The 57,671-nt window shown below is 44.9% G+C and carries 45 protein-coding genes and 2 rRNA genes (1 of these 47 running past the window's edge); 15 read left to right on the top strand and 32 right to left on the bottom strand.

All coding sequences use genetic code 11. From position 1 onward, the window contains the following. Positions 1–157: the end of a YtfJ family protein gene (locus tag ACQY6Q_RS05625; protein WP_427978907.1), read on the top strand. It extends 386 nt beyond the left edge of the window; 157 of the gene's 543 nt are visible here — the last part of the coding sequence; the start codon falls outside the window, past its left edge; its stop codon occupies positions 155–157. A gap of 238 nt (positions 158–395) precedes the next feature. Next, positions 396–1,217: a TIGR03899 family protein gene (locus tag ACQY6Q_RS05620; RefSeq protein WP_427978904.1), complete on the top strand. Its 822-nt coding sequence runs from the start codon at positions 396–398 to the stop codon at positions 1,215–1,217. A gap of 41 nt (positions 1,218–1,258) precedes the next feature. Here the strand turns inward: ACQY6Q_RS05620 and ACQY6Q_RS05615 are convergent, their stop codons facing one another. The 3 genes from ACQY6Q_RS05615 to ACQY6Q_RS05605 are packed head-to-tail and all read right to left on the bottom strand — an operon-like array spanning position 1,259 to position 5,497. Then, positions 1,259–2,011 (bottom strand): phosphoadenylyl-sulfate reductase, encoded by a 753-nt coding sequence (locus ACQY6Q_RS05615; RefSeq protein WP_055734096.1) that lies wholly within the window; start codon positions 2,009–2,011, stop codon positions 1,259–1,261. Beyond that, on the bottom strand, positions 2,004–3,707 hold the full coding sequence (gene cysI / locus ACQY6Q_RS05610; protein WP_427978901.1) for an assimilatory sulfite reductase (NADPH) hemoprotein subunit: 1,704 nt from the start codon (positions 3,705–3,707) through the stop codon (positions 2,004–2,006). Before cysI ends, ACQY6Q_RS05615 begins: the two co-directional genes overlap by 8 nt. Next, on the bottom strand, positions 3,707–5,497 hold the full coding sequence (locus ACQY6Q_RS05605; RefSeq protein WP_427978898.1) for an assimilatory sulfite reductase (NADPH) flavoprotein subunit: 1,791 nt from the start codon (positions 5,495–5,497) through the stop codon (positions 3,707–3,709). Before ACQY6Q_RS05605 ends, cysI begins: the two co-directional genes overlap by 1 nt. A 213-nt stretch (positions 5,498–5,710) precedes the next feature. Here ACQY6Q_RS05605 and ACQY6Q_RS05600 point away from each other — a divergent pair, with 213 nt between their 5' ends. The 5 genes from ACQY6Q_RS05600 to ACQY6Q_RS05580 all read left to right on the top strand — a co-directional run bounded on the left by ACQY6Q_RS05600 (position 5,711) and on the right by ACQY6Q_RS05580 (position 12,078). Beyond that, entirely contained in the window at positions 5,711–7,507 is a 1,797-nt protein-coding gene (locus ACQY6Q_RS05600) for an ATP-binding protein (protein ID WP_427978896.1), read from the top strand. A 9-nt stretch (positions 7,508–7,516) separates the two neighbouring features. Continuing rightward, positions 7,517–8,866, top strand: coding sequence for a sigma-54-dependent transcriptional regulator (locus ACQY6Q_RS05595; protein WP_427978894.1), 1,350 nt, complete (start codon positions 7,517–7,519; stop codon positions 8,864–8,866). Between the two features lie 200 nt (positions 8,867–9,066). Then, positions 9,067–10,047: a TRAP transporter substrate-binding protein gene (locus ACQY6Q_RS05590; protein ID WP_427978892.1), complete on the top strand. Its 981-nt coding sequence runs from the start codon at positions 9,067–9,069 to the stop codon at positions 10,045–10,047. Between the two features lie 74 nt (positions 10,048–10,121). Then, entirely contained in the window at positions 10,122–10,658 is a 537-nt protein-coding gene (locus tag ACQY6Q_RS05585) for a TRAP transporter small permease (RefSeq protein WP_427978889.1), read from the top strand. 22 nt (positions 10,659–10,680) lie between these two features. Next, on the top strand, positions 10,681–12,078 hold the full coding sequence (locus ACQY6Q_RS05580) for a TRAP transporter large permease (RefSeq protein WP_427978887.1): 1,398 nt from the start codon (positions 10,681–10,683) through the stop codon (positions 12,076–12,078). A 61-nt stretch (positions 12,079–12,139) separates the two neighbouring features. Here the strand turns inward: ACQY6Q_RS05580 and ACQY6Q_RS05575 are convergent, their stop codons facing one another. From ACQY6Q_RS05575 to ACQY6Q_RS05540, 8 genes are read right to left on the bottom strand one after another with little or no spacing between them, the layout of a single operon-like run. Next, complete coding sequence (locus tag ACQY6Q_RS05575; RefSeq protein WP_427978885.1) at positions 12,140–12,601, bottom strand: acyl-CoA thioesterase; 462 nt, start codon at positions 12,599–12,601, stop codon at positions 12,140–12,142. Between the two features lie 7 nt (positions 12,602–12,608). Beyond that, positions 12,609–13,961 carry a PEP-CTERM-box response regulator transcription factor gene (gene prsR / locus ACQY6Q_RS05570; RefSeq protein ID WP_427978882.1) on the bottom strand — a complete coding sequence of 451 codons (1,353 nt, stop codon included), beginning with the start codon at positions 13,959–13,961 and terminating at the stop codon, positions 12,609–12,611. A gap of 40 nt (positions 13,962–14,001) precedes the next feature. After that, entirely contained in the window at positions 14,002–16,035 is a 2,034-nt protein-coding gene (prsK, locus tag ACQY6Q_RS05565) for an XrtA/PEP-CTERM system histidine kinase PrsK (protein ID WP_427978986.1), read from the bottom strand. 58 nt (positions 16,036–16,093) lie between these two features. Further along, on the bottom strand, positions 16,094–17,149 hold the full coding sequence (locus ACQY6Q_RS05560) for an XrtA/PEP-CTERM system-associated ATPase (protein ID WP_427978880.1): 1,056 nt from the start codon (positions 17,147–17,149) through the stop codon (positions 16,094–16,096). Positions 17,150–17,151: 2 nt separating this feature from the next. Then, positions 17,152–18,534 carry a TIGR03016 family PEP-CTERM system-associated outer membrane protein gene (locus ACQY6Q_RS05555; protein WP_427978877.1) on the bottom strand — a complete coding sequence of 461 codons (1,383 nt, stop codon included), beginning with the start codon at positions 18,532–18,534 and terminating at the stop codon, positions 17,152–17,154. Between the two features lie 58 nt (positions 18,535–18,592). After that, positions 18,593–19,471, bottom strand: coding sequence for an XrtA-associated tyrosine autokinase (locus ACQY6Q_RS05550; protein ID WP_427978874.1), 879 nt, complete (start codon positions 19,469–19,471; stop codon positions 18,593–18,595). Beyond that, on the bottom strand, positions 19,468–21,024 hold the full coding sequence (locus ACQY6Q_RS05545; protein ID WP_427978871.1) for an XrtA system polysaccharide chain length determinant: 1,557 nt from the start codon (positions 21,022–21,024) through the stop codon (positions 19,468–19,470). The genes ACQY6Q_RS05550 and ACQY6Q_RS05545 overlap by 4 nt, the downstream gene beginning before the upstream one ends. A 17-nt stretch (positions 21,025–21,041) precedes the next feature. Beyond that, a complete protein-coding gene (locus ACQY6Q_RS05540; RefSeq protein ID WP_427978868.1) occupies positions 21,042–21,683 on the bottom strand; it encodes an XrtA/PEP-CTERM system exopolysaccharide export protein in 642 nt (213 codons plus the stop codon). 283 nt (positions 21,684–21,966) lie between these two features. Between ACQY6Q_RS05540 and ACQY6Q_RS05535 the strand changes: the two genes are divergently transcribed. Then, the gene (locus tag ACQY6Q_RS05535) at positions 21,967–23,370 is read left to right on the top strand and encodes a TIGR03013 family XrtA/PEP-CTERM system glycosyltransferase (protein ID WP_427978865.1); all 1,404 of its coding nucleotides are present in this window, start codon (positions 21,967–21,969) and stop codon (positions 23,368–23,370) included. Between the two features lie 3 nt (positions 23,371–23,373). After that, positions 23,374–24,822, top strand: coding sequence for an exosortase (gene xrt / locus ACQY6Q_RS05530; RefSeq protein ID WP_427978862.1), 1,449 nt, complete (start codon positions 23,374–23,376; stop codon positions 24,820–24,822). Here the strand turns inward: xrt and ACQY6Q_RS05525 are convergent. The 8 genes from ACQY6Q_RS05525 to ACQY6Q_RS05490 all read right to left on the bottom strand — a co-directional run bounded on the left by ACQY6Q_RS05525 (position 24,799) and on the right by ACQY6Q_RS05490 (position 34,247). After that, on the bottom strand, positions 24,799–26,334 hold the full coding sequence (locus tag ACQY6Q_RS05525) for a hypothetical protein (protein WP_427978859.1): 1,536 nt from the start codon (positions 26,332–26,334) through the stop codon (positions 24,799–24,801). The genes xrt and ACQY6Q_RS05525 overlap by 24 nt on opposite strands. Positions 26,335–26,400: 66 nt before the next feature. Further along, complete coding sequence (locus tag ACQY6Q_RS05520) at positions 26,401–27,402, bottom strand: polysaccharide deacetylase family protein (protein ID WP_427978856.1); 1,002 nt, start codon at positions 27,400–27,402, stop codon at positions 26,401–26,403. Then, entirely contained in the window at positions 27,392–28,582 is a 1,191-nt protein-coding gene (locus ACQY6Q_RS05515; RefSeq protein ID WP_427978853.1) for a hypothetical protein, read from the bottom strand. The genes ACQY6Q_RS05520 and ACQY6Q_RS05515 overlap by 11 nt, the downstream gene beginning before the upstream one ends. Then, positions 28,579–29,751 (bottom strand): glycosyltransferase family 2 protein, encoded by a 1,173-nt coding sequence (locus ACQY6Q_RS05510; protein ID WP_427978850.1) that lies wholly within the window; start codon positions 29,749–29,751, stop codon positions 28,579–28,581. The genes ACQY6Q_RS05515 and ACQY6Q_RS05510 overlap by 4 nt, the downstream gene beginning before the upstream one ends. After that, positions 29,752–30,273 carry a serine O-acetyltransferase gene (locus tag ACQY6Q_RS05505; protein ID WP_427978847.1) on the bottom strand — a complete coding sequence of 174 codons (522 nt, stop codon included), beginning with the start codon at positions 30,271–30,273 and terminating at the stop codon, positions 29,752–29,754. Continuing rightward, a complete protein-coding gene (locus tag ACQY6Q_RS05500; protein ID WP_427978844.1) occupies positions 30,273–31,460 on the bottom strand; it encodes a glycosyltransferase family 4 protein in 1,188 nt (395 codons plus the stop codon). Before ACQY6Q_RS05500 ends, ACQY6Q_RS05505 begins: the two co-directional genes overlap by 1 nt. A 323-nt stretch (positions 31,461–31,783) precedes the next feature. Beyond that, complete coding sequence (locus tag ACQY6Q_RS05495; protein WP_427978841.1) at positions 31,784–32,911, bottom strand: glycosyltransferase; 1,128 nt, start codon at positions 32,909–32,911, stop codon at positions 31,784–31,786. Then, positions 32,901–34,247 carry a phenylacetate--CoA ligase family protein gene (locus ACQY6Q_RS05490; RefSeq protein ID WP_427978838.1) on the bottom strand — a complete coding sequence of 449 codons (1,347 nt, stop codon included), beginning with the start codon at positions 34,245–34,247 and terminating at the stop codon, positions 32,901–32,903. The genes ACQY6Q_RS05495 and ACQY6Q_RS05490 overlap by 11 nt, the downstream gene beginning before the upstream one ends. Positions 34,248–34,523: 276 nt before the next feature. Here ACQY6Q_RS05490 and ACQY6Q_RS05485 point away from each other — a divergent pair, with 276 nt between their 5' ends. The 3 genes from ACQY6Q_RS05485 to ACQY6Q_RS05475 are packed head-to-tail and all read left to right on the top strand — an operon-like array spanning position 34,524 to position 38,142. After that, positions 34,524–35,726, top strand: a complete 1,203-nt coding sequence (locus tag ACQY6Q_RS05485; protein ID WP_427978835.1) for a hypothetical protein — start codon at positions 34,524–34,526, stop codon at positions 35,724–35,726. A gap of 24 nt (positions 35,727–35,750) precedes the next feature. Then, positions 35,751–37,199 (top strand): oligosaccharide flippase family protein, encoded by a 1,449-nt coding sequence (locus ACQY6Q_RS05480; RefSeq protein ID WP_427978832.1) that lies wholly within the window; start codon positions 35,751–35,753, stop codon positions 37,197–37,199. 31 nt (positions 37,200–37,230) lie between these two features. Next, entirely contained in the window at positions 37,231–38,142 is a 912-nt protein-coding gene (locus tag ACQY6Q_RS05475) for a glycosyltransferase family A protein (RefSeq protein ID WP_427978829.1), read from the top strand. On the opposite strand, the gene ACQY6Q_RS05470 is transcribed toward ACQY6Q_RS05475, so the two are convergent. The 6 genes from ACQY6Q_RS05470 to tviB form a co-directional block, all read right to left on the bottom strand. Beyond that, positions 38,139–39,026 (bottom strand): glycosyltransferase family 2 protein, encoded by an 888-nt coding sequence (locus ACQY6Q_RS05470; RefSeq protein ID WP_427978826.1) that lies wholly within the window; start codon positions 39,024–39,026, stop codon positions 38,139–38,141. The genes ACQY6Q_RS05475 and ACQY6Q_RS05470 overlap by 4 nt on opposite strands. Before the next feature lie 19 nt (positions 39,027–39,045). Further along, on the bottom strand, positions 39,046–39,930 hold the full coding sequence (locus ACQY6Q_RS05465; protein ID WP_427978824.1) for a polysaccharide pyruvyl transferase family protein: 885 nt from the start codon (positions 39,928–39,930) through the stop codon (positions 39,046–39,048). 56 nt (positions 39,931–39,986) lie between these two features. Continuing rightward, a complete protein-coding gene (locus ACQY6Q_RS05460) occupies positions 39,987–41,177 on the bottom strand; it encodes an O-antigen ligase family protein (protein ID WP_427978821.1) in 1,191 nt (396 codons plus the stop codon). A gap of 173 nt (positions 41,178–41,350) precedes the next feature. Beyond that, a complete protein-coding gene (locus tag ACQY6Q_RS05455; protein ID WP_427978819.1) occupies positions 41,351–42,421 on the bottom strand; it encodes a GNAT family N-acetyltransferase in 1,071 nt (356 codons plus the stop codon). A 99-nt stretch (positions 42,422–42,520) separates the two neighbouring features. Continuing rightward, positions 42,521–43,549 (bottom strand): NAD-dependent epimerase/dehydratase family protein, encoded by a 1,029-nt coding sequence (locus ACQY6Q_RS05450; protein WP_427978816.1) that lies wholly within the window; start codon positions 43,547–43,549, stop codon positions 42,521–42,523. Positions 43,550–43,560: 11 nt separating this feature from the next. Beyond that, complete coding sequence (tviB, locus tag ACQY6Q_RS05445) at positions 43,561–44,829, bottom strand: Vi polysaccharide biosynthesis UDP-N-acetylglucosamine C-6 dehydrogenase TviB (protein ID WP_427978813.1); 1,269 nt, start codon at positions 44,827–44,829, stop codon at positions 43,561–43,563. Between the two features lie 197 nt (positions 44,830–45,026). On the opposite strand from tviB, the gene prsT reads away from it, so the two are divergent. Then, the gene (gene prsT, locus ACQY6Q_RS05440) at positions 45,027–47,765 is read left to right on the top strand and encodes an XrtA/PEP-CTERM system TPR-repeat protein PrsT (RefSeq protein WP_427978810.1); all 2,739 of its coding nucleotides are present in this window, start codon (positions 45,027–45,029) and stop codon (positions 47,763–47,765) included. 23 nt (positions 47,766–47,788) lie between these two features. Here prsT and ACQY6Q_RS05435 read toward each other — a convergent pair whose 3' ends face one another. The 3 genes from ACQY6Q_RS05435 to ACQY6Q_RS05425 all read right to left on the bottom strand — a co-directional run bounded on the left by ACQY6Q_RS05435 (position 47,789) and on the right by ACQY6Q_RS05425 (position 50,846). After that, positions 47,789–48,751: a PEP-CTERM/exosortase system-associated acyltransferase gene (locus ACQY6Q_RS05435; RefSeq protein WP_427978807.1), complete on the bottom strand. Its 963-nt coding sequence runs from the start codon at positions 48,749–48,751 to the stop codon at positions 47,789–47,791. Positions 48,752–48,892: 141 nt separating this feature from the next. Continuing rightward, complete coding sequence (locus tag ACQY6Q_RS05430) at positions 48,893–49,804, bottom strand: THxN family PEP-CTERM protein (RefSeq protein ID WP_427978804.1); 912 nt, start codon at positions 49,802–49,804, stop codon at positions 48,893–48,895. Between the two features lie 184 nt (positions 49,805–49,988). Continuing rightward, positions 49,989–50,846: a ThiF family adenylyltransferase gene (locus ACQY6Q_RS05425; protein WP_427978801.1), complete on the bottom strand. Its 858-nt coding sequence runs from the start codon at positions 50,844–50,846 to the stop codon at positions 49,989–49,991. 122 nt (positions 50,847–50,968) lie between these two features. Here ACQY6Q_RS05425 and ACQY6Q_RS05420 point away from each other — a divergent pair, with 122 nt between their 5' ends. Then, on the top strand, positions 50,969–51,724 hold the full coding sequence (locus tag ACQY6Q_RS05420; RefSeq protein WP_427978798.1) for a S1 family peptidase: 756 nt from the start codon (positions 50,969–50,971) through the stop codon (positions 51,722–51,724). Between the two features lie 157 nt (positions 51,725–51,881). Here ACQY6Q_RS05420 and ACQY6Q_RS05415 read toward each other — a convergent pair whose 3' ends face one another. Both ACQY6Q_RS05415 and ACQY6Q_RS05410 read right to left on the bottom strand, forming a co-directional pair. Further along, entirely contained in the window at positions 51,882–52,484 is a 603-nt protein-coding gene (locus tag ACQY6Q_RS05415) for a single-stranded DNA-binding protein (RefSeq protein ID WP_427978795.1), read from the bottom strand. Positions 52,485–52,535: 51 nt separating this feature from the next. Next, entirely contained in the window at positions 52,536–53,906 is a 1,371-nt protein-coding gene (locus ACQY6Q_RS05410; RefSeq protein ID WP_427978792.1) for an MFS transporter, read from the bottom strand. Between the two features lie 164 nt (positions 53,907–54,070). On the opposite strand from ACQY6Q_RS05410, the gene uvrA reads away from it, so the two are divergent. Beyond that, positions 54,071–56,896 (top strand): excinuclease ABC subunit UvrA, encoded by a 2,826-nt coding sequence (gene uvrA / locus ACQY6Q_RS05405; RefSeq protein ID WP_427978789.1) that lies wholly within the window; start codon positions 54,071–54,073, stop codon positions 56,894–56,896. 147 nt (positions 56,897–57,043) lie between these two features. Here the strand turns inward: uvrA and rrf are convergent. Next, positions 57,044–57,159, bottom strand: a 5S ribosomal RNA gene (rrf, locus tag ACQY6Q_RS05400). A gap of 102 nt (positions 57,160–57,261) precedes the next feature. Beyond that, positions 57,262–57,671 (bottom strand): 23S ribosomal RNA (locus ACQY6Q_RS05395); the annotation flags it as partial.

Here is a 57,671-nt window from a genome sequence, read left to right as displayed (position 1 = left end):
TGAAGCAGGGGCGCTATTTGAGCAATGGCAGCTTAAAAGCAAATCGTCAGCAATCATCTTAGTTGATGCCAAAGGAAAGGTGATTTTTGCCAAAGAAGGGGAATTGCAGGCAGACGAGATAAAGCAGGTGCTTGCATTAATTAAAGAAAATATCTAAACAAACAGGCGTAAGCGATTACGCCTACTCAAACATAAGCATTAAAATCAGCAAAGTTAGCACATATGCGCTTATCAATACCGCCAATATTTTATGTTGTCTGGTCCACAAGCTAAGATTTTTTAACACTGCGACCTCCCAATAAACCAATTAACCTAAATTTAACACTTTTAACAACGATTGCAAACTTGCTTTATTGTTGAATTCTCAGTAAAACATGGCTAGTGAGGAGCCCCCGATGTCAAACAAGCCATTTATTGAAAATAAGACCAGCCAAGTGGAAAACGGTAAGTTGCAGTTAGCCAAATTAGCCAAGCAGAGAGGCTTAGATGCAAGGCTACAACCCACTAAGCCCACATCAACTTGGTCTCAGCGAGCACAAGCTCGCGCAATTGTAGAAAAAGCCACTCAACAAAAAAATCTAGAGGATATTTTTTACTACGCCTCACAAAAAACCAGCGAGCAAGATGTGGGCAGCGAGCCGGACGCAGACTGGATGAGCGAGTTTTTGCAGCTGGCTTGTCAAACCCAAGTTAAAACCATGCAAATGCTTTGGGCCGATATTCTGAGTCAAGAACTGGCCACCCATGGGAGCTTTTCGGTTAAAGCATTACGCAGCCTAACCCTGATGACCCAACGTGAGGCCACTTGGTTTCAACAAGCTTGTCAATTAAGCTCCATTCTTGGCGGCGAACAGAACCACAAGCTGATTACAGGCGTGCTTCGTCCTGCTAGTAATTTGGGGCTGGTCAGAGCCCGCTGGGACAAAATTAGCTTAGGGCAGCACCGCATGCCCTACAACCACATTCTGCAATTGATTGAGTTGGGTTTAATATTTGACAGAGAATTAGAAATCAGCCCTTCGCCCCATCATGATACCAGCCTTATTCATGGTCAAAGCCATTACAGCCTACGACCACGTTTTAAGGGCTGTAAGTTGCTGTACTACCGTTTCACACCAACAGGTGACGAGTTAGCTAAGCTAATTGAACCAGCGGTGCTAGAGTCTTATCAAGAGCATCTAGAGCAACTGCTGCACAAGCACTTTTCGCCGCAATAAAAAACGCGGCACTTAGCCGCGTTTTTCTAAACATAACAAGCTTAAATACCGCTACCGGCGACTTCTTCGTGTAAGCCACATTCACGCTTCAAACCAAAGAAACGGGTATCTTCTTCGCTCATTCCGGCTTGCAAAGGTTGCGATGTTTGTACGTCTCCTACAGAGACATAGCCTTGTTCCCACAGCGGGTGATATGGCAGGTTATGCTCTTTAAGGTAGTAATGAACGTCTTTATTGCTCCAATCAATAATCGGTAACACTTTAAAGGCACCATTTTGCACTTGTAATACCGGTAGCTCAGAGCGAGTAGAAGACTGACTGCGGCGCAAACCCGAAAACCAAGTCTGCACTTCTAGCTCTTTAAAGGCGCGCTGCATCGGCTCAACCTTGTTAAGCGTATTGTATTGCTTAAGCCCTTCTACCCCTTGCTCCCACAGCTTCCCAAAACGCGCTTCTTGCCATGCATTCGACAACTTCGACTGATACACCTTCAAATTTAAACCCAGGCGCGCCGTCAATTCGTCGATGAAACGGTAGGTTTCTGGAAATAAATAACCGGTATCGGTCAATATCACTGGAATATCCGGTTTAATTTGGGTCAGCATGTGCAAACTCACCGCAGCTTGAATACCAAAGCTAGAAGTTAATACCACTTGCTGGGGTAAATGGGCTAAAGCCCATTCTGCTCGCTGCTGGGCACTCAAGCTTTCAAGCTCTTGGTTCACCTCAGCTAACTCAGCTAACCTTGCTTCTACTGGCAAGGCGGCTAACTGTTCTAAATCAAAGCTAATCATGAAAATCCCTAGCGCTTACTTTCACTTCAGCGACAATACCGACACGAATGACAAAATCACCAAATGCCTCATCTTGTTCACGCTCTTTAGACCAGCGCGCAATTAAGCCATCTAGCTCTGATAAAATCTGTTGTTCACTAATCCCTTCTAGATAAAGCTTAGGGATACGTGTTCCACTTTGATTACCACCAAGGTAGAGGTTGTATTTACCTGGACCTTTCCCCACCAAACCTGCCTCAGCCAACATCGCGCGGCCACAGCCATTAGGACAACCGGTAACACGCAAGATGATATGCTGTTCACTCATCTCATGCTTGGCTAGTAGTTGCTCTACCTCTGTCACTAGGCCCGGTAAGTAGCGCTCGGCCTCAGCCATCGCTAATGGACAAGTTGGAAAAGCCACACAAGCCATCGAGTTTAAACGCTGCGGGCTATGGCTATCATCAATTAAGCCATGTTCGCGAGCTAGCTGCTCAATTTTGGCTTTATCTTTCGCAGCCACACCCGCCACTATCAAGTTTTGGTTGGCTGTCATGCGAAAATCACCTTGATGAATTTCGGCAATTTTAGCCACCCCAGTTTTTAGCGCTTTACCAGGGTAATCTAATAAACGACCATTTTCGATGAACAAAGTTAAGTGATACTTACCGTCGATGCCTTCAACCCAGCCAATGCGGTCACCGCGAGAAGTAAACTCGTAGGCCCGACTCGGCTCAAAGCTAATGCCGGCACGTTTTTCCACTTCTTGCTTAAAAGTATCGATGCCAACCCGATCCAAGGTGTACTTAGTTTTGGCATTTTTACGGTTGACTCGGTTACCCCAATCACGTTGGGTAGTGACTACCGCTGCAGCCACATCTAAGGTTTTTTCAACTGGAATAAAACCAAAGTCGTCGGCGCGACGAGGATAGGTTGACTTGTCACCGTGAGTCATGGCTAAACCACCACCTACCAGCACGTTAAAGCCAACTAATTTGCCTTCCTCAGCAATCGCCACGAAGTTAAGATCGTTAGCGTGCACATCTATATCGTTGTGCGGAGGGATCACTACCGTGGTTTTAAACTTACGAGGTAGATAGTTGGAACCTAGAATAGGCTCTTCATCGCCGCCTTCAATTTTTTCACCGTCTAACCAAATCTCGGCATAAGCGCGAGTCTTAGGTAATAGATGCTCACTGATCTTAGTCGCCCATTGGTAAGCTTCCTGATGTAACTCAGATTCAACAGGGTTACTGGTACACAGTACATTACGGTTCACATCACCCGCAGTGGCAATCGAGTCTATGCCAATGCTGTTCAGCGTTTGGTGCATTAACTTGATATTGGGCTTTAATACACCGTGAAACTGAAAGGTTTGACGGGTGGTTAAGCGAATACTGCCGTACATAGTATGTTCGGCGGCAAACTTATCAATCGCTAGCCATTGCTTGGGCTGAATAATCCCACCAGGCATCCGCGCACGTAACATCACGTTATGTAAGGGCTCCAACTTTTGCTTGGCCCGCTCGGCGCGAATATCGCGGTCATCTTGTTGATACATGCCGTGAAAACGGATCAACTGGAAGTTATCAGCGCTAAAGCCACCGGTAATACGGTCTTTTAAATCTTCCTCAATAGTACCTCGTAGGAAGTTACTTTCTCGCTTTAGGCGTTCATTATCTGACAACTGGCCTTCAACAATTAACTTAGAACTCATTAGTAAACATCCTTCTGGTAACGCTTAGCACTGCGTAACTGTTTTAAATACTCTTCTGCTTGATCGGGGCTTTGTTTGCCCTGTTCAACGATGATTTCAATCAAGGCCTGATGCACATCTTTGGCCATGCGATTAGCGTCACCACATATGTATAGGTGTGCCCCTTCTTCCAACCATTGGTAGACTTCAGCCGCATTTTCTTTGAGGCGATCTTGTACATAGATCTTTTCGGCTTGATCGCGAGAAAACGCCACATCCAATTTGGTTAATAAGCCCGACTTCAAGTAGCCTTGCCACTCAGTTTGGTAAAGGAAATCTTGGGTGAAGGTTTGATCACCGAAGAATAACCAGTTTTTACCTTCTGCATCACTGGCATCACGCTGCTGCATGAAGGCACGGAACGGCGCAATACCGGTGCCTGGGCCAATCATAATCACAGGCGTATCAGGATTGCTCGGTAGACGGAAGTTATCGTTATGCTCAACGAAGACTTTCACGCTAGCACCTTCTTCAGCGCGAGCGCCCAAGAAACCAGACGCGCCGCCTAAGCGCTGCTCGTCACCTTGTTGGTAACGCACCACGCCCACCGTTAAATGCACTTCCTCTTCAACTTCAGCCTGAGCAGATGCAATTGAATACAAGCGCGGAGTCAGCTTGCGCAGAGCGTCCACAAAATCTTGCGCCGCCACCTTAGCTTTTTTCTCTAGCAAAACATCGATAACCTGATGGTTGGCTGCGTATTCTCTGAGTTTATCTTTATCGGCCACTATCGCCTGCAGCTTTTTGCTGCCTGACCACTGCGCCCAAGCTTGTACGAAGCTGGCACTGCTTTGAGTAAGCTCAAGCTTTTCAACCAAGGCGTCTAACAAACTCAGTGGCTGCTCATCAACCAGTACTGACTCATCTTCAGACAAACCAAGGCGAGCAATAATTTGGCTGGCTAGCTCACGGTCATTTTCAAACCAAACCCCTAAAGCATCACCGGCTTGGTATTGAATACCTGAATCACCCAAGTCAATTTCAACATGACGAACATCTTTCGCCGAATCACGACCAGTAATCTTCTGGCTAACACTCAAAGATGCTGCATAAGGGTTCTTTTTATTGTATTGGCTGCTAGCTGTGCCTGCTAAAGGTAGACTTACCACCGATGCACTGGGCGCACTGGCTAAGGTTTGCTGAATTTCGCTTAATGCTTTGTCTGTCCAGTCCGCTGCGGCTTTATCATAGTCCACATCACAGTCAATCCGCTCGCACACTCGCTGAGCACCCAACTCAGCCAAGCGCTGGTCAAAATCTTTACCGGTTTGACAAAAAAACTCATAGCTAGAATCACCCAAGGCCAACACGCTGTAGTGAAGCTTATCGAGTTTAGGAGCCTTCTTCGAAAACAAAAATTCATGGAACTCAATAGCGTCATCGGGCGGCTCACCCTCACCATTAGTACTGGCGACGATCAATAAGTGAGTTTCATTTTTCAAGCTCTTGGCTTTGTAATCGGCAACATTGACTAGCTCGGCGTTAATATCCTTAGCCACTGCCGCACTATGCAATTCTTCAGCAACACCTTTGGCATTGCCGGTTTGTGAGGCGTAAACAATGGTTAACTTAGCTGCAGCCTGCGCTTGAGCCTGCGGAGCCTGTAAGCCTGCAGTTTGGCCAATGCCCGCTAGATAACCACTGACCCAAGCAAGTTGAGTAACCGACAGCTCAGCCGTTGCCTGTTGTAACAGTTGTACCTGTTGCTCAGACAGTGGGCTAGCCAATGACGAAAGTTCCTTTAACAGCATTTTATCACACCCTAGATTCGTAATTGCTGCTAGTCTAACCAAGCCCTAGGCCAGACAATAAAGAATAAAACGGGATTCTTTATAACCTTAGGTAATATAAGGAGCTGAGTTCCCTAATAGAAGCCCCAAAACTCGGACTATGTGACTAATCCGCCAGCAATATTTAAGTTTCTCTTATAAGCTGGTTCTATGGATGAAGTTGATTGAATAGCGATGGAACAAGGCCTAAAAAACGATATACCCTTAGGGCACAAGGCTCTACTCGGCCTGTGCTGGTTAGTCCTGATGTTATTGGCAGGAGTCAGTGCTCAATACCAAGCCAAGCTACAACAAAAACAGCGCCTACTTGGCGAGAGCCAACGTTTACAACGCAGCATTCAACATGAATTAGACCGTTTTCGTAATTTTCCTAAGGTACTGGCATTTCAACAACAACTCATCGAACCGCTGCGGCTCAACGCTAGCACTCAGCGCAGCCAACAACTTAATCTATATTTGCAAGAAATCAATCAGCGCCAAGGGAGCGATGTGAGCTACCTACTGGATGTAAACGGCACCACCATTGCCTCCAGTAATTGGCAAAGTCCTCGCTCCTTCGTCGGCAGTAATTACAGCTACCGCCCCTATTTTCAGACCGCCATCCTTGGCAAATATGGCCAATACTTTGCTCTTGGCTCTCGCTCAGGTGTTCGCGGTTATTATTTTTCCGCCCCGGTGCTCTATCAACAAAAAGTGGTCGGTGTGGTGGTGGTGAAAGTAGCCTTAAATATTATTGAAAGAAGCTGGCGCGATCCGCATTTTGAATACCTACTCACCGATAAACATGGGGTGGTATTTTATGCTTCGCAAAACCATTGGTTATACCGCAGCATTCGCCCCATAGCCGACTCGTTACGCCAGCAAATCATTAACTCCCGTCAGTATGGCGAGCATTCGTTGAACAACATGGCTCAGCGCAAAACCAACGATAGCATCATCCTGCCTAACTACAATGGAGAAGCCCAAAGCTATCTCAGCATACATCGAGTATTGCCAACAGCTGGATGGCATTTATATGCCCTATCTCCGCAAAGCGCATATAGCAGTGAAGTTAGTGAAGCCTTATTACTTTGCTCGCTACTCTATTGGGGTTTAGTTTTGCTTTACCTGTATTGGCGACAATTACAAACCAGTCGTCAATTGCAATTACAAGCAAACCAACTACTAGAGGAACGGGTTCAACAACGCACCACCGAATTAACTCGAGCCAATAGGCAACTACAACAAGCCTTAGATAATTATCAACGCACTGCCAAAACCTTAAAGAAAACTGAAGATGAATTAGTTCAAGCCGCTAAGCTAGCTACCTTAGGAGAGCTGTCTGCAGGCATCAACCATGAGCTTAACCAACCTCTAACCGCGCTACGCAACTACGCTGAAAATGCCTTGCGTTTTCAACAAAAGCAACAGCATCAGCAGGTTGGCAATAATCTCCAAGAGATCCTCAAACTCAGTACCATGATGAGTAAGATGATCGCCAAATTTAAAATTTTCTCGCGCAAATCCAGTGGCCAAAGCCAATTGGTTGCCAGCTCCACAGCGATTAACGCCGCTCTATCGATTTTGGCTAATCGCATCGTTGCCAATAATATTAAAATTGAGTTCTCTGGTCAGGACGAGCAGTGGGTGAAGGTTGACCCTATTCACCTAGAGCAGGTGTTAATTAACCTGCTCAACAACGCCATCGACGCCCTAGAACAACAACCGCAGCCGCGTTTGGGGATCAGCCAATTCCAGCAAGATGGCTGGCAATGCATCGCCATTTGGGACAACGGCCCAGAGCTCAGCGAAGAGCAACTACAGCGTATATTTGAACCGTTCTACACCACTAAAAAACAAGGTTTAGGACTAGGAATGGCGATATCAAAACGTTTAATTGAATCCTTTGGTGGTGAAATTACTGTCACTAACAAAGCAGATTTCGGGCCGGAGTTTGTGATCCACTTACCCGACCCGCAACATAAACCCTAAGAGGCCAAGGTGGATAAACAGGTAATTATTATTGATGACGACCCGGATATTTTGCGCTCTTTAAGTCAAACGCTGGAGCTAGAAGGCTACCAGAGTTTAAGTTTTGCTAACGCAGAGTCCGCATTAGCAACACTGCAAGCAGAATGGCCCGGAGTGATTATTTCCGACATTAATATGCCCGGCCTTAGCGGCCTAGAGATGATGCAACAGGCCCATCAAATAGACGCCGACCTGCCGATTATTCTCCTCACCGGTCACGGTGATATATCTATGGCGATTAAAGCCATTCGAGACGGAGCTTATGACTTCTTAGAAAAACCGTTTGCAACTAGCCACTTACTGGATGTATTAAAGCGCGCCTTAGACAAACGCAGCTTAACCCTAGAAAACCGAGAACTCAAAGCCGAACTAGACGCCCAAAGTGGCCCTGGCCCACGGATCCTTGGCTCCACCCCAGTGATAAGCCGACTGCGAAAAATTTTAGGACAAATTAAAGATACCCCTGCCGACGTCCTGATCAACGGCGAGACCGGTACCGGAAAAGAACTGGTTGCCCGTTTCCTACACGATCACAGTATTCGCGCCCAACACCCATTTGTAGCGATTAACTGCGGCGCCATTCCAGAAAACATGATTGAAAGCGAGCTATTTGGTCACGAAGCCGGAGCCTTTACCGGCGCGCAAAAAAAACGTGTAGGCAAAATTGCCTTTGCCCATCGAGGCACACTGTTTCTCGATGAAATTGAAAGCATGCCGATGGCCCTGCAAATCAAATTGTTACGCGTACTCGAAGAGCGCAGCGTTGAGCCACTTGGCAGTAACTTAGCCACACCCTTGGATATTCGCGTGATTGCCGCCACCAAAAGCGACTTAAAACAGCTAGGAGATAACGGCGTCTTTCGCAGCGATCTGTACTATCGGCTCAACGTAGTAGAGGTGCATATTCCTCCGCTACGCGAGCGCCTTGAAGACATTCCCTTATTGCTAAACAACTTTTTACGTGTGGCCGCCGCCCGCTATCAGCTAAATAGCCCAGATATTAGCCCACAGCGTTTGGGCAGCTTAATGAAGCACGACTGGCCAGGTAATGTACGAGAATTACGTAATTTAGCCGAGCGCTGGGTATTAATGGGCGAACATGCCGCCTTTGACGAAGCTGAAAAACCCCAGCAGAACATGAATTTGGCCGAACAACTCTATCGTTTTGAACACACCCTGCTACAAGACGCGCTGCAACGTCATCAAGGCCAGCTAAAAGCAGTACAGCATGAACTACAAATTGGCCGCAAAACGCTCTACGAGAAAATGAAAAAGCACCATTTAGACAAGGGTGACTACAAAACCCAGCACTCAGACTAATGGGTGGCTTCCCCCCCATTTAATTAATTTCCATGGGGGAACATCCCCCCATAAATTGACTTCGCAATCCCAAGCAAAACCACACTCTAAAATTTTATCTAAACATTTCAAAAACTTAAAAACACCTTCTTAAATTGGCACAAGGCTTGCCATAAGTGATAGCGGTAGTACCCAACAAACCCTACACAAGGAAGATAATAATGAAACTATTGGTAAGTACTCTGAGCGCTTTAAGCATTGCATTTTCGAGCATGGTTTATGCCGCCCCCATCGAGCTTAAGTTTTCCCACGTAGTCGCCGAAAATACCCCTAAAGGTCAAATGGCCTTAAAATTTAAACAGCTGGTTGAACAGCGCCTACCTAACCAAGTAGAAGTAAAGGTCTACCCCAACTCGCAGCTGTATGGCGATGGTAAAGAACTTGAAGCCTTACTGTTAGGCGATGTGGAGCTTATTTCTCCTTCGTTATCAAAATTTAAGAAATACACCAAAAAACTCCAAGTATTTGACCTACCGTTTTTATTCAAAGACATGGCAGCGGTTGAACGTTTTCAAGCGAGTCCCGCCGGCCAAGAACTACTGTCATCTTTGGAAAGCAAAGGCTTGGTTGGCCTAGGTTACTTACACAATGGCATGAAGCAACTATCGGCCAACGACCCTCTTTACTCACCAGCGGACGCAAAGGGTAAGAAGTTTCGCATCATGTCATCTGATGTATTAGCCGCCCAATTTGAAGCGGTAGACGCAGTGCCTTTGAAAAAGCCTTTCTCAGAAGTCTTCACTTTATTACAAACCCGTGCCATCGATGGTCAGGAAAACACTTGGTCCAACATTTATTCCAAGAAGTTCTTTGAGGTACAAGCCAACATTACTGAGTCAAACCATGGAGTACTGGACTACTTAATCGTGAGTTCAGCTGAATTTTGGTATGGCTTACCCGATGACCTTCGCACTGAATTGAAAAAAGCGCTAGATGAAGCCGTCGCCTATGGTAATCAGATCGCCGCAGAAAAAGCTGACAACGACAAGGCCAATATCATTGCCTCTAAGCGCTCTCAGGTGATTTCTCTTAGCCCAGAACAACGCCAACAATGGGTTGAAGCCATGAAGCCAGTGTGGCAGCAGTTTGAAAAAGAAATCGGCAAAAACATCATTGATGCCGCAGTAGCTGCCAACCAATAACTAACGATGATGCAGAGCCCCCTCGCTCTGCGCGCTTTTAGCAACCTTTGTTACAGGTTATTTAAGGAAAAATAATGAAGCTGGTGAACTGGTTTAGAAGCATCGAAGAGAATCTTATTGCCTCACTATTGGTGGTAATGACCTTGCTGGTATTTATCGAAGTGGTGATGCGCTTTGTATTTAACTCTGGCCTCCATTGGATCCAAGAAGTCACCCTCTACTGCTCTGCGTGGTTGGTATTACTTGGAGCCAGTTGGGGAGTAAGAGAAGGTGCTCATATTGGTGTCGACGCCTTCGTCAAGCTCCTCCCGCACAAGCAACGAAAGTTGTTAACCCTCGTCGCTTTAGCCTTGTGTCTCTTCTATTGCAGCCTATTCCTGTATGGCTCATGGGTGTACTTGAGCAAGCTACACAGCATTGGCATCGAGATGGAAGATCTGCCGATTGAGAAATGGAAGGCCATGAGCGTGTTATTTATTGGTTTTGTACTGCTAGTTGTCCGTTTCTTGGAGGTGGGCTGGAAAGTAATAACCAACCAACAAGATGGCTTCCATCTGGCCGATGAAGCCAAAGAAAGTATGCAGTTAGCCGACGAATTAAAAAAATCATAAGCATTGCGGCAAGGAACAGAGCATGACTACCTTTACCCTATTTATTCTACTGTTTATTTGTATGATCATCGGCATGCCCATCGCCATCGCGTTAGGTTTCGCCAGCATGACCACTATTTTATTATTTTCCAATGACTCACTTGCCTCAATTGCGCTAAAGCTGTTTGAAGCCACCTCTGAGCACTACACACTACTCGCCATTCCCTTTTTCATTCTGTCTTCGGCCTTTTTATCTACCGGAGGAGTGGCTCGGCGGCTGATCAATTTTGCCATGGACAGCGTAGGCCACATTCGCGGCGGTTTGGCCATGGCCTCAGTGTTAGCTTGTATGTTGTTTGCCGCCGTATCAGGATCTAGCCCTGCCACCGTGGCAGCCATAGGCTCAATAGTTATCGCCGGCATGGTTCGTTCAGGTTATCCTGAATCATTGGCTGCCGGGGTAATCGCTAACGCAGGCACTCTGGGGATCTTAATTCCGCCCTCCATTGTGATGCTGGTTTACGCGGCCGCCACCGAGGTATCAGCCTCGCGTATGTTCATGGCCGGCTTCATTCCCGGCATCATGATGGGCAGTATTTTAATGCTCGCCATTTACGTAGTAGCTAGAATCAAGAACCTTCCCGCTCAGCCCTATCCTGGTTGCCGTCAATGGGGCATTTCCGCCCTCAAGGCGACCGGTGGTCTGATGCTAATAGTCATTGTGTTGGGCTCGATTTATGGCGGTATCGCCAGCCCTACAGAGGCCGCCTCAGTAGCGGCAATCTATGCCTTTTTAGTCTCGGTCTACGGCTATCGTGACATTGGCCCAATTAAGCAGCAAGCATGGCGTAATCAAGGGGAAAGCCTCACTGCAGCCGGCCTGCGCAACCTTGCTTTACTGCCTCTTAGCATCGTTAAATCGATACTGGATAAAGAAGTGCGCCAAGTGGTGAAAGATGCTGCCAAAGTTAGCATCATGCTGTTATTTATTATTGCCAATGCCATGTTATTTGCGCACGTGCTCACCACTGAGCGGATCCCTCACATGATTGCCGAATCCATCGTGGCTCATGGTTTACAACCTTGGGCATTTTTAGTGGTGGTGAATATTTTGCTGCTGATCGCCGGTAATTTTATGGAGCCTTCGGCCATCTTATTAATTATGGCACCTATCTTGTTCCCAATTGCGACTCAGCTGGGCATTGACCCCATCCATTTGGGTATCATCATGGTGGTCAATATGGAAATAGGCATGCTAACGCCGCCGGTGGGCTTAAACCTGTTTGTTACTGCAGGTATTACTGGCAGAAGCATGGGTTGGGTGATTAAGGCTTGTCTACCTTGGTTGAGCTTGCTGTTGTTGTTCTTAATGCTGATTACCTATATTCCGCAGATATCGCTATTTCTACCAGAATATTTCGATCGACTAAACGGCTATTAGCGCTAAGCAGCTAGTGACCACCATTAAACCGCCTAGCCTAATGTTTAATAAGACAAGCTGATCAAGCTTGTCTTACTTTATGGTTATCAATTCTTTGCTGACGACGACGTAAAGCGTCGTTATAACGTCTTTTCGCCAACTCGGTAGTTGGTTTCAACGGCGGTACCGCAATGGAATTCCCCTGTTCATCAACCGCCACCATAGTAAAAAAGCAGGAATGAGTATGGCGAACCACTTGTTCCTTTAGGTTCTTAGCTACCACCTTAATGCCCACTTCCATCGAGGTTCTTCCGGTATAATTGACCGACGCCAAAAAAGTCACAAACTCACCAATTTCAACTGGGTTCTTAAATAACACCTGGTCTACCGATAAGGTTACAGCGTAGTTACCACAGTATTGAATGGCCGTGGTAAAGGCTACTTCATCCAATACTTTTAACATTGCACCACCGTGCATTTTCCCCGAGAAATTAGCCATTTCTGGAGTCACCAAGATATTCATTTCTGTTTGTGATTTGTCCATAACGGTCCTAATCAGTTTTTAATCCGTACTTCTCAAGTAAAGAGTATAGCGTGGGACGAGTAACCCCTAATAAGCCAGCGGTGTTGGAGATGTTGCCATTGCTCAAGGCTAGCGCCTTACTAATCGCTTGTTTCTCAGCCGTTTCGCGCACTTGACGAAGGTTTAAGGCTAGCTTTAACTGTTCTTCATCACCATCAGCCAAAGGCAAGGCTAGATCATCTGCGGTGATTTGCTTGCTATCCGCCATGATCACCGCCGATTTCACTTTATTCTGTAACTCGCGAATGTTGCCCGGCCAACGATGCCGCGTAAGGGCGGCAATGGCATCATCACTGAAATTATTGATGTTACGCTGCATTTGCTTGTTATAGCTTTGCAAGAAAGCGCGAGCTAACAACACCACGTCTTCACCGCGCTCGCGCAGCGGCGGAATATTGATAGTGATTTCACTAATGCGGTAAAACAAATCTTCCCGAAAGGATTTTTGCTCCACCATTTGCTGCAAGTCTTGGTGAGTGGCACAAACAATTTTCACATCCACTGGAATTTCTTTGCGCCCCCCCACTCGCTCAACCACCTTTTCTTGCAAGAAGCGTAAGATTTTCGCTTGCAAGGGATAGGGCATGTCACCAATTTCATCAAGAAATAGAGTGCCGCCGTGGGCACATTCAATTTTACCCTCAGTGGTTTTATGGGCACCCGTAAACGCGCCTTTCTCAAAACCGAAGAGTTCACTTTCAAGCAAGTTCTCAGGGATCGAAGCACAGTTAATTGCGATAAAGGGCTTATCTTTACGAGGACTTTGTTGATGAATAGCCCGAGCCAGCACCTCTTTACCAGTACCACTTTCCCCCAATAGCAAGGTGGTTACTTCGGTAGGGGCGATGCGCTCCACCATGCGACAAACCTTTTGCACCTGTGGAGAGTTGCCTAAAAAGCCGTTGCTATCGAGTGAAGCTCCGCGTAGCGCTTCATTCTCTAGCTCAATACTTGCCACCCAGAAAGCTCTAGAGATAATCACCGACAAAGTATCATCGTCAATCGGCTTATGATAAAAATCATGCGCGCCCATCGCGATAGCTTTGAGCGCATTGTCTTTGTCCTCATTGCCGGTAATCACTATCACTTTCAATTTAGGATTCAATTCCAGCATTTCTTTAAGCGTGGCCAAACCTTCACTGGCATTGGCTTCATCTGGCGGCAAGCCCAAATCTAAAGTCACCACCTTCGGTTCATAGCGGCGCAAAGCAGTAATGGCTTCTTTTCTATCTCCGGCGACTATCACCTCGTAGTCACTGAAACTCCACTTTAATTGCTTTTGAATACCGGGATCATCTTCAACAACCAGTAACGTTTCCATCGTATTATTTCCGTTCGGCTAGGCCCGTTTTTAAGGCTGATTAAATTTTATGAATTGGCAGGTAAAGCTTAAATAAACTACCTTCACCAAGCTTACTTTGCACATGGATATGACCACCCAACTCTTCAACGAAGCGTTTTGCATCGTAAGCACCTACTCCCATACCAGCATTACCTTTGGTGGTATCAAAAGGCTTAAATAGACGGGTATCGATAAATTCGATACTCATCCCTTCACCATGGTCTTCAATCTCAATTAAGCACTGTTGCTCAAACAGGCTGGCTCTTAAGATAACACTGCCATTGTCTTCACTCGCGTCTTGGGCATTTTGTACTAAATGGCTCAGTACATTGATAAAACGTTCTTGGTCGCAAACCAGCTCAAATCCATCGTCCAGGTGATATTCCAACTGTGGCGTGGGTAAACCTATCGAGCGCGATTTAATCACTTGTTGCAGCGCAGGTTTTAAAGAAAAAGGCGCGACCACCGTATCAATTCGTTGTTTTTTACTTAAGTGCCCCACTACCTTAGACAAACGGTTTACCGCCGAATCGACGGTTTCGAAGGCATCTTCAATAAATTCTGGATTGTGTTTATGTTTAATCGCATTTTTCGATAACAGCTGTAATTGCGCCAGCACGTTTTTTAAGTCGTGCACTAAATATGCAGACATACGATTAAAGGTATCGAACTGCTGACTCTCTGCCAAGGCTAAATTTGAGCGATGAAGATTTAAAAACACCGCCAGTTGGCGACTAATCGCTCGCATTAGGTCTCGGTCTTCCCAGTTAACGCTATGAATGGCAGTAGGCGCAGACAATAAAATCAAACCTTTAAACCCAGCATCGGTACTCATGGGTATCACATAACTAAACTTGTTAATATTATTCAGACTATTGGTATGCACCTTAAACGGCAGTGCGCTGCTGTCTTGTTTTAATTCCTCAATGTCAACAATCCATTGATGTTCTATCGCTTGTTGACCAAACAGTTCAAGGCAAAGTAAGGCCTGAGGATCATCGTCACGAATATTGTAGGTATTTTTTACCACCATACGACCGTTTTCGGCCACCGCTAAACAGGCAAACTGACAATCAAAAGGTTGATTAATGGCTTTAAGAGCGATGCTATAGGGAGAACCTTGCTGATTCTCTAACACCGCAGCAAACTTCATCCACTCTTCACGATATTCATACTTATTGGCAAAGAAGTGCTTAGTGATTTGCACTTTTAGCCGTTTGCGTAAGCGCTCAGACAAGAACAAACTCACCAGTATCAGCACACTTAACGCAAAGAAACCACTTTGCGCCATGCTCCCCCAATCGCCGCCAGCATAACGAATGTAATAACCCACTAGCGACATAACCAGCAGATAAGCACCTGCCACCAGCAATAAGGTACTGTGGTAAATCACATCGCGCGATACATAGATTTTTGTCGACCAGCGTTTCACTCGTCGAGCACTTAACAATACTAAAGGTGCCGCTACGATAGCCACAAAACCGCGTAGACTCCAAAAGTCGAAAGAGATACCCGAAGTAATTAAGGCATTGGCATATAGCGAGAAATCAAAGGCAAACACAGCGCCCAAACCTAAACACATCGGCTTGATAGTGTCTCGGGCTGAAGGCTCAATGCGCCGATACAACTGTTCAATCAACCATAAACCAATTACCGCTTGTGCCAATTGAGAAACCAGCCAAAAGAGATTTAAACTAAAACCACTAAAGCCAGCACCCAGTTGTAGAAATGCAATAATCAGTAAGCCAAGTAAGGTGCCTTTTTTACGCCAAGGCCCATCTAACAACTGGCTAAATTCAAATTGTGGGACAATAGTGGCGTAAAGCAACAAAAACCATAAGCCATTACGTAAGGTTTCTACCGCATAAAGAAATACCAGCGGCAAGGCAAACCAAATTTGTAAGGCAGCAGCCAGTGCCCACAACAAAGTAAAGAACACCGCCAAACTTAATGCCTGTCGTTGAAAACCACTTTGTTTAGTCGTTAATAGCAACAGGCTAAATAACAAATACACTGCGGCAGAGGCACTGTAACCCAGAAAACCAACAATCATGCTCAAAAGCTTTGTTCCATTTTTGACTCAGTTGCTAGCGCAGCTGCAAAGCCTGCACCTAGCTGTTATCACCCATCTCGACAATCTCTTTGCGTTTCTTTTCAATCATTTTATCTAGATAGCGAATAATTTTAATCTTACGCAATACCACTTCTTCTAGATAACCCGAGACATCGAGTAACGCGGCCTTGATATGACTGTCACTCATCATTGATGAGCCACTTGGCAGGGCATCATATTGACGTCCCAACACGGCATCTAAGTCACTCACTCCTTGCTGCTCAGGCGTTCCCTGCAGTGAACCAGAAAGCTCTCCGCCCATTTCCTCAATAACCGCAGTCACATCTGCTTGAGTAATGGTGTGCAAGTCCTCCAAGAAAGCGTACAAAAACAAGCGGTCAGCAAAAATATTAATCTTACGAGGGATGCCTTTGGTGAAATCGGCGATTTGTTCAAAAATATCATCTTCTAGCTTAGGGTTGTCTTGCCAGCCCACCTGCTTTAGACGATGGATAATATAGCCTTGAGTTTGCTCAGCATCAAAAGGCTTAAGGTGACAAGAAGCAATAATTCGCTGCCGAAATTGCTCCATTTCAGGCAACTCAATAATCGGTTTTAACTCTTCTTGGCCTAACAAAAAACTTTGAAATAGCGGCTTATCGTTTAGCTGAAAGTTAGACAACATGCGTAATTCTTCTACCGTTTCGGCAGGCAAGTTTTGCGCTTCATCCACCACCAAGAGGGCGCGTTTCCCCTGCTTGTTTAAAGTTAATAAGTATTGTTCAAAACGCTTTAGGATTTCGGCTTTATTGAGCCCTTCAACATCAATACTAAATTGAGCCGCCACCAGACGAACTAACTCATCAGGGTTCAATTTAGTGGTAGCAATCTGGGCCGCAACGATGGAATCATCAACCGAGGCCAGTAAGCTTCGTGCAATGGTGGTCTTTCCGGTACCTATGGGGCCAGTAACCACAATAAAACCTTCCCCTTGCGATAAACCATAGCGTAAATAGGATACCGCGCGATCATGGTGGGGACTGGCAAAAAAGAATTTAGGATCAGGACTAAGTTTAAATGGCTTATCACTTAGCCCGAAAAAAGACTCATACATATTTAAAACTGCTTAGTAGCGTTAATTGAAACTCGGTTTTCATCATAAGTGCGCCCTGAAACATTTGAGCTACGATGAGTAAATTGATAGCGATAGGTTAAGAACAAGCCTTCCATAAGATCTTGCGCTAAAGACAAGTCGTAACGGCTATATTTGTCGATTTGTTCGGCTCCGGTAAGTTTCTCGAAGCTGTAGTGGTCATAGTCAAAAGCAAAAGCCAAACTCAACTGCCGCGACAATTTGTGGTCATAACTAATACCGCCGCCGTAGGTGGTATCTTTAATGAAATCCGTAGTATCTCGTAAACCTTCTCGAGTTTGATGACGCAACTCGAAATCGAGTGCAGAGCGGCGTAGATCCAAGCGCGTATTCCAACGGAAAGTTTTATCCAACTTTTGTTCTTCTACATTATCGCCCTCAACAAAGAAACGGCGGTCAAAGCTGGTTGGTTCTTCTTGGTAACTAATATCGGTACTGATGCGGCGTTTTTGATGCGCAAACATAAACTCATAGGCATCCCCATAGAAACGTTTGCTGTATTCAAAGAAAAACTTGGTGCGACGATTAGGCTCTAAATTGATGGCAGCGCCTACGTAATCATCGTTTTTCTCTTTATTTAAGGAAAAATTATAGCTTACCTCAATGTAACTTAGCTTAGTACGAAAATAGCGTAATGCTGGTCCCCAACTTTCTGATTCACCAAACTTGGCGGAAGAACTAAGACCTTCTAAGTAGCTCTCTGCGTAGTAACGAATGAAGGGACTAAAACCCGCTCGCTGTTGCAGACCTAACTCACCCTTGTATTTTACGCTTTCCGTTTCTTGCCTATTGTCACGGGCTTCTCTGCGAATATAGCTGGAATCAACTAACCAAAATACCTGATTGACTCTATGGCCATTTTTGAATACCAATGAGGCATCGTAATCGTTGTTATTTCCTCGGTTATCTTCGTAACGATATAATTTACCGGAAACGCGAGCATTAAGATCAACCCATTTACGTGGATTAGATTGATAGCTAAAACCTACGCCTAATTCGCGACTTTGGATAAGATCACCCGCCACCACATCGGTAATCGCATTATTACTCACGTCGGCAGGTAATATGTCCATAGCGGCCGTTACATCCGCGCTAAAGCCAGAGCGCCCTAGCTTCTTGTCGGCGTTAAAATCAAGTTCATGGTAAAGCTTGTTTTTATCCGAATTATACGAATGGTAAGTTTGCCTAGCTCGATACTTCAAGGAGAGCTCGCCGTCTTTGCCCAGTACATCTGTAACAAAGCCAGCAGAAATAATACCGATTTCGCCGGACTCTTTGTTTGTCTCGGTAAGTTCAGCGTTATCCGTATAGATAGCTTCTAAATCAACTTTAGGGCTAAACTCCACATCCGCGGCCTGAGCCGAAAAAAGCCCCCCAACAGTAATAACAAGCGCAACAAAAAACCTAGGCGCTGCGTTCTTCCTCATATCCGTAGCCATATCCGTAGCCATATCCGTAGGTTCCTGTTTTCCCATGCACCGCTTTATTCAATACATAACCAATTGCCAGCTCTTCACCAAACTGCTGTACCGCCGATTTAATCGCCGCCAATTTAGTTTTATCTTGTTCAACCACTACCACAGCTTGACCGACAAAGTTGGACAACACCACTGTTTCATTGACGCCTAAAACTGGAGGGCTATCAAACAGCACCACTCGGTCAGAATAGCGGCTATTTAGTTCTTCTGTTAAGGCGCGCATTTTATCGCTGGCCAATAATTCATTACTTAAATGGTGAGGCATGCCTGCGGGCATAATGCGCAAATTGGGAATATTTGTATGGTAAATAACATCAGCTACATCGTCAGTTTCGCCTAACAAATATTCCATTAAGCCCATATGCTGACCAATTCCCAAAGTTTTGCTCACCGTGGGTTTGAGCACATCGGAGTCAATTAACAATACGGTTTTGTCTTTTTCCAAAGCAAGACTCAAGGCTAAATTAATCGAGGTAAAGGTTTTGCCCTCGCCGGGATTGGCACTAGTGACCATAATCAAGTTGCTTTTATCCTGCGGAATCAGGCCTGGCTCAAAAGCATTTTTCAATAATTTGCGCTTAATGCTACGGTATTCGTCACTCAATACCCGAGTCTCTCGAGAACGAATATCCGACAACATGCCTAAACGCTTCAGCACCGCAGAATCAATTTGCAGAATGGGCTTATCTTTCTCTGAAACGCTAGAGGAATTGGCTTGCTGGCTTTGTGCAGTAGTCTCTGGTGGCTTTTCTTTTGCCTGCGCTTGCTGAGCAAGCTTGCCCATGGCTTTTTCAATCGTACTCATAGCAATCCACCTAAGCCTAAAATAATTTTACTGTGTAAATTGGGTAGCAGGTTAATCACCATAAAACCAATAAAACCACACAACAACACGGCATTTGACAATACAAATATCCGCATTTTTCGCTTCTCAATTTTTGCCAAACCAGAGCTCTGAGTAGCCGACACCACGCCGAAAACAGGAAAGCCCGTTTGTTGATAAAGCTGTTGAATACTCGACACTGCTGGATTGATCTGACTAAATACAAACGATAGGCCAATCCCAATACCCAGCGCTAAAATCAACACACCAGCAATTAACAATGGTCGTCTTGGCCCAGAAGGCTCAAGCGGCACTCGTGGAGCATCAATGACCCTAAATTTAATGTCATCCGTGGTTTTACCGGCGCTTTGAGAGATCAAGGCGCTTTCTCTACGTGACAATAAATCTTCATATTTAGATTTAGTGATCTCGTAATTACGATTTAAGCCAGTCAATTTGGCCTCAACATCAGGTACCTGACGCAAGCGTTGTTCTAGACTGTCGACTTTTTCTTGGTGACGTTGCTCTCGCACCTTAAGCGAAGCCACTTCATTCTCTAATTGGCTTACCGTGATCTTAAGATCTTGATAAATCACCGACTCGGAGGCTATAGCCGCTGGAGTCCTCACATTGACCAAGGCATTATCTTTTTGCCGTTGTAATGAGGCAATTTGACGCTTCACCTCAATAACATCTGGATGGCGTTCGGTATAACGTAATAACAAGTCATCTAAACGAGTTTGCATCGCCACAATACGGTCATCAAATTCGGTGCGCACCCTAGCCGTTTGCTGAGAAGCTAAAGCCTCTTCGCTAGCGAGTTGGGCTCGGGCAGAAGTAAGCTTTGTCTCGGCCTCACTGAGCTGCAAACGAGTTTCTTCTAACTGCTTTTTTACCGATTCCAAGTTACTGTAATAAGTGGTTTCTTTACCTGGTAGAAACTCCGTGTACTCTTGCTTAAATGAGGCTAGGCGTTTTTCCGCCTCGATCAGACGGGTTTCATACTCTTGTATTTGCTGATTAATAAAAGAATTGGCAGTATCTGTATCTTGTCGTTTTTCCCCAAGGGTATTTTCAACAAATACATCTAAGGCAGCTTGCACTACATCACGCACATACTGTGGAGAGTCACCACTAAAAGTAATGGTGTACAAATTCTCTCTACGAGTTTTATCGATTTCTATGGTTTCTTTAAGTGAGTCGAGCAACTCATCATACTCTGCGCTGTTGTTGACTCTCACATCTGCATCACTGGCTCGGGCTATTTTTTCTAAATTGCCGCGACTCAGTAAGGTCTTCACCATCATCGCTAATTCCTGACTTGGATCAGTCTGGAGCGCCAACCCCTTTAATAGGGGTTGTAGCAAAGAGCGAGTATCTGCATAAACGCGAGCCTCGGCTGTATATTGGTTGGGCAGCAGGGTGACAGCTATCCAACCAATCGGGCAAATAATCCAAAGAGCCAGCAATATATAACGGCGCTTTAACCATATTCCGCGGAGGTACTGCAGGAAATCCTCTATTAAATCTTGCATCTAAATCAGTACTCCGACTAAAACCACGCTTCTGGGATAATGATAATATCACCTGGAAGAACATCCACGTTGGCTTCAATCTCACCGTCTTGAATTAACTTTCCAACTAAAATTTTATAAGAACGTTGCTCACCTCCAACTACACGAACCAAGCGAGCATTATCCCCATCGGCGAATTCGGTTAAGCCACCAACTTGAATCATTACATCTAACAAGGTCATATCTTCACGGTAGTTAATCGCTTGCGGTTCAAAGGCTTCGCCAATCACCCTAACTTGTTCGCTGAAGGGGCCAACAAAACCAGCGACTGTCACCGTCACGATGGGGTCACGAATAAACTCGGATAACTCTGATTCGATCAAACGCGCTAACTGGGTAGGCGTTTTACCGGAAACCTTTAAGTCTTCAACCAATGAGGTAGAAACCATGCCATCGGGTCTCACCAAAAAGGTGCCGGAGATTTCAGGGTTGCGCCAAACAAAGATATTTAACTGATCGCCCGGACCAATCAAATATTGATAATCTGCCGGGTCTTTAGTTAAAGAAGGATGGATTGACGCACTGGGTAGGGTTGATAAAGAATTGGAGCATGCGGTTAGGAAAAGCCCTATCGCCATAACCGCGAGTAATTTAATTACCACTGTATTAAGTTTTTTCATAGCACTGTCCATTACGCTGAAAGTTCACCAAATAAAATTGATTTAACTAGTCCTTTTTCCCATGATAGTGCGCTAGCGCGCATGTTGTAAATCTCTAGGGCTAAATAGTTTAAATATATTGACATTTATCTTCGGTGTGACAGAAATGTAATGGTAAGGTAACATTCTCAAGCTTTACTGGAAGGGCGCAAGTTGCTTGTATTTTTAGTGTCACTGACCTGAAATCTCGCTATACTTGGGAACCTTACTATTAGAATTTAACAATCTGTTTCAAGGAAGAAGCGTGGCTGGTTCGAAATTTCACAATCTAGATCCTGGTAGTAGAGCAATCATTCTTGCCGAATTTTTGTTGCTTATTGGAATATTTGTGATTGGCGTGGAACTACTTCGTTTCACCGGCTTTGAAAATATTCCCAACTACGGCGAAGGCATCTTACTACTGCACTGTGCGCTATTTATTTTCCCCATACAACTGTCAATATTGTCAGTTGGCCTATACAACCAGAAAATCCGAGAAACCTTTCGCGGAGTAATTCGCCGCTTATTGGTCAGTGTGGCTTTAGGCTACTTTATCTCCTCAGTGGTTTATGTGTTGTCGCCTCTTAACGTATTTCCAGGCAACTTTCGAGAAGTGCTTTATGCCACGGTAATGCTTGGTTTAACCACCGTGCGTTACTTTGCCTTGAAGATGCGCTACGAACATCTTGGGCGCAAACGTATTTTAGTTTTAGGTGCCGGAGAGAGAGCCAGCATTATTGAAAAACGGATGCGTCGCAAATCAGATCGTGTCAGTTTTGAAATGGCAGGGTTTGTTAGAATGCAGGGTGATTCAGAAGATGGTATTAAACGCGAAACTATTATTGAGTTAGACCAACCTTTAGAGTCCTTTGTGCTGGCGCATGGCGTAGAAGAGATCGTTATTGCCGCCGATGAACGCCGCGCTAACCTTCCCGTAGATAGCTTATTTTTATGTAAATTACGTGGCGTTGAAATTACCGATATTATCGACTTCATTGAGCGAGAGTCTGGCCAAATAGCTGTGAACCTCATTTACCCTTCTTGGGTGATTTACAGTAACGGGTTTCATTCCACTAACTATCTCAGAAGCTCTTTAGACTGGATATGCAACACTCTCTTAGGACTCATCGTATTAGCCCTGACTTGGCCGCTTATGTTAATTACCGTACTGATGATTAAGCTTGAGGAAGGTATTAGAGCACCAGTTCTATATTCCCAAGAACGCATCGGTTTAAACGGCCAGCCTTTTAATATTTACAAGTTTCGCTCGATGCGCACCGACGCAGAAAAAGATGGTGCCAAATGGGCTCAAGAGAAAGATCCTCGAGTAACTCGGGTGGGCAACTTCATTCGTAAATACCGAGTTGACGAATTACCACAAATTTATAATGTACTGGTGGGCGATATGGGCTTTGTTGGCCCAAGACCAGAACGCCCTGCTTTTGTGAAAGAATTGGTGCTATCGATCCCTTATTACAATCAACGCCACAACGTAAAACCAGGTTTAACTGGCTGGGCACAACTTAAATATCCCTATGGTAGTACCGAAGCGGATGCCTTAGAGAAACTCAAGTTTGACCTGTATTATATTAAACACCGTAGCTTCTTACTCGACCTGCTGATTTTAGTGCGCACCGCCGAAATCATTCTATTTGGCAAAGGACGCTAATCCTTGGGTTCAGCGTCAGCCACTGAAGAACCAAGCAAAACCCGTAGCGGCTTAATCGAAATGGCTGCGGCGATTTTAGTTACGGCTATTCTACTAGGCTTATTTTGGCCAGTAGTATTAGATATTTGGCGCTATAGCTTTGATGACGGCACCTACTCGCACGCCTTTTTGATCCCTTTGGTGGCTGTTTATGTGCTTTACGATTGCCGTAAACAGCTGCAATTTCGCCAAAGCTCAAGTATATGGCTAGCTTTACTGATTATCTGTCTCGCCTTAGAACTACTATTTTACCTAGCCCAATTCAGCCTTCCTACACGGGCGCTGCTACCGTTTATTTTACTGTTTAGCCTACTGAGTATCTTCAAACATAGATTCAGCCTTTATGTTTATTCTTTGGTGATGATATTTGCCACGCCCATTTGGGGTGTACTCTCGCCACCATTACAGCATTTATCCACTAACATGGTAGAGCTGGTAATGTCCTATACCCATGTCCCCAGCTATTTTGAAGGCAACGTGGTGTCTATTCCTTCCGGACAATTCGAGATAGCCAACGGCTGCAGCGGTTTACGTTATTTCATCACCTCACTATTTCTCTGCCTACTGTATATCTATTTTAATATTCGCAACCTCAAGAAAGCGATACTGTTTTTGGTGGTAGGTCTCGCGGGTGCGCTGGTAGTTAACTGGATACGCATCATAGTGATTATTTTGATCGGTCACGAAACACAAATGCAAAGTGAGCTCATCTACGACCATAACGACCTTGGCTGGTATCTGTATATTCCTTATTTAGTTTTGGCTTTCTATTTGGGAGCCAAACTCAGTGATGCGCCCACGACGTCTAAGTTGAGCAGTGTCGCCCCTTCCTCTTCACCCACTCCCCGTAATGTGGCTTTTGTATTATTGGCCCTAGTTATTTTCTCTCCAAGCATGATCGATTGGCCGAACTTGGATGCAGATAAACTTAATCAGCCTCCAGCGCAGCTCACTAGCCAAATACACCCGACTCTGTTAGTCGACAAGTATCAAAGTCTTGAGCAGCAACAGCTCCAAACAGAAGAGCTGCAATTACAGTTATGGCTATATCGCTTCAGTGGCTTAGGCTTAGATAACAAAGCTTCATATTATTTAAATGAGGTAGTTCCGGAGTCTTTACATGTCAACAAAACCATGGTTGAAGAAAACATTAATTACGTTTACTTTCGCGCGTCTAGCAACCGTCCAGCGCTACTCGCCTATGCGTACGCTAACAGCGCAGGCTTAGCCGCTAATCGCTCACAATTAAAAAACCAACGTTTTATAGAAGTACTCAGAGGTCAACGTAAAAGCGCCATTTTAGCGGGCTCCAGCCTGTGTTTAGAGCAAGATTGCCAAGCTGCAAAAAATGCTCTAACCGAGCAACTTCAACGCTACGCTAGCAGTCCTTCATTGCTGCAAGATCCAAGTTAGAGAACCATTTCCGGTAAACCACCAGTTGAATTTTCTGAGGGGCTTTAATGCCCACGCAGGATTAGCCTCTGCCCTGCTACCAGGTTGATAGGCAGTTCGGTGACAGGTATTAAACAGCTCGTCGGCCAACAGGCTTAGTAATAAGTCATCCTGCTGACGCTGGCGTTTAAGATGCACCGCTTTATAAACCATGCCAGCCACATCGCAACCGTGTTGTCGGTCATTCCAAGAGTTGCGCTCTTGAAAAATAGACTCACCAAAATACACCAAGTAATCAGGTATATATAAGGTCGTCCCCTTATGCTCTACAGTATAAATGCCACGCTCTAACAACAGCTCAGCAAAATCGATAATCATCATTGCTACTGTGACATCTTTGGTTATCCAATAATAACGCCACAACTGCTCCACCAATAATGCACTCATCCAGGGCGAGCACACCATCACCTCACTATTCTTACCGGTATGCACCTTTAGGCGATGTTGAATGCAGGCTCCCGAGCCAGCTTGGTTTACCTTTAAGTCTGCTTTAATTCCCTCTAGTAACTGCTGCACTCGCGCATGCGCGCTAGCACTGCCATCCAGTTCCCATTGGTTTACCGCTAAATTAAAAGCGGAAGATAGATGACGCTCGGTCCAAAAACCTAGGCGCGAAGAATAGCGCTCGGGCCAAGCCAAACCTTTAGCGGTCATTTTTTCGATAGCTTCTCGAGTCTGCGGTGAAGGGTAAAATAGGTAATCCAGCAATAAACCCGCACTTAACATGTATTTTAAGTCTGCCCGTCCCTTTAAAGTGAAGTCACCCTGTCGATCGAGTTTGCTGATAAAAAACTGAGCCTGTTGGTGAGCTACGCGCTTCCAATGCAAGTCGCCGCTTTTAAAATACAGTTGGTAAAAGTTATATGGCCTATCAAACAACCACGGCGAAGCACTGGTACTAGGCAAAGTGGCCTTTTTAGTTGGATCTTTGGGTTTGTGCTGTTGTGCAATTAAGCTTTCATCGGCGCTAAAACTCGCATAGCGCCAGTGCGCTTTATCAAACCAGCCCCATTCAAGATTATTTGGCTGGTAAATCACTGGTGAGTATAGCGCGAGGTTTAACCACGCTTCGGGTAGCTCTACGTCGATTAACCAGTTTGGGTCAGCAAATAACTTTTCCCTAGGCTTAAGCTTGTCCTCTCCCCAACTCAAGGTCAATGGCCCTGCGCGTAGCCCTTCCACTGCAAATAACACCGCCCGATAATAACGCGGCTCACTGGTATTGGGCCAAAACAAATGCGCGCTGGCGCGAAAAGTCAGTGACTTGGAGCCTTGTTCAAGCTGAAAGCCTTGCTGCTCGGAAATAGTCGAATTGCCAATTGGCAGTACAAAATAATGTACTTCACTGACAGTTTTTAAGGGAGGTATGGTGATGTTCAAACTCTGGTCAAGAGCGTAACTAGCAAAACTGACTATCTGCATACCCACACTAAGCATGGTAAACAAAAAGCGATGGCTAAGGCGCAAAAGCATAATTCAGCTCCTTGGAATTACAATGCTAAATCCTAAAGTGTAGATGACTTATAAAAACCGAGCTGATTAAGAGCCCTGCATATCATTTAAGCTAAGAATTTGCATTTTTAAGGCTTCTACCGATTTGTTGCCATCTACCGAAATTCGCTTCAAAGCAAAAGCGCTGCTCTGATCGAGGTGAAAATTAATCCCAGTCATAAAAGAAAAGGCAACACGATAACCACTTTGCTTGGCTAATAGTTGGGTTTGTTCGGTAAAGCTATCCGCGCGCCCCACAGGATAAGCCAAAGTGTAAATAGGCCTCGCCAGTTTTGACTCAATATAACTCCGCGATTCACTCAACTCTTGGCGCTGTTGCTCCTTGGTAAGGTGGGCTAATATTGGGTGGCTACGGGTATGAGAACCAATCGTCATGCCGTGATCGGCCATTTCCTTTAGTTGCTGCCAGTTGGCAAAGAGGTTTTGCGTTTTAGGTAATGGCGGAGCCTGACATTCTCGTTTCAGTTGAGCCAACTTTTCATCCATGGAGTAGCTGTGATCGGCTTTAAAGGCAAACAACAATTTTCGAATGTTTTGGCTTTGGTTTTTCCCGCTAAGATCGACCGCACTGGTCCAGTGCGCTAACTTCAGCTTAGAAGAACGGGAGTGTTTCACCAACCAAGCGACCTCATCCCACCAGGCCATTATTCCGCCGTCGGTATATTCAGTAACCACGAAAAACAGTGCGCTTACACCATGTTTCCTCAATAAAGGAAAAGCATGGCTATAACTATCAATATAACCGTCATCAAAGGTAATCAGAGCATAAGGCTTAGTGATATCGGCTCCAGACTCTAACAAGGCCAACAGGCTAACCTCATTAAGTACTTCAAATTCCTGCAAGTAAAAACGTAAATGTTGTTCAAACACCTCGGCAGTACAACTAAACACGTTAGGGTCAAACTCGCTGCCTCTCGCGTCTCCAATGCGATGGTAATTAAATACATAAATACCAGGCAAGCGCTGCTTCCAGCGCTTCTTATAAACACTGCCGAAGAAAAACTGGCGGATTTTCGCTCTATTCAGCATCCATGCTCTCATTCAAGGTTTTATAGACCGGTGCCTTAACCAAATAATCGCGAAATTGATTCGGGTTACCGCTTTCTCCAGCCTCTGCAGCCTTGGCTATATTGTACATCTCACGCGCCGACACGTAATGCAGCACGTAGTTATCACCATCGTTATACTTGCTTTCCAAATAATCACACATTTGCTCAAAGGGCTGTCCCAACAAGGTTGGCATGTCGGCTTCTTGAGTACCGTGAGTATGAACCTTAATGAAGCGCCATTCGGGTCGCCCTTCAACGTGAATATTTGCCTTCACCCAAAGATCGATGCGGCTTTCACTAGGCGGCATGCTGCTACGCACATCGGCGTTCTCGATTTGCGGAAAAATGCCTTTTTTACGCACCTTCCAATTAAGATCCAATGGCCCGTTGATTAACATTAAATCTCCCCAAGCTTGGCCACCCACTTTTACCATTTGGCCACGGTTGTGAGATTTAGGCGCATCAGGATCGTCTTTAGCGTAATAAATGGAGTTAACCGTGGCCGGTTGAGTCACACTTGGCGCCGAAGGGAAGGTATAATCAACAAAACACCCGGTTTCTTTGAGCACTATCAGCTCATCATTAACCCCACATAGTTTGCCTTCAGGGTGGGAGTTATCCAAAGTCCAGTTGCCATGAATAAAAGCATACTGCAGCTTACCGCTTTGCTCACTGCGCACAAACGCGCCATGCTTCTCATGCAGCAATTCAGTGAACCCCTCTAAGGTTTTACGTAGATTGTCACTGGTATCGTCTTCATGGTGTAGGTGAACTTCTATCTCACCAAAGCCTCGAGCACATAAATCGGCAATTTTAGCTAAGTGTTCATAACGGTATTCTTCTTCAGGATAGAAAAAGGAATGTTTCGGAAAACAACCATCGGCGTCTTGGTGTTTTCCGGCCACTTGCGGATAGTCATTAAACCAGCGGTCAACCCTTGCTCGCTCTTGTTCAATGCTAATGTTTTTCCCCCATTGCGGTTCGTAATGGTCGACAAAACAAAACAGAATATGAGTTGGCCCTTGATGTTTAGTCTTTGCGCTAAACTTTCGCTGCAGATAATGCGGCAACCATAAGTGCATTTGCTTTTTACGAATAATAAGGGTTACGGCTGCTAGGCTTAGCAGCATTACTACAACCAAGGCTAAAATTATTGTCACCGTGACGTCCTTTGCCATGTGCCTTGCACATTTTTAAACAGAAATGAATAAAAGCCCTTCATTAGCGCTAAATTCATCGATACAAAAAAAGTAAGAAAAGCCAAGCTGCCAGGTAGGCTTTCTCCCCGAGAACTCTTACGCTTGCCCCAGATCGCCAATCCATAGGCCAACAATTGAATTAGCAAAAAACCCGCATAGGCAGGCTGAGCCGCTAGCAATAGGTTACTTAACAGTGCAACTAACATGCAATGAGGGGTAAACCAGCGCAGTACTTTATGGCTGATATAAGCAAAACAGCGCGCACCTCGTAAGGGGTTTAGCGCCCACAAACAGCGAGTAAACGCTTGGTAATTTCCCGTACCAATTCTCACTCGTCGTTGCTCTTCATCTTGTAACGAAGGGGCAACTTCTTCATAAGCCACCGCATTAGGTTCATACACCACCTGCTTGCCCTGTTTCGACACATTCATCACGATCATAAAATCATCAACGATGGTATTGCTTGGCAGGGGTTGATAAAACGGCTTGGCAATCGCATAGATGGCACCGTTGGCTCCCAGCAAAGCACCAATGCGCGACTCATGAAACTTGAGCATTTGCTCATAACGCCAGTAGATACCATCTTTATTATCGGCCGATTCCGAGTCAACGAGGTGCAACTCACCGCAAACAGCGCCCACTTCTGGGCTATCAAAGTGTTTTACTAGGTTTTCTATGGCGTCAGTTTCAAAATGGGTGTTGGCATCTGACATCACCAAGATGGAATCGTCAGTTAAGGCAACCAAATCGTTTAACACATTAATTTTGCCGCGATTCTGCTCAAAAACATGCGCTCTAAAATGACTCGCTTGTACCGCCATTAAAATTCTTGCCGTGGCATCGCTACTGCCGTCGGAACCGATATGAATAGTTAACTTTTCCTTGGGGTAACTAAGCTGCAGCAAATTATCGATTCTTTGCTGCAGACATTGCTCTTCGTTATAAGCGGCAATAATAATCGACACATTGGGCCATACTTTCGCTTCCTCAGAGCGACGTTCGCGACGACGCCAAAGATAACGAGTATCGCGCAATGCCTGCTGAATACCACTCACTATTAGCAGCAGCAAGGGGTAAACAGCGTAACTATAGGCAATCAAAGTCAGCGACAGCCAAAATATCAGTTCCATTTACTGCTCCGCTTGAGATTTTGCGGCATGGGGCTTAGCCGGGATCCCCAGCATGGTTTGCCCTTCTTCCGCCGATTTGGTTAACACCGCATTAGCCCCCACCTTCACATTGTCTGCCACCGTAAGTGGACCAATAATTTTGGCGCCAGCGCCAACAAAAATATTGGAGCCTAAACGCGGTGACAGGCCTTTTTCATCACCCATCACCACTCCGCTCTCCACGGTAATATTAGTGCCGCCGCTAACTTTAGAGTTAATCACTACCCCAACCGGGTGCATAATCACAAAGCCTGGGCCAAAATCAGCACCGCTGCCAATCACACAGCCATTGATAAACTTATTCAGCCATTGGAAAAAATAGGCGATTAAAGCCAAGTTATGAGTAGCGCACCAGCGCATCCAACGATAAATAATGTTGGCGCTGGTGCCATCGGCCATCAAGATACGCAGCATACTGAGCTCTGCTCCATCCTGCTTAAATATTTCCTGCTTACGCCGCAGATCCGCTTTAATCAGTTCCATTAATTCACCAATGTCAGTAATTGCTCTGCGTTATGCCGCCATTGCCGTTCCTGCTCGATGTAGCGGCGCGCCTGTTGGCCAACTCGTTGCTGCTCCTCGACTTGTGAACACAAGGCCAATACTCGTTCTACACAGGCCTCCCGATCATTAGCCTTAAACAACCAACTGGTTTCACCATCGGCGACCACTTCTGCAATGGGAGTAAAATCTGGCGCTACCATGCCTTTGGCCATTGCCATAAACTCAAATAGCTTCATCGGCGAACCATAATCATTTGAGTCTGGCAAAATGCCAAAGTCCATCGCGGCTAAATAGCTAGGCACTTGGTCATGGGCAACCCGCCCCGGCAGAATAATTTGCTGCTCAGCACCGGCGCTGGCAATGCGCTGCTTAATGCTGGAGTAGCACACCCCGTCACCCACTAACAACAACACTACGTTTGGGTAATCCTTTAAGCGCTCAGCAATTAAATCCACAAACCAATCTATGCCATGCCAATGCACAAAAGCGCCTACGTAACCCACCACTACCTTATCTTCAACTTGTAGCTGTTGGCGCAGTGCTAGAGCGGCCTCATCGTTAAGCACAAATTGGTCTAAATCTGCGGCATTGGGCGAGACCAGCGAAGGTGCAATATCAGGGTAAGCCTGTTTGGCCACTTGCTGAAAACGACTAGAGATAAATACCAAGCCAGTTGCATTACTAAAAATCCATGACTCTATGGCACGCGCAATACGTTGGAAAAACAAATGGCGAACCCGATGCACCAAGCAAGAGTCGTTAATCTCTAAAACTATGGGAACTTGATGACGCTTAGCCCACCAGACGCTGGCAAACATAAACAAAGAATAACGTTCATAAATCAGTTCCACTTGCTGCTGATGCACCGCTTTGCGTAAACGCCACCACGCCAATAGGTTAAAGCCTAGCTCAAACAATTCAAAAACAAACTCTGGAGTATATTTAGTCAATTCCGCTAAACGCGAAAATAGGCTTTTGTTTTTAGCTGGCGCTTGTTTAGGTGCCTCTGTTGCAGCCTTATTGACTAATTCTTCTTCTGGATCGGCACCAGGTAAAGACAAAATACTCACCTTATGCCCCAATTCACGCAGGCCTTTTACCACCCCGCGAATATGCACACCTTCAGCACCTCTGCCTCGCGTACGATGGTGGAATAGAATATTCATTTAAGCTTGTTCTCCAATGCTTGAGGGTAGAGCCCGCTGCACACGGGATGAGAATAAAATGCCGAAAGTTTCAGGCGTAAAGGGATGTCGGGCTAGGTTATCATGCTGTTGCTTGAGCGATAGGTAGCGAAAAGACTTAAACACAGGCCTAATAGTCACAGGAAACCGTCGCTTGATGCTAAAAACGCGACCGTAACTACGAGAATCTAAGAGCTTAAAAAACATTAACCGCAAATCCATTTGAGCCAATAATGTTGAGCATAAACCAGCTTGTTAGTGTAACAAAATACCCAAACATCCCCAGCAATTTATTAACCAAAACATTAACTTTTACCCATTTCCAACATCTCTAGAAACTGCTGTTGGTTGCGCTGCCATGAGAACTGACTAGCATGTTGCTTGATCGCAGCCCTATCCCAATCACGCTGCATTATGCTTGCAATACCTTGAGCAACCGCATCCGCCATTTTAGGTTTAATTAATATTCCACAAATGGCTTCATTCACCACCTCTGGAATACCGCCAACACGGGTAGCCAACACTGGCGTGCCACAGGCCATCGCTTCAAGAACCACATTGGGTACCCCCTCTGCGTAACTCGGCAGGGCCAATAACTGGGCATGGCTGATCCAAGCCGGTAAATCGTCATGCGCCACCGAGCCAAGCCATATGACGCGCAGCTTTAAACCATCCCTTTGAGCTTGTTGTTCGATTGCCGCTTTCATCGCACCAGTGCCCGCATAGACTAAATGCAGCTGCGGCTGACTGGCGGCTATCTGTGCGAAGCCTTGATATAGCTCCATCACGCCCTTATCGGCTTTTAAGTTCCCCACATACAGCACATAGGGTTCTGAGTAGGGTCGCTCACTATCAACCCCAAACTTTTGATGATCTACCCCGTTGTAGATAACCGATATTTTATTCTGAGCAATACCTAAATTGCCCATCTCTTTTGCCAGTGCTTGAGATACCGACAAAATGCCTAAAGCCCGCTGACTGGCCTTTTTAATTTGTTTCGCTCGAGCAGGAACTTGCGCCAGCTGGTTAATATCACTGCCATGCACCTTAAAGAAAAACCGGGCTTTATACAGCTTGGCTAACCAACTAGTTGCCACCGCCTCAGGATAAGCCCAGCTAGCCATTAGCACTTCAGGCCGTTGGCGCTTCAGCCACCAGCCAGAATGCAATAGTAACGACAGAAACATCATCACGCTGTAAAAGCGGCGGCCCAACTTGGGCGTGTAAAAATAGGGTAAATAGCGAAGCTCATCTGACTGTTGTATTTGCCTACGGTGTTTAAACCACTCAGGAAAGGCCACCGGCACCAATATCGATAACTGATACTCGGTTTTGAGCAAGGAAAATTGTTGATGATTAAACTTAGCGCGATTAGGCTCCCATGGCAGCGGGTAGAGATTGCTAATGATCACCATCGCCGGTTTAGACTTCACAGATAGTCACCCTATGTTTGCCACTAGCTGTCAAGGGAATTTCGTCTACCAGTTCAAACTCCAAAGCTAATTCACCATGGCTGTATTTATTAATTTCCTCACGAATGCCTTGTTTGTCTTGTTCGCTAAACAGCTCGTTCACCACCAGCTTTATACGCACTTGCTCTAAGCGTTGCTGAACCACCTGAAAACGACTTATGCCTTTAAACTCTTTAAATAAATGCGGGAACAGCTCGCCCGGAATACTGCCACCAGAAGGGGTTTTAATAATATCCAACTTGCGACCATCGATACTGGACATTAAAGGTAGAGGGTTACCACAACTGCAACTTTGCTCCAGCAAGGTCCCGCGGTCGCCATTTAAATAACGGATCAACGGCATACCATAGTTGTATAAATCGGTAACTAAAAGGTCACCGCTGCTACCCGTTACCACTTGACCTTGCTCATCTACAGTTTCAACCACTAGATGATCGGCATTAATGTGTAACTGTTTATGTTGGGGGCACTCGGCTGCCATCAACATGAATTCACGACAGCCAAAGGTATTATAAACTGGCGCATTGAAAGCTTTGGCGATTTCTTGGCGTTGAAACTCATGTAAGGGCTCAGCGCCAGTTAAAATGGTTTGCGGCTGCCATACCTGCAACTGATTTTGATTAATATACAGCGCGAGTTCATAGAGTGGATTCACATACGACACCATCGCGGTGGCTTTATAGCGATTCATTTGCTCGACATATTGCTGCAAATTATCTTTATTCATGGCGAACGAATTCAGCATCTTACGATTATAAAAGCCATGATAAAGCGCATTCTTAATGGTTTTAAAACGCGACGGTTGGCCTAAATCGGCGCCCCACAAATACAAGGTTCGCTGACCCAATCCCGCTCCTAACCAACCGTAACCTCGCCACATAACAGCCTCTCGGCGAGTATTGCTTTCAAGATCCAATTCAAAGTGAAAAGGCTGGCCAGTAGAGCCACCTGTGGATTTGCGAATATTATGCGAATGCTGAGACGATACAAACTCGGCGTAATGCTGTTTAATATCATCTTTGGTGACGATGGGTAAACGCTGAAAGTCTTGCATACTGGTTATATCGCGTGGGTCATTTATCCCTAGCTCGGCCCATACTCGCGGATAGTATTGAGTATTATGGAAGGCATGCGCGATCAAAGCTTGTAAGGCCTGCCATTGCAAATCAAGTATTTGCTGTTGAGAATAACCTAAGTGCTGCTCATAAGTACTCAAATGCTTTAAAAGGTTTTTACCTTTAAGCATTTCATAAGCAGGCATTAAGCAACTACGTAGTAACGATGGGTAAAGGGCCATCACTCACTTCCATGTCCATATGAAAACAAAAGTTTAGAATAAAGGCTGAACCTTTATGTAAACTCGCCAGCGAAACTTAGCCTATCACCTTAGTCCCCAACAAACACCTAGGGCTTAAGGCAAATATTAGATTTTTTGTGTTTAAAGCCAATAGCTAAGCGATAATTCTAACCTTAGAAGTCGAGCCATTTAAACCTCTATATTAGCTACTCTTTTTCATCAAGATACGTTAGCCTATCGAACAGCGCAAAGTGCTATATGTTAAGGAAAACGCTTATGGACATTGGTCCTATTAACATTATTGAAAAATCGGACAGTAAAGTTTACCAAGTAGACTTCACTCTCAAGGAGCAAGCCCAGCAGTTATGGTTTGAAGTCAGTCATTGTCCATCTATAAGTCTGACCAATAATGCGGATAGCGCTTTACTTGCCTTATTATTGCCTGCGATGTTAGCTAAGGAAGATATTCATATAAAGGATGCCGTCTCTGAGCGCTTATTGTTTAACTTAAATGGCCCCTATCAAAGCCTAGTTTTGCAACAGATCCCATTCTTAAACAGGATTAACATTTCTGCTGAACGCTGCAGTTCCCAAGTGGCTGCTGGCGAAGGAGTAATTAGCGGGTTTTCCGCAGGCATCGATTCGTTTAGCACGATATGCGATTACTTCGCAGAACACAGCCCAAAGCAGCTTAAAATTACCCATTTACTTTATAACAATGTGGGCTCACATGGCGTAGGTGAAGAACGCTTATTTAAGGAGCGTTACCAACAATTACGCACCACCGCCAATAAATGGGATTTACCTTTCATTATGGTCAACTCCAATATGGATGACTTCTATGGCAAGGTACTAGATTTTCAGCTTACTCATACCATTCGTAATGCAGCCGTCCCTTTATTGCTGCAAAATCACATTGCTCACTTTCTTTACTCTTCAGCTTACAGTTATCACGATGTTTTTGTTGGCCCCAGTTACGATATGGCCTATAGCGATCTATTTAGCTTGCCACTAATGTCTACCGAGTCACTGCAAAGCCACTCGGTAGGCAGTGAATATTCGCGAATAGAAAAAACCCTCAAGGTCGCACAAAGCGAGTACTCTTACGAGGTATTGGATGTTTGCGTGAAAGGCGACAGTGCGAATAACTGCTCTCACTGTGACAAATGCTTGCGAACCCTACTGACTTTAGATTTAGCCGGCAAACTTGAACTCTATAAAGAGCGCTTTGATTTAGCTGTGTATTATCAACATAAGCAACACTTCATTGCGAAACTATTGATAAGCGATGACCCTTTACTTAAAGAAATTGTGGTTTGGGCCAAACAAATAGGCCAGCCTTTTGCCATAAAACACTATCTCGATGCCTATTGCCTATTGCTTAAAGGCCTTCCCAAGCAACTGCTGGTAGAGCTAAAAAAACCTGTAAAAAAAATACTCGGTGCTGTGGGCTTGTATCAAGCTAAGCAATACTATTAAGCCTTTTCCTACTCATAGAAATCAATGCCTAAACAAGCCCCACTGAAAAACCAAGTACTGTCGTCCCTAAAATGGGTGGCAATGGGAAAAATAGTGACCCAAATGTTGCGTTGGGCAATGACCTTTTGGGTTATTCGCATTCTAAGCCCAGACGATTATGGCGTAGTGGCCATGTCGGCTGTGTTATTTGGCTTTTTTAATATTGTTCTAAGCTCATTATTTACTTCTTCAATTATTCAGCAAAAAGACTTAAGCGAAAGCGCGCTTAAACAAATATTTGGCGCGATCCTTCTCAGCCACGCAGCTTTCTTCCTTATTCAATATGGTGTAGCCGATCCTGTTGCCGCTTACTATCAATCAAGCACCGTCAGTGAGGTGCTTAAAGTGAACGCTTGGTGTTTTGTATTTTTGGCCTTCGAGGTGATCCCCGCGGCCTTATTAGCTAAAAATATGGAATTTAAACAAGTCTCATTGATCGCAGCCACATCCAACATTACCGCCGCCGTAGCCACGTTGGTGATGGCCTACTCCGACTTTGGCTTATGGTCACTGGTTTATGGTGAGCTGATTAACATCGTTTTACGGTGTGTTTTAACCTTTATCACCAAACCGACACTGTTTCTGCCCAGCTTTAGAGTCCATCAAATTCACGGCATGCTTAGATTCGGTGGCTTACTGTCTATTTTGTCGATGTTATTTTATGTATTTACCAACATGGATGTGGCGATAGGCGGAAAAATAATGACGCCTACAGAAATAGGCTTGTATGCCATTGGCTTACAGGTGGCACTGACACCACAGAAAAAAATCATGCCCTTACTTCGCCAAGTGGCATTTCCGGCTTATGCGCAAATACAAGACCAAAGTACTCTCATCTCTAAATATGTACTAAAGGTACAACGCTTGTGTATTGGCTTTACCTTGCCCATTTTCTGGGGTTTAGCCTCTGTAATCGATGTCGTCATTCCTTTGTTACTCGGCGAGAAATGGCAAGGAGCGATTATACCTACTGCTATTATGCTTATAATAATGCCGCTACGCTTCAGTGAGGAACTATTCGGGCCGGCCTTAAAAAGCTTGAGGCGCGTCAAACATATGCTGATAAATCTATGCATCATGATTTTTATTATGTTTATCAGCATACATATCGGTGCGCGCTTCGGAGCAACAGGACTCGCGTTTGCTTGGTTAAGCGGTTACCCACTTGGCTATGTAATCGTAGCTTGGCGTAATAGCCGAATACTCAACACGCCTTTTAATCTATTGATTAAATGCTTCATCCCTCCGATGCTAGCTGGAGCCGGCATGCTGGCTATGGTTTATTTAATTAAACTAATAAGCCTTCAGTCTCTAGCGCTTAACCTAATTGTACAAATTGCTGTTGGTGGCCTAAGCTACTTAATGTTAATTAATATGCTAGATAAAAATTCAGTCAAAGAAGCTGTAGCCTTAGTGAGAAACAAAGGGAATTGATGGAATAGAGGCCACTAAAAAGGAATTTATTGTGCTTTCTGTTATCACTTGTATCCGCCATCCAGCAACCGCCAAAGATTTTGGGCGAGTTAATGAGTTATTACAAAAAACTATTAACTCATTACATAATCAAACAAATAAAAATTTTGAGCTGTTCATTGTCTGCAATCAAGGTTCTGAGTTTAATCTCAACACCTATGATATTAAAACTGACATGGTCTATGTTGACTTTCCACCAACAGAGCACATCGTAGTGGTCGATGAACAAAGCCAACAGGACAAATGGAATGCCTTTCGTAAAGACAAAGGCACTAAATGCCTAGCGGGATTAAACGCAGCCCTTAAAAATAAGCCTGAGTTTATTATGTTTGTTGATGGTGATGACTATTTACATAAAGGGCTTGTCGATTACGTTGATAAAAACAAAGAGAATTATGATGGGTTTATCATCGACAAAGGTTTTGGCTACAAATTAGGTAGTGATATTGCCTACGAAATCGAACCATTCAACCTATCCTGTGGCACTTGTAACATCTACCGAGCTGAACTCTTTTACCCTTATTTAGAGCAGGCCATATATACAAATCAACAAACGATCCTAAATAGTGTTGATGATTTTATGACCTATGAAATACTTGGCAGCCACAAGCACGCAAATGAGCTATTTCAACGCGAACACGCTAAATTCCAATACATTCCCTTCGCAGCCGCAATGTATATCATCGATAATGGAGAGAATGACAGCGGAATCAATCAGGTTACCTTTAAGGCAAGAACCTTAAATGCCGTAATCATTGAAGACTTTGCCTTACAAACTCAACCTAGCCTATTTTTCAAAAGATACTATGAATTGCTCAGCTATCGTTTCAAAGCAAAAATTAAAAAGAATAAAAACTCATTATTGGTTCGTAGCCTAGTTAATTTAAAACATCGATTACATTAAGCTCTACGGCCGAGCATCTTTAATACGGCTTTTAGCATCAACCAAGCAGTCTGGGGACGACAACGTAACCGTAAAGACAAAAACAACACCTTAAAAGCCTTTGCAGCTTGTTGATTCCACAGCAAATCTTTGCCCCAACTAAGGTAAATTTTTGCCTTTACTTGCTTGGCTAGAACTTGCCACTGCAGCTCTGAAGCAGGCTGTCGCTGTAAAAAACGATCCACTACCGTTAAGTTATCTTGATAGGATGACAGCAAACTCCCCAAACTCCCCTCTATATCGGCCTTCCATACCAAACTAGTTTGTAACAAGCCAATCGGTCCTTGCTCGGCTATTCGCAAATACAAATCGATGTCTTCTGCCGTTTTCAAGTCCTCATCAAAATAGCCGACCTGATTCAACACTTCTCGTCTCACCATAAATGAGGAGGTCACTAAATAAGGATGTAAAAAGACTTGTTGGAGATCTTTTGTGACTCGCTTGGATTGTTGCTCGACTTGCTGAGACAGCGTTTCTTCGTCAGCTTTATAAGAAGTTTCGGTATAACAAGCCACCCAATTCTCGCAAGTTCGCATTGCGGCAACCTGTTGCTCAAGCTTATATGGACGCCACAAATCATCAGCGTCGAGAAAGGCAACAAACTCACCTTTAGCTGCTTGAAGCCCAGTATTTCTTGCTTTTGAGGCACCAGCGTTTGACTGAGTAATCAGCTGCAAACACTCTGCATATGGCGCTAAACATTCAACGGTATTGTCACTGGAGCCATCGTTAACCACGATAATTTCGTAATCATCAAAACTCTGAGCAAGTACTGAATCAATCGCCTTATGGATGAAACTGGCAGAATTATAGGCGGGAATAATTACACTGACCGTCACTGTCATCTTTTGACCTGTCTCTAAGCTAATTATGAAGTTGCTCAAGGCTTTGATTGAGCCGAGTAAGCAAGTGGTTTTGCTGCTGCTCTTGACTCAATTCGCCTTGAACTTGGCGAGCCATATCAGTCAAGGTTCTACACACTTCCGTACGACGTCGACCGCTAGAATTACGCGGTTTAGGCTGATACCAATGTTTACCCAAGCCAAGATTCTGCAACTGTCGTTTAAGCTCATCTTTAGCTCCAGCGACCAGCCCTGAAGCATGATAAAAATAACTCGGCAATTGCAGCGGCTGATATGTCATGTTGACGGTGGATAACCAATCTTGCCATTTGTGACGATTAACATGCTCACCCAAAATTAAGGCTTTCCATGGCAAACGTAAAGCATCGGCTACAATTGCGCCATGCATGGCTTCAGTAAGCAATAAACGACATTTAGCCATTTCCGCAAACACCCGCTCCACCGACCATTCAGGAGAGATAAAACGCAATCCGCAAGCCTCAGCAATATTCTGCCAATCGGCGCTACGACAACTGAGATAATGTGGCATAAAACCAACGTCACCATTTAGCGAATGTTGCGGCTCCATCACATTGCGCAGCAATAAGGCTGAATCAGTCACCGCCAGCTGAGGGTCAAGATTTAAGGCTTTAGCACTGTAAGGGCCTCTTAAGGCATGCACTTTCCACTTGTCGGTCACCTGCGGCAATTGACCATAACCTACTCCAGAACCAACAATATGCAGCATTTTATCGTCAGGTAAGCGGTGATTAAGTAAGGTACCAATACCCACGAGCAGTGTAGATGAATCATCATCAATTAAATGGGGTACCAGTTTAGGCCACAGCCAGGGGTTAAGGTCATCACCAAAGTTGCCGACCTCATCCTTATAATAAAATAATTGCATCTTGTATTTAGTTCGTCCTTGTAATCTGCTGAGCAGAGTATTTCCCGCGATCGAGCCTATAAACCGACTTTTAAGGTAATGTACACGGCGATAATGACCGTCCAACTATATGCCATACTGCGCCACACCATTTTACCTGAAAACATCTCAATCAGACTGGGGCGCATTTTTAGCAGGCGAAAATGACTGGCCATTTGCATTCCCATAAAAATAAACAGCAACAGGGTAAATTGCCGACTAAGAAAGAAAGCCGTGACCATAAAGCCAATCATTGAGTAAAACAACGCTTTATTCAGGACCACTTCTTCACGGTATTGCTCAACCAGCGCTTCATCAGCTCGCTCGGTTTCAGACTCGTCATCGCTAAAGACATTAAACTGTTTCAAAATAGCGTAACCGACCAGCATATTCATCACCAGGGCTCCGCCCCACAAGCTATAACCAAGTACACCTAACTCACTGGCCACATGCACATAGGAGTTATGAGCAACGATACCGTGCCGGTCGATGAAGTTACCCATACCCACCCCAAACACCGGGTTATAAATGAGCATTTGAATACCGTCATACCAAGCATCTAAGCGCCCTGCCGCCGACGCTTCCGAGGAAGATAAGCCACCAAAAGAAGCAATTAATGTTGCCGCAATCGGCGCACTAAAGGCGGCAAACAGAATCAGCTTCGCCCCTGCATTATTAATTAGAAAATAAATTCCCACTACCGCCACGGTACCCAATAAAGTACCGCGAGAACCCGTCATATAAACGCCGTAACCTAGCGCTACAATCACCGCTAACATCAGCAGTTTCATCAGTTTGCCCCCCCTGCCAAAGAAGTAGGCGACAAAAGGCATATTCATTACCAAGAACATCCCCAAGTCATTAGGATCACTGAAGAAACCTAAATAGCTAATGCGCATTTCTTCTCGGCCCACAGTAATACTGCCACCGATACCCGCACCGTAACTGCCGTTAAAGCTAGACTGTTGAACATGGCCGTTATAAACCATGCCTAAGGCTGCTGCGATGCAGATCCACATCAGCATTCGCTGTCGCCCAGGAGAGTTGATCAACACGCTGTACAAAAAGAAGGGAATAATTGAGCTGACAAATAAGCGCTCGGCTTGAAAAATACCACCAGTGCCCCAGCCATTCAAAAAAGCCGAAATCATAATAATCGGCACCAAGCCCAACAACATATAGTGCTGAGCCCGCAGAGTAATTGGTCGTAGGGTAAATAAGGTGGCCACAAACGACAGCATCGCAAAGATTTTGATAAAGATATACTCCGATGTCGTCGGAGAAAACTCATGCGGGCGGATCAATACCGCAATACTGTATAAGCATAAAAAAAAGAAGGCCGCGGGTGCCGTTCTTGGTTTAATCGGAAGCGTTCTTCTAGCGCCGGGCGGTTTAGTTCTGTCTAGAGAACGTTGCTGACGAGCTTGAATAATACTCTCCTCCCTGGAGATCGAATCACATGCAAGGTGACTAAGTTTATCTCATCACAGCCAAATTGCGCCTTATAACTTTGACTTCGGCCACCCATCATAAAATCGTAACGTTTAGCCGGGCTATTTAAAATACTCCACACATGCAGCGCAAATCCCGGCGAGCACTCAGAATAACTTGGCTCCCAGCCGGATTGATAGAAATAGTCACTATCAGCACCGCGTAAATAGTAATTTAAAGCAATCGCTTGCTGCTGAACAAAAACACCGCTCATAGCTATCTGTTCTGGGTAATGGAGGCGAAATTGTTGATGAAACAACAGGAAGCGCGAGTCGGCAAAGGCCCCCAACTGTCCCAATTGCTGCCAGCGAGCTTGATGCATCGACACCAACTTAGGCCAGTACTGTTCAATTTCTTGATGCGAGAGCCACTTAAACTCAGCCTCCAGTTGCAACAGTTTCTTTTCACCCCGGCGCCATTTGGAACGAGCATTGCGACTAAGACGTTTAGTATTCCAATTAGCAACAGAGAGAGAATAGGCAGCGGATTGAGTCTCGCGATATTTCGGCCACTCAGTGATTAACTGATGTAAACGTCCCCCTTCAATCAAGGCCCTTACCCATAGCTCATCAAAACGTAGTGAGGCTAGCCATTGAGTGATGTAAGTCTTTGCTTGAGTCCAAAAGCCATGCTGTACTAACAATTCAGGGTATTCGGCAGCAAGTTCGGCCTGTTCAGGTTCACCCTGCCCCAGAAAATGCAAACGCCTTAGCTTAAACAACCCTCCCACTCGGCGAATATAAAAGGGCACTAACACCACCAACTTACCGTCTACAAAACCGGCTAAACAGTGCAGCTGGCAATGCTCATCCCAAAACTGAGTTGACCATAAACGCAGCCACTCAAGGCGATTAAATAAATGACTATTACAACTATCCGCTAGCTGTCGCCATTGAGCGGCCAAATCAAATAAGCCTTCTAGCTGAGAGATGTCTTGCCATTGGATGTTAGCACCAAGGTTGGTCACGCTGTGCTCAGCCACTAGAGTTCCTCAAGCAGAATGCGCCAGCCGTTGCTGAAGTGCAAAGTTGGTTTAAGCCTTTAGCAAGGTTAGCGAATAAAACCAGCATTGCGTTCAATGCTATGCCTTAGCTTTTGCTTGCTCAATATACCATGGCATCGCTAGCGTTAAGCCCTGGCCAATATTAAATTGTGGCGCATACCCTAACAGCGTTTGAGCCTTGCTGATATCGGCTCTGGAATGACGAACGTCACCCGCGCGAAAATCTCGATATTCTGGCTTAGCCGAACGCTCTACACCGTACTTGGCTAAGTTATCTCGTAGTAAATCATATAGCTGGGTTAAGGTGGTTTGGTCATTCAATGCCACATTAAACACCTCACTGGTGGTTAAACCCGCGGTCGCTGCCAAAATATTCATTTGCACTACGTTGTCAATAAAACAAAAGTCACGACTCGTTTCACCATCGCCGTTAATGAACACTTGCTCTTCATCAATCAAGGCAGCCGTCCATTTAGGAATAACCGCGGCGTATGCACCATTAGGGTCTTGGCGAGGCCCAAACACATTAAAGTAACGTAGGCCAATAGATGGGAACTGGTAGCTGCGATGAAAAACCGCACTATAGAGTTCATTTACGTATTTGGTTACCGCGTAAGGCGACAAGGGATTACCAATTTTATCCTCCACCTTTGGTAAGTCTGGATGATCACCATAAGTAGAGCTAGAAGCGGCATACACAAATGCTGAGACTTGTTGCTGTTTGGCTTCTTGTAAAACGTTTAAGAACCCTGAAATATTCACATCATTAGTGGTAATTGGGTCGTTAATCGAACGAGGCACAGAGCCCAAAGCTGCCTGATGTAACACATAATCACAATTACTCACTAAGGCTTTGCAGTCCTGCTGCTGGCGAATATCTCCTTCGATAAAGGTAAAGCGCTGCCATTGTTCTTCACTGACTAAGCTTTTAACTTCATCAAGGTTATATTGGTGGCCAGTAGCGAAATTATCTAGGCCTACCACTTGCTGGTCTAGCTTCAACAACGCTTCCAATAAATTAGAACCAATAAAGCCAGCCACACCTGAAATAGCCCAACGTTTGGGCTGTGTTTTTAACTGCTCACAAACCTGATTAAACCGTGTCACAAAGCGACTCCTTATAAACGCAGATCGCTCTCTTCAGCGGGCAATAGATATTTTAGGTCGTACAAAACATGCTCGGCTTTACCAAAAGCGCGGATCTGTTCAACCGACATTTCTTTAAACTGCTGATGTGCTACCGCTAAAATAATGGCATCGTAATGCCCTTGTTGTGGCACCTCCACCAAATCGATACCGTACTCTTCATGGCACTCGTGCTTATCAGCCCATGGGTCGTAGGTGTCCACCTGCACACCATAGTCGGCAAACTCATGCACAATATCGATGACCTTGGTATTACGGATATCAGGGCAATTCTCTTTGAAAGTTAGCCCCAAAATTAGAATTTTACTTTCTACTACCGAGATATTGCGTTTAACCATGGCTTTAATGCACTGCGACACCACATAACGGCCCATATTATCGTTAATACGCCGCCCCGCTAAAATCACTTCTGGGCGGTAACCAATAGACTCCGCCTTATGGGTTAAGTAATACGGATCAACGCCAATACAGTGGCCCCCAACCAAACCAGGCCGAAACGGTAAGAAGTTCCATTTAGTACCAGCGGCCTCGAGTACCGCTTCCGTATCAATACCCAAGCGGTTAAAGATCAACGCAAGCTCGTTGATTAGTGCAATATTGACATCGCGCTGCGTATTCTCAATCACCTTAGCAGCCTCAGCCACTTTAATGCTGCTAGCTTTATGGGTTCCTACTACCACAATTTCACCGTAAAGCTCATCAACAATAGTGGCTATTTCAGGTGTTGAACCGGAGGTGATTTTTTTGATGGTTGAAACACGGTGAGTTTTGTCGCCGGGGTTAATTCGCTCAGGGCTATATCCCACGTAGAAATCTTTATTAAACGTTAGTCCTGAATGTTTTTCCAAAACAGGTACACATTGCTCTTCTGTCGCGCCGGGATAAACCGTTGACTCATAAACCACGATATCATTGGCTTTAAGCACCTTCGCCACTGTTTCACTAGCGCGAATCAAAGGAGTGAGATCTGGCTGTTTATGCTCAGTGATTGGCGTAGGCACCGTCACAATAAACACATTACATTTGGCTAAATCTTCAATATTGGAGCTATAGGACATGTTGGCAGAAACAGCGTTTAACTCTTCACTGCTCACCTCTTGAGTGAGGTCTTGGCCTTGTTGCAATTCAGCAACTCGGTTTTGATTTATATCGAAACCAACCACACTACGTTTTTTAGCAAATTCAACTGCTAATGGCAGACCTACGTAGCCCAAGCCAATTACCGCAATACTCACGTCCATGTTTATGTCCATATCCAATTAAAAAACATTTTCTAACAACAATTAAACCGCATATTGAGACAGAAAGTAAGAGCCTAGATCGACTAAACAACAAATCACCTGACAAAGTAAGACAGCGGCTAAATTAAGCTGTATTATTTTAGTGTAATTTATCAATCCAACAAACAGGGACGAACATGAGAAATCGTAGGTTTGGAATGAAAAAAATGTTCCTCAGCACCGCCTTGGCCTTAGCCTTAAATGGCTGTGGTGGTGACAGTGCCCAAGAGCACTTAGCCAAAGCCAGCAACTACCTCAAAGACGACCAGCAAAACGCGGCCATTATCGAGTTAAAGAATGCGATTAAAAAGGATGCCAATCTCGCTCAAGCTCGGCTGGTACTTGGAAAAATATATCTAGAGCGAGGAAACTACCTCGCCGCTGCGAAAGAGCTTGAACGCGCCAAAGAATTAGGTGCAAATAAGCAACAATTGGCCCCTCTTCTTGCCAGAACTTATCTAAATCAGAGTCAGCCAGAGCAAATAGCCGAACTCATTGATAACAATCGCCCTTTTGACCTAGAAGTTGAAACAGAACTGTTGGCCATTCATGCCTTGTCATTATTTAGAAATGGGCAAATTGATGCCGCCCAGATGAGTTTAAACCAAGCACAGGAGCTAGGTTACGAAGGAACTTACTCCCGCATGGTGAAAGCCAGTTTATCTGCAGCCAACAGCGAGTTTAATACGGCGAACCAAACGCTAAAGCAACTTAGCCAAGAAGTACCTAACAACACTGATGTTTGGTTACTTAAAGGCCACTTAGATTCAATGTCTAACGACAATGCGGGAGCAATAGAGGCTTATCAAAAAGCCGTAGAACTCGCCCCGGAAGCAAGTCAATATACGCTTTATTTAGCGCAGGCTTTAATCAAAAACAAACAATTTTCCGAAGCCGAACCTTATTTAGATAGAATTTTACAAATAGCGCCCAATCATATGCTGAGCAATCAGCTAAAAGCTTATATTCGTTTTCAAAGTGAAGATTATGAGCAAGCTTTCAATATAGCTACCAAGGCCTTACAAAACGGGTCTCATAATACCGCCACTCAGCTTGTTGCTGGCGTATCGGCCTACAAACTACAGAAATACCAACAAGCGCTCACTCAACTTGAACGCATTATTAGCAAAGATCCGCAAAATGCTTTAGCGCAACGCCTATATGTAACAACCCAATTCAGAATTGGTCATCTAGATGATGCATTCAATCAACTCAATCAACAGAGTGTATCAGACCACCAAGATAGTGACTTTCTTAGCACCGTAAGCCTACAACTAAACCGTTTAGGACGAACCGAAGAAGCGCTACAAATAGCGGAAAAAGCGGCCAACTCTGGTGGTCTGTCAGAAAAAGCCAAGCTCGGCTTGCTCAAACTCAAACAAAATGACCCATCCGGTGTAACGCTGCTTCAACAAGTACTAGAAGAAAGCCCCAATCATGCTCAGGCCTTTTTGGGCTTACAAACCTATTATTATCAACAAGGGCAACAGCAACAGGTATTACAGGCCTTAGATGAGTGGTTAGCGAAGCACCCTAGCGAGCAAAGTGTGCTGTTATTCAAAGGCGCCATTCTTGAGCAACTAGAACGTTACGACGAAGCGCTAGCCAGTTACCAAGCAATCCTTAAAAATAACCCTGAAGATGTAATTGCACAGCTATTTAGCGCCTCAATTTATGCGCAAAAAGGTCAGCTAGACAAAGCTTATCAACTAGCCTTACAAGTAAAACAACAACAGCCCGATAACTTAAGAGCCTTTGAATTTTTATTAAATTTCGCCACCCAGCTAGACCGTCACCAAGAGGTAAAAACCTTAATTGATGAGCAACTAAAGGCCTCGCCAGATTCGATACTACTGATAGAGCAGCAAGCCCGCTACTTTCTATCAAATAAAGATCTCACCAACGCGATTGAACGACTCGAACAAATAAGCCCATTACAGCGCGATGACCGAGTATGGCAATTATTGGGCGACAGCTATCTAGAGGACGGTCAAACCGAACAAGCGGCAGTAACCTACCGAAGCTGGCTAGAGAACTCTCCCCTATCACTAGCAGCCTACATAAAGAACATCCACCAGTATGAGCTCAATGGTGAACTGACAGAAGCCATAAACTTAAGTGAACAAGCGGTAAAATTATTCAAAAATAATCAAAAACTGATTTTTGTACATTCGGTACTGCTACTCAAGGCAGGCCAAGCACAAGCTAGCCAAGAGGCATTAAATTTACTAAGCGCTCGCCAACAACAAACGCCAGCGGCTCTTCAGCAACAAGGTTATATCTATTTGGTTCAACAAAACTGGGATTCAGCTATAAATACTCTTGAAAAGTTGTATCAAAACTACCCAAGCACCCAAACGGCAAGCTTGTTAATTCGAGCTTATAAAGGCGCGGGTGACAATGCCAAAGCCATTGCTTTTATTGAAGCGGCAATAGAAAAATATCAAGATGCGGCTAACCCGCTTAAATTACAATTAGCTGAATTGCAAATGCAGGCTAACCCACAACAAGCCTTAGCCGAATACCAACAAATCCTTCAACAAGAGCCTAATAATATTATTGCGCTAAACAACTTGGCTTGGATTTATCATGATATGGGAAATTACGACGAGGCCTTAAGTTATGCCAAGCAAGCGCATCAGCTAAATCCCAACATCGCTCAAGTTAAAGATAGCTATGGCTACATGCTTCTAAAATCAGGTAATTCAGCCGAGGCTGCAACTGTTTTAGAGCAAAGTTACTTATTAAAAAATGACAATGAGATAGCTCTGCACTTAGTTGAAGCCCTAATTGCCAACCAACAAACACAAAAAGCCCAACAAGTATTAAACAACTTACAAGAACTTAACCCAGAACAGTTAAATAAAAAAGCAGAGCTAGAAGCCCTGCTTAACTAAGTATCCCAAACCAGTAACCTGCCTCAACTATGACGAGGCAGGTACAAGCCCTGCTCTTCAGACCAAGAGTATTGTTCTCTCAAACTAAGCAAATTAGGCACCTTATGATTGAAGCGAGAGGAATACATTTTCTTAATGTAATCATCGTTGTTATCGCTGTTTCTTGCAGCTAAACAGCCCTTTTCAACTTCTTTGTCAATGCTACTCATTAAAGCTTGAAAACCCACAGGTAAGCTACGGGTCAACATAGAAGCGCTAATGTAATAAGGTGCCCGCACACCATGGTAATCAATCGCCGGACCTAGTTGTTCAAACTTAATGCCTAAGAAGCTCATACTTCGGGCCAAGCGCGGTTCCATCATAACAAAAGCATGATGAGTACCAGCTCTTACCGCTAATGCGGCGATAGAAAGATACAGACCAATAGCTAAAAAAGGAAAGCAGCGAAGCTCTTCCTCAGAGTAAGTTTGTTCATTAATCGCACCCGCTGCAGCACCTTCAAACTGATCTGACTTACGACGGCGAAACTGAGGACGAACCGCTAAACGCGATATTTCACAGATTTCATTTCGAGCAAATTGCGAAGGATGAAATTTGGCGCCATCAATTGCTTTGGAGCAAAATTTTTCAATGGGCAATAACTCTTTACTATTTGAAGGAGAAACAATGCGTACACAACCCGCAAAACGAGAACTGGGTTTATGCTCTATCAGACAAAAACGTGAATACTCATCAAACTCATCCTGCTCCATCCCATTTTCACGGATCGGTTCAAAATTGAGTTCTTCGCAATATACATCATGACGGATCCGAAATGCTTCTTTTACAGTATCAGGCTCATAGGCCACTACGGGGCGTAAATACTCAGAAAAGTGCTGAGCAATTAACTTGGCCTCACGTTTAACCAACAGTGCAATACCTCCCCTTACTACGGCTCCAATATAGGGGTATGAGGCGAGATTTTTGACATATTTATTACGAATCATAATTGGCTCTCAAAGTTTGAAATTAATCAAAACACCAGATTCAAATTATTATTATTAGTTTAGATAGGTTTGATAAAAAAAGCGCAGACTGAGCTGCGCTTTTTTATTTCTATGCTACAGGTTAAGCAGCTATATTCATTACTATGCGCGGCGGCGAATAGACGCTAGACCTAACAAACCTAAACCAAAAATAGCTAATGTACCAGGTTCAGGAACACGCGCTGCAGAGATAGCAAAGCCAGCTTGCAACTCATTGGTTTTATCTTCTTCTGTTAAGAAGCCAATACATGTGAAGTTTGGTCCACAATCAACATCACCCAATACTTCTAGACCTTGAAGACGAGTAGTTAACGTATATTGATACTCATCATATCCAGGAATAGGAATAATAAAGCTATTACTTAAGTAAATGTCACCACCTACTTCCTGATAAGTCACTTCAGGACCTAATACCAAGGTAAATAAGTCAGCACAACCCGCAACGTTGATACCCGCTTCGCCCACTAAGGTGTCACCGTATTTACAAACACCGTTACCCGGAGTGTTATAAGTTTCTTCAAAAATAACACCAAACTGAAGTACCGGAGCAGGAAGCACTGGACCCACTACAGGAGCCGTTGGATTCAAGAACAAGCCATCGAATAGAGTGGCAGCAACTAACGTGTCACCCGTTACACCCCAGTTTTCATGGGTAAGGCCAGTACCAGAAACAAAGTCTAAAGCACCAACACCATCAACAACACTAGTAGTAACCGGACCCGATTGAGCATCATCAATAGCTAATGAACTTTGTTTCAAATCAGGGTTAACTGCGCCGTAAGGTTCGCCCCAGCTCAATGTTTTAGGAAGCTCACCACCAAACAACACATCAAAATCATCTAAGGTTGCCCCAGTGGCGTCGATACCTGTAGGGTCGATGGCATTAGGATCAGAAGTCCATTGATCAAAACCCGCTTCATTAGCGTAGGTCCAGTCGGTAATTAGAAAAGCGTTGGCTGAGATGCTTGCTACACTCAAGCCAGCCGCTAAACAAGTTAATTTAAATTTATTCATGTCACCCATCCATTTGGTCATCACTAGTCGAGATACAAGCCTAACAAAGCAATTGTAATGCCAACTTTAAAAATACTTATATATCAAATAGATAAAAAATAACAAATGGAAGCTTGTAATTGAAATGTAAAATAAATCGACACTACATTCAGCTGTGAGGGTCTGGCGCCCTCCTTTACCAAGATCACTTTAAAACAATCTTCTTCGCTATATTGAACATTAAACGCTGTAACGGATTTCGATTGCCCATAGGACGCCAAGTTTTCTTAAACCGATTGCGGTAAGCATCAAAGTGAATGCCATGCGGAGCGGTAATTAATTCCCCTCGATTCAACAATATTTTCAGCACATAAGTCCCCGCCACTCCACTGCAAAGCTTAACGGCCATCGGCATCGACGGTCCTTTCTTGGCATGAAAGTCTGCTTTGCTAGGATCGACTAAATAAGGCCGCTGTAACATGGCGGGCGATAGTCCAATTAGAAACTTAATGTACTGTTCATTCTCACTTTTGGCATCTTCAAAACGAAAATACTCTTCATAACTCATCCCCCCCGGCATAAAACAAAGAAAAGCACAGCCCATACCTAAAGGAGCAGCGGTCACTAAAGGAATATTTTTTTCTAAACACTTTTGAAATACTAATTTACGAGCTTCCAAAGCAAAGAAATCTAAGCTGTCTACGTAAACATCCACACCGTCTAAAAACTCATCGACATTATGCTCAAAAATGCCTTCAGGAAATGTTTTAACATCCGCTTGGGGATTAATATCTAAACAGACTTTTTCCATCACCTTGACCTTTGCCTGGCCAACGGTAGACATAAAAGCGCCAGCTTGGCGATTAAAATTATGCACTTCATAGTCATCAAAGTCCGAGATATGAAATTTGCCGATTCCAAGACGGGCTAAAGTGACAATATGTTCACTACCCACTCCTCCAGCACCAGCCATAGCCACTCGCTTGCCTTTAAGCTGTTGTTGTTCGGCATCTGTTACCCACCCAATATTTCTAGAAAAGGCATCTTGGTAATTAAAACTCATTGCTTAACATCCCTATCGTATTTGTCCGAGCTCTATGGTGAATTAAACTGCTCAAGCTAAACTAATTTGCCTTAGCTAGGGCGAAAAATTAAGATAAAAAACCGGCCCAAGGATAGCTTTCTATGAAAATCACCTTCGTTCTCTTCATTACATTAGTTACATCATTGTTTAGTGTAGAAGCTTCCAGCGCACTTGCTGATACAATTGAAAAGGTGAAACCCTCGATAGTGGGTATTGGCACCTATAATCGTTTGAATTCCCCTCGCGCCAATTTACGCGGCACCGGCTTTGTTATTTCAGAACATTTGGTGGCGACCAACGCTCATGTTTTACCAGAAAGCCTCAACCAGCAACAAAAAGAAAGGTTAGTTATATTTGTTGGACAGGGGCGTGCCCCTGAAATCCGCTTTGCTAGTGTAGTCGCTAACGATCAACAGCATGATTTAGCCATATTGAGAGTAGAAGGCCAAGCCATGCAACCTTTAACCCTATCCCAACAAAAGGTAAGGGAAGGAGAGCTATATGCTTTCACCGGCTTTCCCATTGGTGCCGTGCTTGGTCTCTATCCAGTTACTCACCGCGGTATCATTTCCAGCATTACACCCGTGGTGATCCCCGCGCGCAATGCCAATGAATTAAGCCTAGCCCAGCTAAAAAGACTGAAGTCACCCTATAATATTTACCAGTTGGATGCGACGGCTTATCCTGGAAACAGTGGCAGCCCGGTCTATCATCCGCAAAGCGGCGAAGTCATTGCGCTAATCAATAAAGTCTTTGTAAAAACCACCAAAGAAGCGGTGCTCTCTGATCCCAGCGCGATCAGTTATGCCATTCCAATTATTCATCTACGAGAATTACTGGCGACGTTAAAAAAGTAATCTACTTTTCATATACTTTACCAAGTAACAATCCTTCTAATCACATCTCTCAGCCAAGTTGTTATGAAACAGGCTTTTTATTCCCCAGCGTAAAAAACAAAAAACCCGCTGAATCAGCGGGTTAATGTATTTTCAACATTTCTTATTTTGTCTTAGTTCAAAACGGAATATCGTCGTCAAAATCCATTGGTGGTTCATTATACTGAGGAACCGGCTGCTGTTGAGGTGCTTGCTGTGGAGCAGGCTTCGCCGCAGGTTGAAAACCGCCTTGCTGTTGTGGTGCTGATTGCTGCTGCGGAGCTTGTTGTTGGAAGCCGCCTTGCTGAGCTTGTGGAGCCTGTTGTTGACCCCAATTACCTTGGCTTTGTTGCTGAGGTGCTCCACCCATTGTTTGGCCCTGGCCACCTTGACGACCACCCAACATTTGCATTACACCATTAAAGCCTTGTACGACTACTTCGGTGGAGTAACGGTCTTGGCCATTCTGATCCTGCCATTTACGTGTTTGTAATTGACCTTCAATATAAACCTGTGAACCTTTACGCAAGTATTCGCCAGCTACTTCAGCTAACTTGCCAAATAACACCACACGATGCCATTCAGTACGCTCTTTTTGTTCACCACTTTGCTTATCTCTCCAGCTTTCGGAAGTAGCAATAGTAATATTGGCGACGGCCCCTCCGTTTGGCATAAATCGAACTTCAGGATCTTGCCCTAAGTTACCAACCAAAATTACTTTATTAATGCCCCGAGTGGCCATGTATATCGCTCCTATATCTATCAGTTGTGGCGAGGAAGACCCGCTATCATACTAGTCTGCCCGCACCAAATCCAATGCTCTATTCAATTCAAATTCTTTTGCTTTTACTTTGAGGTATACAGTACGTTCGCTGGCAATCAGAACGGCTTCTACAACCCCCGGTAAAACCTGCAATTTTTTTAATAAACTGGCTGTTTGATCCATCGATGATAGCGTCAATGAATAACTTTTTATGCCACTTTGCGCACGCATTCCCCAACTCACCGCTATCCAACACAACAGCAAAACCGCGATAAATAGGCTTACCGCTAACGCGCCCGCCCACATATATAAGGCTCCAGCACTTGAGCCACCAATAAAGGCCCCTAAGAACTGACTGGTAGAAAATACCCCCAGTGCTGCGCCTTTATTTCCCGGAGGTGCAAGATTAGAAATAAGCGCCGGCAAACTCGCTTCCAAATAATTAAAGCCTGTGAAGAAAATAGTGAGCACTAGAGCCAATAACCATATCGAAGCATGCTCAGTTAGCAGCAAAACGTTGGCGAGTAACAACAAGCTTATGGCCAAAATAAAATATGCACGTTGTTGATTACGTTTGGCGGCAATAATTAACATAGGCACCATCAATACAAAAGAAATTAGTACCGCAGGCAAGTAAACGGCCCAATGATCTGCTGCCGCTAAGCCCGCTTCAACTAAGCGCAACGGAATAATCACAAACAGCGATGTCAGTACTAAATGTAGGGTAAAGACTCCCCAGTCTAACCTTAATAACTGAGGATGTTTCAATAGCTTCAGCATCTGTTGTGAGTTAGCACTCACCTCACTCTTAGGCGCTACGGATTGAGCATTAGGCACAATAAACTGCACCACTAACATGGCCAACAAAGACAGCCCGGCAATGAGCCAGAACAAGCCAGACAAACCTAATATCGCAGATATAACAGGGCCTAATACCAAGGACGCCGCAAAGGCTAAACCAATACTCACACCGATAAAAGCCATGACTTTAGCTCGCTGCGTTTCTCGGCTTAAGTCTGCAGCTAGAGCCATCACGGTACTGGCGATTGCGCCCATTCCTTGCAGTGCCCGACCCAACGCGACCCCGTAAATAGAGTCAGCCAAGGCCGCCACCACCGAACCCAGTGTGAAAATAGCTAAGCCTAAAAAAATAATCGGTTTTCGTCCAAAACGGTCCGATAGCCAGCCCATGGGAATTTGAAATAAAGCTTGACTTAAACCATACGCACCAATGGCAAAGCCCAACCACAAAGGAGAAAAGCCCTGCAAATGTTGCCCATATACCGCTAATACCGGCATTAGCATAAACAAACCCGCCATCCGCAAGGCAAACAGTAAAGCGAGAGAATAAGCGCCACGTTTTTCAGTTGGATTTAAACCGTCTTGCACAAACACAACCATCAAAAATTCATCAATTAAGAGCCGGTCATGCTAACACAAGCGATAAGCTGCAAACCAGCTTAAGATAGCTCTGCTTGAGTCACTTTCAGCTCAAGTTTGCACGGCGCATTTCCCGCAATAATGTGTAATACTGGGTGATTTACTGCAGCAGTGAACAGGTAATAATGGACAGTATCGATATTCGCGGAGCGCGCACTCACAACCTCAAAAATATTTCGCTGACTCTTCCTCGGGATAAGCTGATTGTTATCACGGGATTATCAGGCTCAGGCAAATCATCACTGGCATTTGACACCCTATATGCCGAGGGACAACGTCGTTACGTTGAATCGCTATCCGCCTACGCTAGACAGTTTCTTTCTCTTATGGAAAAGCCCGATGTCGACCATATTGAAGGACTGTCACCAGCCATTTCAATTGAGCAAAAGTCGACTTCTCATAATCCTCGCTCTACCGTAGGCACAATTACCGAAATCTACGATTATTTACGACTGCTTTATGCAAGGGTTGGCGAGCCTCGTTGTCCTCATCACCACCAACCACTGGCAGCTCAAACTATTAGCCAAATGGTGGACAAGGTGTTTGAGGAACCAGAAAATAGCAAGTTAATGCTTCTCGCACCGATTGTTCGAGACCGCAAAGGCGAGCATGTTAAAACCCTAGAAAATTTAGCCGCTCAAGGTTTTATTCGCGCCCGTATCGATGGAGAAGTCTGCGATCTTAGTGATCCTCCAGAATTGGAACTGCATAAAAAACATAACATTGAAGTGGTGATTGACCGCTTCAAGGTGAGGGCCAGTGAAGATCTGGCTCAACGTTTAGCCGAATCCTTTGAGACCGCCATAGAATTAGCCGAAGGCAGCGCCATTTTGGTAGATATGGATAGTGGCGAAACCCGTCATCTATTCTCTGCTAATTTTGCGTGTCCAGTATGTGGTTATAGCATGAGTGAGTTAGAACCACGGATCTTCTCTTTCAACAACCCTGCTGGCGCTTGTCCAACTTGTGATGGTTTAGGCGTGGATCAATTTTTCGACGACAACAAAGTCATTGTTAACTCGTCTTTAAGTTTATCAGGCGGGGCCATTCGAGGTTGGGACAAACGTAATTTCTACTACTATCAAATGCTCAAATCTTTAGCGGCACACTTTGACTTTGATTTAGAAGCACCCTTTGACAGTCTCGATGAAAAACACAAAAAAGTCATATTACAAGGTTCGGGGCGCACCAGCGTCGAGTTCAAATACATGAATGACCGTGGCGATGTCACTGTGCGCAAACATCCCTTTGAGGGCATCATTCCCAATATGCGTCGTCGCTACAAAGAGACCGAATCAAACGCTGTACGTGAGGAATTAGCCAAGTACATTAGCAATCAAGAATGTCCATCTTGTAGCGGCAGTCGCTTACGCGAAGAAGCACGTAATGTGTTTATTGGTAGCACCAACCTACCTGCAGTAAGCGGTAAATCCATTGGTGAAGCGATGGCCTTTTTTGAAGGCTTAAACCTCAGCGGCCAGCGAGCGCAAATTGCCGACAAGATCCTTAAAGAGATCTGTGAGCGTTTAAAATTCCTAATCAATGTTGGCTTAGATTACTTATCGTTGGATCGCAGTGCCGATACCTTATCAGGGGGCGAAGCCCAGCGTATTCGCCTAGCGAGTCAAATAGGCGCCGGTTTAGTAGGCGTAATGTACGTGCTTGATGAGCCCTCTATTGGCCTACACCAACGTGATAATGAGCGCTTACTCGCCACACTTAACCATCTGCGCGATCTTGGTAATACCGTCATCGTGGTAGAACACGACGAAGATGCCATTCGCGCCGCCGACTTCATCGTAGACATTGGTCCAGGAGCGGGCGTACATGGCGGAGAGGTAGTTGCTCAAGGTTCGTTAGCAGAAATACTGGCTTCCTCCACCTCCTTAACAGGCCAATACTTATCAGGGACGAGAAGCATCAGAGTGCCCGAAAAACGCCATTCGGCCGGTGACGACTGGCTGCAGATCTTCGGTGCTAGCGGCAATAATTTAAAACAAGTGGACCTTAGCCTACCGCTTGGACTACTCAGCTGTATTACTGGAGTATCGGGTAGCGGAAAGTCCACACTGATCAATGACACCTTATACAAGATTGCTCAAAAAGAACTGAACGGCGCAGCTGGCGAGAATATCGCTCCCTATAGCAGCGTAGCGGGTTTAGATAAGCTCGATAAAGTTGTCGATATTGATCAAAGCCCTATTGGCCGAACCCCTCGCTCTAATCCAGCTACCTACACCGGAATTTTTACTCCAATCCGCGAATTGTTTGCGGCAACTCAAGAATCTCGTTCACGTGGCTATAAACCAGGCCGATTTAGTTTTAACGTAAAAGGTGGTCGCTGTGAGGCCTGTCAGGGTGATGGGGTAATCAAGGTGGAAATGCATTTCTTACCAGACGTTTATGTTCCCTGCGATGTGTGTAAAGGTAAACGCTATAACCGCGAGACTTTAGAAATAAAATATAAAGGCAAGAGCATTCATCAAGTATTAGAAATGACGGTTGAAGAAGCTCGGCCATTTTTTGATGCTGTCCCCGCGATCGCCCGAAAACTACAAACTCTGATTGATGTGGGTCTTACTTATATCAAATTGGGTCAATCGGCCACCACTTTATCCGGTGGCGAGGCACAGCGAGTTAAACTGGCACGCGAGCTCAGTAAAAGAGATACCGGTCAAACCTTATATATTTTGGATGAGCCAACAACAGGCTTGCACTTCCACGATATTGAATTGCTGTTACAAGTGATTCACCGCTTACGTGACCATGGCAATACTGTGGTAGTGATAGAACACAATTTGGATGTGATAAAAACGGCGGACTGGATTGTCGACCTAGGCCCCGAAGGCGGTAAAGGCGGAGGAGAAATTTTATTCTCAGGGACTCCCGAAGAGCTACTCAAAGAAGCCCGCTCGCACACCGCCCGCTTCCTAAAACCATTGCTAAGTTAATAAAGAAGGCGGCAATGCCGCCTCTTTCATTTCAACTTGATATATTTCTATTCAACCCAGCTTTAACATAGAAAGCTGGTTTACTAAGCGCTGGTACTTTCAAGCAATAAAAAAGCCCTGCTCATTGAGCAGGGCTTAGTATTGGAAGCCTGGCGGTGACCTACTTTCACATGGGGAAACCCCACACTATCATCGGCGCAGTTGCGTTTCACTTCTGAGTTCGGCATGGGATCAGGTGGTTCCACAACGCTATTGCCACCAGGCAAAAACTTGTTGTTCTTTAACATTCAAAAAAGCTGACTATCTCATGAGCACTTACAAGCATTCATGGTTCTAAATAAGGTTTAGCAACACTTAGGTGTTGTATGGTTAAGCCTCACGGGTAATTAGTATTGGTTAGCTCAACGCCTCACAGCGCTTACACACCCAACCTATCAACGTTGTAGTCTCCAACGGCCCTTCAGAGGACTTAAAGTCCTAGTGAGAATTAATCTCGAGGCCTGCTTCCCGCTTAGATGCTTTCAGCGGTTATCAGTTCCGAACGTAGCTACTGGGCAATGCCATTGGCATGACAACCCAAACACCAGCGGTTCGTCCACTCCGGTCCTCTCGTACTAGGAGCAGCTCCCCTCAATTCTCAAACGCCCACGGCAGATAGGGACCGAACTGTCTCACGACGTTCTAAACCCAGCTCGCGTACCACTTTAAATGGCGAACAGCCATACCCTTGGGACCGACTTCAGCCCCAGGATGTGATGAGCCGACATCGAGGTGC

The organism is Agarivorans sp. (genome assembly GCF_050295395.1).
In the GTDB taxonomy this organism is placed as follows: Bacteria; Pseudomonadota; Gammaproteobacteria; order Enterobacterales; family Celerinatantimonadaceae; genus Agarivorans.
This window is presented reverse-complemented; position numbering and strand designations above follow the sequence as displayed.

What these genes read in the sequence shown, in the direction of transcription:
- ACQY6Q_RS05620 (WP_427978904.1), top strand. Translation starts at nt 396, where the DNA reads ATGTCAAACAAGCCATTTATTGAAAATAAGACCAGCCAAGTGGAAAAC.
- ACQY6Q_RS05615 (WP_055734096.1), bottom strand. Translation starts at nt 2,011, where the DNA reads ATGATTAGCTTTGATTTAGAACAGTTAGCCGCCTTGCCAGTAGAAGCA.
- cysI (WP_427978901.1), bottom strand. Translation starts at nt 3,707, where the DNA reads ATGAGTTCTAAGTTAATTGTTGAAGGCCAGTTGTCAGATAATGAACGC.
- ACQY6Q_RS05605 (WP_427978898.1), bottom strand. Translation starts at nt 5,497, where the DNA reads ATGCTGTTAAAGGAACTTTCGTCATTGGCTAGCCCACTGTCTGAGCAA.
- ACQY6Q_RS05600 (WP_427978896.1), top strand. Translation starts at nt 5,711, where the DNA reads ATGGAACAAGGCCTAAAAAACGATATACCCTTAGGGCACAAGGCTCTA.
- ACQY6Q_RS05590 (WP_427978892.1), top strand. Translation starts at nt 9,067, where the DNA reads ATGAAACTATTGGTAAGTACTCTGAGCGCTTTAAGCATTGCATTTTCG.
- ACQY6Q_RS05585 (WP_427978889.1), top strand. Translation starts at nt 10,122, where the DNA reads ATGAAGCTGGTGAACTGGTTTAGAAGCATCGAAGAGAATCTTATTGCC.
- ACQY6Q_RS05580 (WP_427978887.1), top strand. Translation starts at nt 10,681, where the DNA reads ATGACTACCTTTACCCTATTTATTCTACTGTTTATTTGTATGATCATC.
- ACQY6Q_RS05575 (WP_427978885.1), bottom strand. Translation starts at nt 12,601, where the DNA reads ATGGACAAATCACAAACAGAAATGAATATCTTGGTGACTCCAGAAATG.
- prsR (WP_427978882.1), bottom strand. Translation starts at nt 13,961, where the DNA reads ATGGAAACGTTACTGGTTGTTGAAGATGATCCCGGTATTCAAAAGCAA.
- prsK (WP_427978986.1), bottom strand. Translation starts at nt 16,035, where the DNA reads ATGATTGTTGGTTTTCTGGGTTACAGTGCCTCTGCCGCAGTGTATTTG.
- ACQY6Q_RS05560 (WP_427978880.1), bottom strand. Translation starts at nt 17,149, where the DNA reads ATGTATGAGTCTTTTTTCGGGCTAAGTGATAAGCCATTTAAACTTAGT.
- ACQY6Q_RS05550 (WP_427978874.1), bottom strand. Translation starts at nt 19,471, where the DNA reads ATGAGTACGATTGAAAAAGCCATGGGCAAGCTTGCTCAGCAAGCGCAG.
- ACQY6Q_RS05545 (WP_427978871.1), bottom strand. Translation starts at nt 21,024, where the DNA reads ATGCAAGATTTAATAGAGGATTTCCTGCAGTACCTCCGCGGAATATGG.
- ACQY6Q_RS05540 (WP_427978868.1), bottom strand. Translation starts at nt 21,683, where the DNA reads ATGAAAAAACTTAATACAGTGGTAATTAAATTACTCGCGGTTATGGCG.
- ACQY6Q_RS05525 (WP_427978859.1), bottom strand. Translation starts at nt 26,334, where the DNA reads ATGCTTTTGCGCCTTAGCCATCGCTTTTTGTTTACCATGCTTAGTGTG.
- ACQY6Q_RS05520 (WP_427978856.1), bottom strand. Translation starts at nt 27,402, where the DNA reads ATGCTGAATAGAGCGAAAATCCGCCAGTTTTTCTTCGGCAGTGTTTAT.
- ACQY6Q_RS05510 (WP_427978850.1), bottom strand. Translation starts at nt 29,751, where the DNA reads ATGGAACTGATATTTTGGCTGTCGCTGACTTTGATTGCCTATAGTTAC.
- ACQY6Q_RS05505 (WP_427978847.1), bottom strand. Translation starts at nt 30,273, where the DNA reads ATGGAACTGATTAAAGCGGATCTGCGGCGTAAGCAGGAAATATTTAAG.
- ACQY6Q_RS05500 (WP_427978844.1), bottom strand. Translation starts at nt 31,460, where the DNA reads ATGAATATTCTATTCCACCATCGTACGCGAGGCAGAGGTGCTGAAGGT.
- ACQY6Q_RS05490 (WP_427978838.1), bottom strand. Translation starts at nt 34,247, where the DNA reads ATGGCCCTTTACCCATCGTTACTACGTAGTTGCTTAATGCCTGCTTAT.
- ACQY6Q_RS05485 (WP_427978835.1), top strand. Translation starts at nt 34,524, where the DNA reads ATGGACATTGGTCCTATTAACATTATTGAAAAATCGGACAGTAAAGTT.
- ACQY6Q_RS05480 (WP_427978832.1), top strand. Translation starts at nt 35,751, where the DNA reads ATGCCTAAACAAGCCCCACTGAAAAACCAAGTACTGTCGTCCCTAAAA.
- ACQY6Q_RS05470 (WP_427978826.1), bottom strand. Translation starts at nt 39,026, where the DNA reads ATGACAGTGACGGTCAGTGTAATTATTCCCGCCTATAATTCTGCCAGT.
- ACQY6Q_RS05465 (WP_427978824.1), bottom strand. Translation starts at nt 39,930, where the DNA reads ATGCAATTATTTTATTATAAGGATGAGGTCGGCAACTTTGGTGATGAC.
- tviB (WP_427978813.1), bottom strand. Translation starts at nt 44,829, where the DNA reads ATGGACGTGAGTATTGCGGTAATTGGCTTGGGCTACGTAGGTCTGCCA.
- prsT (WP_427978810.1), top strand. Translation starts at nt 45,027, where the DNA reads ATGAAAAAAATGTTCCTCAGCACCGCCTTGGCCTTAGCCTTAAATGGC.
- ACQY6Q_RS05435 (WP_427978807.1), bottom strand. Translation starts at nt 48,751, where the DNA reads ATGATTCGTAATAAATATGTCAAAAATCTCGCCTCATACCCCTATATT.
- ACQY6Q_RS05430 (WP_427978804.1), bottom strand. Translation starts at nt 49,804, where the DNA reads ATGAATAAATTTAAATTAACTTGTTTAGCGGCTGGCTTGAGTGTAGCA.
- ACQY6Q_RS05425 (WP_427978801.1), bottom strand. Translation starts at nt 50,846, where the DNA reads ATGAGTTTTAATTACCAAGATGCCTTTTCTAGAAATATTGGGTGGGTA.
- ACQY6Q_RS05420 (WP_427978798.1), top strand. Translation starts at nt 50,969, where the DNA reads ATGAAAATCACCTTCGTTCTCTTCATTACATTAGTTACATCATTGTTT.
- ACQY6Q_RS05415 (WP_427978795.1), bottom strand. Translation starts at nt 52,484, where the DNA reads ATGGCCACTCGGGGCATTAATAAAGTAATTTTGGTTGGTAACTTAGGG.
- ACQY6Q_RS05410 (WP_427978792.1), bottom strand. Translation starts at nt 53,906, where the DNA reads ATGGTTGTGTTTGTGCAAGACGGTTTAAATCCAACTGAAAAACGTGGC.
- uvrA (WP_427978789.1), top strand. Translation starts at nt 54,071, where the DNA reads ATGGACAGTATCGATATTCGCGGAGCGCGCACTCACAACCTCAAAAAT.